Origin of the sequence: Streptomyces sp. NPDC051576 (genome assembly GCF_040681835.1) — a bacterium.
GTDB lineage: Bacteria > Actinomycetota > Actinomycetes > Streptomycetales > Streptomycetaceae > Streptomyces.
Genome location: NZ_JBFAZO010000002.1, coordinates 171,264 through 227,950, shown reverse-complemented (window position 1 = coordinate 227,950; position 56,687 = coordinate 171,264). Strand labels below are relative to the sequence as shown.

53 protein-coding genes and 2 pseudogenes (2 of these 55 cut by a window edge) are annotated in these 56,687 nt (G+C 71.5%); 35 read left to right on the top strand and 20 right to left on the bottom strand.

The genetic code is table 11. The annotated features are described in order from the left end of the window. On the top strand, positions 1 to 716 hold the 3' portion of the coding sequence (locus AB0M63_RS06955) for a nucleobase:cation symporter-2 family protein (RefSeq protein ID WP_366018670.1). The gene continues 649 nt to the left of window position 1, outside the view; the window shows 716 of its 1,365 coding nt (coding positions 650-1,365); the start codon falls outside the window, past its left edge; its stop codon occupies positions 714 to 716. Here AB0M63_RS06955 and AB0M63_RS06950 read toward each other — a convergent pair. Further along, complete coding sequence (locus AB0M63_RS06950) at positions 701 to 1,516, bottom strand: chitosanase (RefSeq protein ID WP_366018669.1); 816 nt, start codon at positions 1,514 to 1,516, stop codon at positions 701 to 703. The two genes, AB0M63_RS06955 and AB0M63_RS06950, sit on opposite strands and share 16 nt — an antisense overlap. A gap of 94 nt (positions 1,517 to 1,610) precedes the next feature. After that, positions 1,611 to 2,417 (bottom strand): helix-turn-helix domain-containing protein, encoded by an 807-nt coding sequence (locus AB0M63_RS06945; RefSeq protein WP_366018668.1) that lies wholly within the window; start codon positions 2,415 to 2,417, stop codon positions 1,611 to 1,613. A gap of 96 nt (positions 2,418 to 2,513) precedes the next feature. Between AB0M63_RS06945 and AB0M63_RS06940 the strand changes: the two genes are divergently transcribed. Next, positions 2,514 to 3,368 carry an NAD(P)H-binding protein gene (locus tag AB0M63_RS06940; protein ID WP_366018667.1) on the top strand — a complete coding sequence of 285 codons (855 nt, stop codon included), beginning with the start codon at positions 2,514 to 2,516 and terminating at the stop codon, positions 3,366 to 3,368. 8 nt (positions 3,369 to 3,376) lie between these two features. Here the strand turns inward: AB0M63_RS06940 and AB0M63_RS06935 are convergent, their stop codons facing one another. Beyond that, positions 3,377 to 4,810, bottom strand: coding sequence for an MFS transporter (locus AB0M63_RS06935; protein WP_366018666.1), 1,434 nt, complete (start codon positions 4,808 to 4,810; stop codon positions 3,377 to 3,379). 101 nt (positions 4,811 to 4,911) lie between these two features. On the opposite strand from AB0M63_RS06935, the gene AB0M63_RS06930 reads away from it, so the two are divergent. Continuing rightward, complete coding sequence (locus AB0M63_RS06930; protein WP_366018665.1) at positions 4,912 to 5,301, top strand: helix-turn-helix domain-containing protein; 390 nt, start codon at positions 4,912 to 4,914, stop codon at positions 5,299 to 5,301. 8 nt (positions 5,302 to 5,309) lie between these two features. On the opposite strand, the gene AB0M63_RS06925 is transcribed toward AB0M63_RS06930, so the two are convergent. From AB0M63_RS06925 to AB0M63_RS06905, 5 genes are all read right to left on the bottom strand, one after another. Beyond that, a complete protein-coding gene (locus AB0M63_RS06925; protein WP_355907047.1) occupies positions 5,310 to 5,732 on the bottom strand; it encodes a thioesterase family protein in 423 nt (140 codons plus the stop codon). Between the two features lie 55 nt (positions 5,733 to 5,787). Further along, entirely contained in the window at positions 5,788 to 6,414 is a 627-nt protein-coding gene (locus tag AB0M63_RS06920; protein ID WP_366018664.1) for a hypothetical protein, read from the bottom strand. 72 nt (positions 6,415 to 6,486) lie between these two features. Continuing rightward, positions 6,487 to 7,086, bottom strand: a complete 600-nt coding sequence (locus AB0M63_RS06915) for a histidine phosphatase family protein (RefSeq protein WP_355907041.1) — start codon at positions 7,084 to 7,086, stop codon at positions 6,487 to 6,489. A 3-nt stretch (positions 7,087 to 7,089) separates the two neighbouring features. Beyond that, entirely contained in the window at positions 7,090 to 7,623 is a 534-nt protein-coding gene (locus tag AB0M63_RS06910) for an HAD domain-containing protein (RefSeq protein ID WP_355907038.1), read from the bottom strand. Position 7,624: 1 nt separating this feature from the next. Continuing rightward, positions 7,625 to 8,833, bottom strand: a complete 1,209-nt coding sequence (locus AB0M63_RS06905) for a pyridoxal phosphate-dependent aminotransferase (protein ID WP_366018663.1) — start codon at positions 8,831 to 8,833, stop codon at positions 7,625 to 7,627. 88 nt (positions 8,834 to 8,921) lie between these two features. Here AB0M63_RS06905 and AB0M63_RS06900 point away from each other — a divergent pair, with 88 nt between their 5' ends. Further along, positions 8,922 to 9,551, top strand: a complete 630-nt coding sequence (locus tag AB0M63_RS06900; protein ID WP_366018662.1) for a helix-turn-helix domain-containing protein — start codon at positions 8,922 to 8,924, stop codon at positions 9,549 to 9,551. 71 nt (positions 9,552 to 9,622) lie between these two features. Here the strand turns inward: AB0M63_RS06900 and AB0M63_RS06895 are convergent, their stop codons facing one another. Genes AB0M63_RS06895 through AB0M63_RS06885 form a run of 3 tightly spaced genes read right to left on the bottom strand, consistent with a single transcriptional unit; the run spans position 9,623 to position 13,221 of the window. After that, positions 9,623 to 10,432: a hypothetical protein gene (locus tag AB0M63_RS06895; protein ID WP_366018661.1), complete on the bottom strand. Its 810-nt coding sequence runs from the start codon at positions 10,430 to 10,432 to the stop codon at positions 9,623 to 9,625. Next, positions 10,432 to 11,697: a VWA domain-containing protein gene (locus AB0M63_RS06890; RefSeq protein WP_366018660.1), complete on the bottom strand. Its 1,266-nt coding sequence runs from the start codon at positions 11,695 to 11,697 to the stop codon at positions 10,432 to 10,434. The genes AB0M63_RS06895 and AB0M63_RS06890 overlap by 1 nt, the downstream gene beginning before the upstream one ends. A gap of 9 nt (positions 11,698 to 11,706) precedes the next feature. Then, positions 11,707 to 13,221 (bottom strand): IucA/IucC family siderophore biosynthesis protein, encoded by a 1,515-nt coding sequence (locus AB0M63_RS06885; protein WP_366018659.1) that lies wholly within the window; start codon positions 13,219 to 13,221, stop codon positions 11,707 to 11,709. Between the two features lie 91 nt (positions 13,222 to 13,312). On the opposite strand from AB0M63_RS06885, the gene AB0M63_RS06880 reads away from it, so the two are divergent. The 5 genes and pseudogenes from AB0M63_RS06880 to AB0M63_RS06860 all read left to right on the top strand — a co-directional run bounded on the left by AB0M63_RS06880 (position 13,313) and on the right by AB0M63_RS06860 (position 19,347). Next, on the top strand, positions 13,313 to 14,836 hold the full coding sequence (locus AB0M63_RS06880; RefSeq protein WP_366018658.1) for an IucA/IucC family protein: 1,524 nt from the start codon (positions 13,313 to 13,315) through the stop codon (positions 14,834 to 14,836). Positions 14,837 to 14,966: 130 nt separating this feature from the next. Beyond that, a pseudogene (locus AB0M63_RS06875) lies at positions 14,967 to 15,695 on the top strand (serine/threonine-protein kinase); the annotation flags it as partial. A 1,275-nt stretch (positions 15,696 to 16,970) separates the two neighbouring features. Continuing rightward, positions 16,971 to 18,092 carry a hypothetical protein gene (locus tag AB0M63_RS06870; RefSeq protein WP_366019005.1) on the top strand — a complete coding sequence of 374 codons (1,122 nt, stop codon included), beginning with the start codon at positions 16,971 to 16,973 and terminating at the stop codon, positions 18,090 to 18,092. Between the two features lie 44 nt (positions 18,093 to 18,136). Next, positions 18,137 to 19,048: a HipA family kinase gene (locus AB0M63_RS06865; protein ID WP_366018657.1), complete on the top strand. Its 912-nt coding sequence runs from the start codon at positions 18,137 to 18,139 to the stop codon at positions 19,046 to 19,048. Further along, the gene (locus AB0M63_RS06860) at positions 19,045 to 19,347 is read left to right on the top strand and encodes a SelT/SelW/SelH family protein (protein WP_355907011.1); all 303 of its coding nucleotides are present in this window, start codon (positions 19,045 to 19,047) and stop codon (positions 19,345 to 19,347) included. Before AB0M63_RS06865 ends, AB0M63_RS06860 begins: the two co-directional genes overlap by 4 nt. 16 nt (positions 19,348 to 19,363) lie before the next feature. Here AB0M63_RS06860 and aceB read toward each other — a convergent pair whose 3' ends face one another. Both aceB and AB0M63_RS06850 read right to left on the bottom strand, forming a co-directional pair. After that, a complete protein-coding gene (aceB, locus tag AB0M63_RS06855) occupies positions 19,364 to 20,986 on the bottom strand; it encodes a malate synthase A (protein ID WP_366018656.1) in 1,623 nt (540 codons plus the stop codon). Positions 20,987 to 21,173: 187 nt separating this feature from the next. After that, complete coding sequence (locus tag AB0M63_RS06850) at positions 21,174 to 21,782, bottom strand: nucleotidyltransferase family protein (protein ID WP_355907006.1); 609 nt, start codon at positions 21,780 to 21,782, stop codon at positions 21,174 to 21,176. A 210-nt stretch (positions 21,783 to 21,992) separates the two neighbouring features. Here AB0M63_RS06850 and AB0M63_RS06845 point away from each other — a divergent pair, with 210 nt between their 5' ends. Next, complete coding sequence (locus tag AB0M63_RS06845; protein ID WP_355907003.1) at positions 21,993 to 22,313, top strand: DUF5955 family protein; 321 nt, start codon at positions 21,993 to 21,995, stop codon at positions 22,311 to 22,313. Between the two features lie 19 nt (positions 22,314 to 22,332). Here AB0M63_RS06845 and AB0M63_RS06840 read toward each other — a convergent pair whose 3' ends face one another. Further along, complete coding sequence (locus AB0M63_RS06840) at positions 22,333 to 23,127, bottom strand: IclR family transcriptional regulator (protein ID WP_355907000.1); 795 nt, start codon at positions 23,125 to 23,127, stop codon at positions 22,333 to 22,335. 230 nt (positions 23,128 to 23,357) lie between these two features. Between AB0M63_RS06840 and allB the strand changes: the two genes are divergently transcribed. Together allB and alc are read left to right on the top strand one after the other, a co-directional pair. Continuing rightward, a complete protein-coding gene (gene allB, locus AB0M63_RS06835) occupies positions 23,358 to 24,695 on the top strand; it encodes an allantoinase AllB (RefSeq protein WP_366018655.1) in 1,338 nt (445 codons plus the stop codon). A 49-nt stretch (positions 24,696 to 24,744) separates the two neighbouring features. Further along, complete coding sequence (gene alc, locus AB0M63_RS06830) at positions 24,745 to 25,875, top strand: allantoicase (RefSeq protein WP_366018654.1); 1,131 nt, start codon at positions 24,745 to 24,747, stop codon at positions 25,873 to 25,875. Positions 25,876 to 25,989: 114 nt separating this feature from the next. Here alc and AB0M63_RS06825 read toward each other — a convergent pair whose 3' ends face one another. Continuing rightward, positions 25,990 to 26,736, bottom strand: a complete 747-nt coding sequence (locus AB0M63_RS06825; protein ID WP_366018653.1) for an SDR family oxidoreductase — start codon at positions 26,734 to 26,736, stop codon at positions 25,990 to 25,992. Between the two features lie 101 nt (positions 26,737 to 26,837). On the opposite strand from AB0M63_RS06825, the gene AB0M63_RS06820 reads away from it, so the two are divergent. The 9 genes from AB0M63_RS06820 to AB0M63_RS06780 all read left to right on the top strand — a co-directional run bounded on the left by AB0M63_RS06820 (position 26,838) and on the right by AB0M63_RS06780 (position 34,267). Continuing rightward, entirely contained in the window at positions 26,838 to 27,653 is an 816-nt protein-coding gene (locus AB0M63_RS06820; protein ID WP_355906988.1) for an AIM24 family protein, read from the top strand. Positions 27,654 to 27,745: 92 nt separating this feature from the next. Next, positions 27,746 to 28,384, top strand: coding sequence for a dihydrofolate reductase family protein (locus AB0M63_RS06815; protein ID WP_366018652.1), 639 nt, complete (start codon positions 27,746 to 27,748; stop codon positions 28,382 to 28,384). A gap of 90 nt (positions 28,385 to 28,474) precedes the next feature. Continuing rightward, the gene (locus AB0M63_RS06810; protein ID WP_366018651.1) at positions 28,475 to 29,380 is read left to right on the top strand and encodes a DMT family transporter; all 906 of its coding nucleotides are present in this window, start codon (positions 28,475 to 28,477) and stop codon (positions 29,378 to 29,380) included. An 85-nt stretch (positions 29,381 to 29,465) separates the two neighbouring features. Beyond that, complete coding sequence (locus AB0M63_RS06805) at positions 29,466 to 29,852, top strand: ribonuclease domain-containing protein (protein WP_355906979.1); 387 nt, start codon at positions 29,466 to 29,468, stop codon at positions 29,850 to 29,852. Between the two features lie 160 nt (positions 29,853 to 30,012). Beyond that, on the top strand, positions 30,013 to 31,266 hold the full coding sequence (locus AB0M63_RS06800; protein ID WP_366018650.1) for a histidine kinase: 1,254 nt from the start codon (positions 30,013 to 30,015) through the stop codon (positions 31,264 to 31,266). A 65-nt stretch (positions 31,267 to 31,331) separates the two neighbouring features. Next, positions 31,332 to 32,012: a response regulator transcription factor gene (locus AB0M63_RS06795; protein ID WP_366018649.1), complete on the top strand. Its 681-nt coding sequence runs from the start codon at positions 31,332 to 31,334 to the stop codon at positions 32,010 to 32,012. A 65-nt stretch (positions 32,013 to 32,077) separates the two neighbouring features. Beyond that, positions 32,078 to 33,262 (top strand): cytochrome P450, encoded by a 1,185-nt coding sequence (locus tag AB0M63_RS06790; protein ID WP_366018648.1) that lies wholly within the window; start codon positions 32,078 to 32,080, stop codon positions 33,260 to 33,262. Positions 33,263 to 33,355: 93 nt separating this feature from the next. Beyond that, positions 33,356 to 33,754 (top strand): PaaI family thioesterase, encoded by a 399-nt coding sequence (locus AB0M63_RS06785; protein WP_355907428.1) that lies wholly within the window; start codon positions 33,356 to 33,358, stop codon positions 33,752 to 33,754. 12 nt (positions 33,755 to 33,766) lie between these two features. Continuing rightward, on the top strand, positions 33,767 to 34,267 hold the full coding sequence (locus tag AB0M63_RS06780; RefSeq protein WP_366018647.1) for a hypothetical protein: 501 nt from the start codon (positions 33,767 to 33,769) through the stop codon (positions 34,265 to 34,267). Here AB0M63_RS06780 and AB0M63_RS06775 read toward each other — a convergent pair. Beyond that, entirely contained in the window at positions 34,260 to 35,276 is a 1,017-nt protein-coding gene (locus AB0M63_RS06775; RefSeq protein WP_366018646.1) for a Gfo/Idh/MocA family oxidoreductase, read from the bottom strand. The genes AB0M63_RS06780 and AB0M63_RS06775 overlap by 8 nt on opposite strands. A gap of 129 nt (positions 35,277 to 35,405) precedes the next feature. Here AB0M63_RS06775 and AB0M63_RS06770 point away from each other — a divergent pair, with 129 nt between their 5' ends. The 11 genes and pseudogenes from AB0M63_RS06770 to AB0M63_RS06720 all read left to right on the top strand — a co-directional run. After that, positions 35,406 to 36,143: a GntR family transcriptional regulator gene (locus AB0M63_RS06770; RefSeq protein WP_355907425.1), complete on the top strand. Its 738-nt coding sequence runs from the start codon at positions 35,406 to 35,408 to the stop codon at positions 36,141 to 36,143. Positions 36,144 to 36,274: 131 nt separating this feature from the next. Next, positions 36,275 to 37,423, top strand: a complete 1,149-nt coding sequence (locus AB0M63_RS06765) for an ROK family glucokinase (protein ID WP_355906964.1) — start codon at positions 36,275 to 36,277, stop codon at positions 37,421 to 37,423. Next, positions 37,420 to 38,001, top strand: coding sequence for a sugar kinase (locus AB0M63_RS06760; RefSeq protein WP_366018645.1), 582 nt, complete (start codon positions 37,420 to 37,422; stop codon positions 37,999 to 38,001). The genes AB0M63_RS06765 and AB0M63_RS06760 overlap by 4 nt, the downstream gene beginning before the upstream one ends. A gap of 98 nt (positions 38,002 to 38,099) precedes the next feature. Beyond that, positions 38,100 to 40,934 (top strand): DEAD/DEAH box helicase, encoded by a 2,835-nt coding sequence (locus tag AB0M63_RS06755; RefSeq protein WP_366018644.1) that lies wholly within the window; start codon positions 38,100 to 38,102, stop codon positions 40,932 to 40,934. Positions 40,935 to 41,479: 545 nt separating this feature from the next. Then, the gene (locus AB0M63_RS06750; protein WP_366018987.1) at positions 41,480 to 43,402 is read left to right on the top strand and encodes an SWIM zinc finger family protein; all 1,923 of its coding nucleotides are present in this window, start codon (positions 41,480 to 41,482) and stop codon (positions 43,400 to 43,402) included. Positions 43,403 to 43,552: 150 nt separating this feature from the next. Next, positions 43,553 to 44,842, top strand: coding sequence for a 4-carboxymuconolactone decarboxylase (gene pcaC / locus AB0M63_RS06745; protein ID WP_366018986.1), 1,290 nt, complete (start codon positions 43,553 to 43,555; stop codon positions 44,840 to 44,842). Between the two features lie 102 nt (positions 44,843 to 44,944). Then, the gene (locus tag AB0M63_RS06740) at positions 44,945 to 45,580 is read left to right on the top strand and encodes an MBL fold metallo-hydrolase (protein WP_355907419.1); all 636 of its coding nucleotides are present in this window, start codon (positions 44,945 to 44,947) and stop codon (positions 45,578 to 45,580) included. Between the two features lie 30 nt (positions 45,581 to 45,610). Then, a complete protein-coding gene (locus AB0M63_RS06735; protein ID WP_366018643.1) occupies positions 45,611 to 46,390 on the top strand; it encodes an exodeoxyribonuclease III in 780 nt (259 codons plus the stop codon). 57 nt (positions 46,391 to 46,447) lie between these two features. Next, a complete protein-coding gene (locus AB0M63_RS06730) occupies positions 46,448 to 46,855 on the top strand; it encodes a DUF6278 family protein (RefSeq protein WP_355906948.1) in 408 nt (135 codons plus the stop codon). Between the two features lie 112 nt (positions 46,856 to 46,967). Next, positions 46,968 to 47,711, top strand: a complete 744-nt coding sequence (locus tag AB0M63_RS06725; protein ID WP_355906945.1) for an amino acid ABC transporter ATP-binding protein — start codon at positions 46,968 to 46,970, stop codon at positions 47,709 to 47,711. A gap of 69 nt (positions 47,712 to 47,780) precedes the next feature. Then, positions 47,781 to 47,909, top strand: a pseudogene (locus AB0M63_RS06720) (amino acid ABC transporter permease); the annotation flags it as partial. A gap of 37 nt (positions 47,910 to 47,946) precedes the next feature. Here AB0M63_RS06720 and AB0M63_RS06715 read toward each other — a convergent pair. Both AB0M63_RS06715 and AB0M63_RS06710 read right to left on the bottom strand, forming a co-directional pair. Beyond that, complete coding sequence (locus tag AB0M63_RS06715; RefSeq protein ID WP_366018642.1) at positions 47,947 to 49,515, bottom strand: CocE/NonD family hydrolase; 1,569 nt, start codon at positions 49,513 to 49,515, stop codon at positions 47,947 to 47,949. Between the two features lie 116 nt (positions 49,516 to 49,631). Then, a complete protein-coding gene (locus AB0M63_RS06710; protein ID WP_355906939.1) occupies positions 49,632 to 50,387 on the bottom strand; it encodes a hypothetical protein in 756 nt (251 codons plus the stop codon). 143 nt (positions 50,388 to 50,530) lie between these two features. Between AB0M63_RS06710 and ggt the strand changes: the two genes are divergently transcribed. After that, on the top strand, positions 50,531 to 52,330 hold the full coding sequence (gene ggt, locus AB0M63_RS06705) for a gamma-glutamyltransferase (protein ID WP_366018641.1): 1,800 nt from the start codon (positions 50,531 to 50,533) through the stop codon (positions 52,328 to 52,330). Here the strand turns inward: ggt and AB0M63_RS06700 are convergent. Next, on the bottom strand, positions 52,314 to 54,872 hold the full coding sequence (locus AB0M63_RS06700) for an ATP-dependent Clp protease ATP-binding subunit (protein WP_355906933.1): 2,559 nt from the start codon (positions 54,870 to 54,872) through the stop codon (positions 52,314 to 52,316). The two genes, ggt and AB0M63_RS06700, sit on opposite strands and share 17 nt — an antisense overlap. A gap of 124 nt (positions 54,873 to 54,996) precedes the next feature. Continuing rightward, positions 54,997 to 55,767 carry a type I methionyl aminopeptidase gene (gene map / locus AB0M63_RS06695; protein WP_355906930.1) on the bottom strand — a complete coding sequence of 257 codons (771 nt, stop codon included), beginning with the start codon at positions 55,765 to 55,767 and terminating at the stop codon, positions 54,997 to 54,999. A 32-nt stretch (positions 55,768 to 55,799) separates the two neighbouring features. On the opposite strand from map, the gene AB0M63_RS06690 reads away from it, so the two are divergent. Next, positions 55,800 to 56,051, top strand: a complete 252-nt coding sequence (locus tag AB0M63_RS06690) for a helix-turn-helix transcriptional regulator (protein WP_355906927.1) — start codon at positions 55,800 to 55,802, stop codon at positions 56,049 to 56,051. A 167-nt stretch (positions 56,052 to 56,218) separates the two neighbouring features. Further along, positions 56,219 to 56,687: the beginning of a hypothetical protein gene (locus AB0M63_RS06685; protein ID WP_366018640.1), read on the top strand. The gene runs 1,178 nt beyond the window's last position; the window shows 469 of its 1,647 coding nt (coding positions 1-469); the start codon lies at positions 56,219 to 56,221; its stop codon lies off the right edge, out of view.

Here is a 56,687-nt window from a genome sequence, read left to right as displayed (position 1 = left end):
ACTTCGGCCCGGTGACGGACGCGGACGTGATCGGCTTCCCGACCCCGTTCCACTTCGGCGCACCGCAGTTCCAGCTCGCCGCCATCATGTCGATGATCGTGGTCATGGTCGTCTCGATGACCGAATCCACCGCTGACATGCTGGCGTTGGGCGAGATCGTCGAACGCCCCGCCGACGAGGCGACCATCACCGCGGGCCTGCGCGCCGACACCCTCGGCTCGGCCCTGAGCCCCCTCTTCAACGGCTTCATGTGCAGCGCCTTCGCACAGAACATCGGCCTGGTCGCCATGACCCGCATCCGCAGCCGGTACGTCGTCGCCACCGGCGGCGGCTTCCTCGTCCTGATGGGCCTGTGCCCGATGGCCGCCTCGCTCATCGCCGTCGTACCGCGCCCGGTGCTGGGCGGAGCGGGCGTCGTCCTGTTCGGCTCGGTCGCCGCGAGCGGCATCCAGACGCTCGTCAGGGCGGGCCTGGAGAAGGGCGACAACGTCCTCATCGTGGCGGTCTCCCTGGCCGTCGGCATCATCCCGATCGCGGCGCCGGACCTCTACCACGCGTTCCCGCAGACCGCGAAGATCGTCCTCGACTCGGGGATCTCCACGGGCTGCGTCGCCGCGGTGGCGCTGAACCTGGTCTTCAACCATCTGGGCAGGGCCCGCGAACAGGTCAGGGATACGACCGAAGCCGTACCCCTCGCCGGTCAGCCGATCTCGTAACTGTCCCCGTACACCTTCCACCTGAGCGGTGTGTCCAGGTCGAGGTTGCCCTTCCGCAGAAACACCCGCTGGGCCGTCTCGACCCGGGACACGTCGCTGTGCGCCGCCTCCTGCTTCATCGCCCAGACCCGGGCGTCGAGGAAGGCGTTGAGATACGTCGTCTCGCTGCCGCCGTCGGTAGGCGTGGCCGCGTGCCGGCGGGCCCGGGCGCGGATGCCGCCGAAGGAGACCGGGTCCGTGCCGGGGCCGTGCATCACCATCGCGTCGTAGTAGATGAACTGGCCGAGCGTGCGCACCCCGTCCTTCTTGGCGCGCGCCACGGCCGGATCGAAGTAGCCGCGGTCCCGTTCGTCACGCTGCGCGGTGCGGAACGCGGACGTCTTCGCCGCCTTCCGCCAGGCGGCGGGGAATCCCGGGGCCAGCCCCTTGTGCGAGGCGGTGCCGTTCACGGCGCGCAGCGCGGGCAGATAGCGGGCGAGCGCGTTGCCCGGCGCCCGCTTCGTGTACAGCTCGACGAGCGCCAGCATGTCGCTCGTACCGGAGCAGAACCCGATGATCCCGCCGGTGTAGCCGCGGCCGTCGCCGATGTCCTCGATGTACGCGTACTGCGCCTCCCAGTCCAGCGAGGAGTTCTCCGCGCTCGACACCAGCCGCATCGCGAGATCCTTCTTCGCCGGGGCATCGAGCCCCGCCGCACCCGCCGTCGAGGCCTCGGCGGACGGCCACTGACTCGCGACCGCGGCGGTTCCCAGGGCGGCGAGCAGGGTGCGGCGGGCGGCTTTTCTTCGGAAGATCGGCACGTCGACTCCAAGGCGGGCACGGTACACGGCAACTGTGAAAGGCAGCCGAGACTCGCTCGTCAACTTGGGAAAGCCGTGGGGTGGCGTTAGGAAGTCACTGTGAGTTCCCCTGCGGGGCCCGGCAGGGCATGGCCTCCGGGAGTCGTCCCGTGAAGTACGAGCGGGGCGGGACGCCCATCAGGGCGCGGAAGTCGGACGTCATGTGCGACTGGTCGTAGTAGCCGGTGACGGCGGCGAGTTCGGCCCAGGAGAGTTCGGTGGCGTGGGCCACGACCGCACGGACCCGGTTGATGCGGGCGTAGTGCTTGGGGGAGAGGCCGACCCCCTCGGCGAACAGGTTGCGCAACTGGCGTTCACTGACGGCGAGTTCACGGGCCACGTCGGGCACCGGGCCGGGGAGGTGGCCGGTGCGGATCGACATCGCGTCGACGCCGGCCCGTACGAGTCCGGTGCGGGAGGAGTCCGCCGCGGTGGCCAGCCGCTCGGGGAGCACCTCCGCGAGCCGGGCCACCGCCGCCTCGGACTCCAAGTCCCGTATCTCGACGGCCAGTTGCCGGGCGGCCCGACCCGGCAGGTCGCCCAGGGGCACGGCCCGGCCGACGAGGTCGAGCGCCGGAACACCCAGCAACGGCCGCGTCGTGCCCGGCGCCAGCCGCAACTCCACGCAGGACACGAGGAGTTTGGCCGCGTGGTAGGTGGCCCGGACCCGCGGTCCGACGACGAGAACGCTGCGGCGGCCGTTCCCCTCGACGCGCACGACCAGCTTCGTGTCCGCGTCCGGGAGGTGGACGAACGGCTCCATCGGGAGGCTGCTCACGCTCAGTTCGGCGATGCGCGTGATCCAGGGGCGCAGTCCGTCCGGCAGGGTCAGCTCCTGTTCGGACACGTCGGCGTTGGTCACCCCTCCACGGTAAGCGCGCCGCCGGGCCGTACCCGCCCCCGGAACGTGCCGGAATTTCCTAGAGCCGAGGCCCCTTCCCCGCCCACCGTTGTGGTCATGATCCTAGTGACGGGTGCCACGGGCACCATCGGCAGTGAAGTCGTACGACAGCTCGTGGCGCGCGGTGAGAAGGTGCGCGCCCTGACCCGGGACCCCGAACAGGCCCGTGTCCCCTCGGGAGTCGAGACGGCGCGGGGCCACCACGCCGACCGGACTTCCGTGGACGCGGCGCTGACCGACGTCGAAGTCGCCTTCCTGGTGGGCGTGTTCGGGCCCGACGACGCGGAGAACGACCGGGGCCTGGTCGCGGCGGCACGGGCCGCCGGAGTGCGCCGGATCGTGAAGCTCTCCGGAATCGGCACCGGCGACCCGGCCGTGGGGCCGGTCGGCACCTGGCACATGGCCGGTGAACAGGCCGTGCGGGACAGCGGGTTGGAGTGGACGATCCTGCGTCCTTCGGCCTTCGCCTCCAACACACTGGGCTGGGCGGCATCCGTCCGGACGGGCAGCGCGATCCCGAACACGAGTGGCACCGGCGGCCAAGGAGTGGTCGACCCGCGTGACGTGTCCGAGGTGGCGGTGGCCGCCCTGCTCGACGCCGGCCACACGGGGCGGACGTACACCCTGACCGGCCCGGAGGTGCTCAGCGTGCCGGACCAGGCCGCCGTCCTTGCCGGGGTGCTTGAGCACCCGGTCGAGGTGCGGGACCTGTCCAAGGCCGAGGCGCGTGAGTATCTGCTCGGGCTCGGTTTCAGCGACACGTTCATCGACGCCTCCGAGATCAGCAGGGCGTACGTCAGGGGCGGCGGCAACGAGGTCGTCACCGATGACGTACCGGAGGTACTGGGGCGCCCGGCGCGGACCTACCGGGAGTGGGCCGAGGGCCACAAGGAGATGTTCGCGGAGGCCTGACGCGGGCGTCAGTCGCGGCTCCGCAGTGCCGTCGCCGCCAGGACCAGTGCACCCGCCGCGATCAACGCTCCGGTACGGAACGCGAGTTGGTACCCCGCCGCAGTGGACGGTATCAACTCCGCGCCCCGGTCGAGCAGCCCCTCGGTCCGCCCCGCCGCCAGTGTCGACAGCACCGCAAGACCCAGCGAACCCCCCACCACCTGCGTGGTGTTGAAGAGCCCGGAGGCCAGTCCCGCGTCCTCCTCCCGTGCCCCCGACATGGCGAGCCCGGTCAGCGCGGGCATCGCGGCGGCGAACCCGGTGGCCAGCAGGAGCAGGGGCGGCAGGACGTCGGTGACGTAGGAGCCGTCGGCCGGGGCGCGGCCCAGCAGGGCCATCCCGGCGACGATGAGGACCAGTCCGGCCAGCAGTACCCGATAGGCGCCGAAGCGGCCGATGGTCCGTGCCGACAGGCCCAGCATCAGGACGCCGATCACGACCGGCGCGGGCAGGAACGCCGTACCGGTGAGCAACTCGCTGAAGCCCAGCACGCGTTGGACGTACAGCGCGCCGATGAACTGGAAGCCGAACATCGCGCCGATCATCAGGATCTGCACGGCGTTCGCCCCGGTCAGGAGGCGGGAGCGGAACAGTCTCAGGCGCAGCAGCGGGCGGGCGGCCCGGGCCTGGCGGACGGTGAACGCCGTGAACAGGGCCAGGGCGAGTGCGGCCAGGGACAGAGTGGTGGTGAGTGGGCGGTCGCCGGTGCCGACGATGACGTAGACCGTGAGCATCAGTGCTCCGGTGATCAGCGCGGCTCCGGGATAGTCGGCACCTCCGCCGAGCCCGGCGCCCTGCTCGGGGGCGAGGACGCGGACGGCGGCGAGCCAGGCCACGATCCCGATCGGCAGGTTGATCAGGAAGATCCAGTGCCAGCCGAGGGCCTGGGTCAGCGCCCCGCCGAGAAACGTGCCGAGCGCACCGCCCCCGGCGCCGACCGCGCTGAACACCGCGATGGCGCGGGCCTGTTCACGCGGCTCGGGGAAGAGGGACACCAACATTCCCAGGACGACCGCCGAGGCCATCGCCCCGCCGACGCCCTGCACGGCCCGGGCCGCGATCAGAGTGCCCTGTCCGGTCGAGATCCCGCACAGCACGGACGCGGCGGTGAACACGGCCAGTCCCGCCGTGAACATCCGCTTGCGGCCCACCAGATCGCCCAGCCGGCCGACAAGGAGGAGCAGTCCGCCGAAGGGGATCAGATAGGCGTTGACGACCCAGGCGAGCCCCGGCCCCGAGAAGCCGAGGTCGCTCCGGATCGCCGGCATGGCGACCGTGACGATGTTGCCGTCCAGGATCGTCATCAGCGTTCCCGCGCACAGGACGGCCAGGGACGCCCAGCGGGAGTACGTTCGTCCCAGCTCTCGCGGCGGCGACTCGGAAAGGTCGCAAAGGGTGGGCATGGCCGGTGACCTCCAGGGTTCTCCGTTGGGCGCATAGGCGCACGACTTGTAACGGGGACCATCGTGGGGAACCATGGAGGCCGTCGTAAGGAGGCACTTGGATGTCCCAGGGGAACACCGGTGTTACCGCCCAGGTCGTGAACGCGCACGCCTGTCCGGTCCGTGAGGTTCTTGACAGGGTCGCCGGCAAATGGAGCGTGCAGATCCTGGTCGCCGCGGCCCACGGACCCATCCGCTTCACCGAGTTGGAGCGCGGCATCGAGGGCATCAGCCGCCGCATGCTCACCCTCACCCTGCGCAACCTGGAGCGCGACGGACTCATCACCCGCACCGTGTATCCGACGGTGCCACCGAAGGTCGAGTACGAACTCACCCCGGTGGCCGAGGAGTTGCACGAGACGTTGCTACGGCTGACGGACTGGGCCGAACGCAACCGGGTGCACATCGCCGAGTCCCGCGCGGCCTATGACATGGAGCGCGGGGTGGAGTAGGCCGCCGGTCAGAGTCCGAACAGGCCCGGGTCCGTGGTCAACTGCTCGAAGAACTCACGGGGGTTGGCGATGAGCCGGCGCTTTTCGAGGTCCAGGAGGCCGCCGACCGACGCGACCTCCGCGGAGACCGTGCCGTCCGTCTTGGTGATCGTCTGCAGGATCCGGAACGTCTTGCCCTCGCCCCACTCGAACGTACAGTTCACCTCGACCTCGTCACCCGCGCGCAGTTCGCGCAGATAGCGGATGGTCGTCTCCAGGGCGACGGGCCCGATCCGCTGGGCGAGCAACTCGGCCTGGCCCACCCCCGCCGCTTGCAACAGGGTCCAGCGGGCATGCTCCGCGTACTGCAGATACACGCTCTGATTGAGGTGCCCCTGGCTGTCGGTCTCGTATCCGCGGACGGTCACCGGGACGGAAAACGGCTCGCTCACTGCGTTCCCTTCTCGCACTGACGCACGATCTGCCCGACCGATCTTGGCATGTCCCTCAGGTCCGCCGCGGCGAGGCCAGCAGATAACTCGCCGCCGTACGCGGCTCCTTGTGCTCGCTCACCTGCCAGCCCGCCCGCTCCAGGGTCCCCGCGCAGGCACGCAACGACTCCTCGTCCGGAGTACGCACGGCGACCGCCTCCGGCTGCGGGGTCGTACGCACCCGGTAGCCCTCCGTGTCCCGTCCGGCGGGCCGGTGCCCGGCCGCCTCCAGGGCGAGCGCGGCGGCCCGCACCAGATGCGTACGCTCCCAGCCGCACGGCCGGTCCACGGAACCGTCCGGATTGGTCATCCGGCGCAGCTCCAGCAGCCCCTGCCAGGCGCTGTGCACCTCACGGGTGCGGGCCGGACCGGCGTCCGGCAGGTCCTCGCCGCCGATCCGGGCGGTGAACACCCCGGCGCTCGCGGGGGCTTCCGCGGCGGGCTCGAGAACCTCCGGCGCGGACTCCCGTATGCGATGCCCCGCCGGCGTCAGGAAGTGGTCGTGCGGTGGGCGCGGGTGCCGGAACGCGAGCCCCCGCGTCACGAGCGCGGCGAGCTGCGCATCCGTACCCCGCAGCCGCCCGGTGACCGGGTCGGCGGCGTCGATGACACGCCGCTGCGCGGCGGTCGGCGGTCGTGTCACGGCGTGCTCCTCCCGACGAGTCGATGCTGAGCCGACGGCTGGTCGACGGCTGTGGGACGGCTCATTCGAAGGCTACGACGGAGGTCTGACATTCCACGCGGCGATCACCGGCCGGCCGTGCTCCGTGCCCAGTCGGCACAGCGTCCCCGTCGCGAGCTGGAACAGCGCCCCGTCCGACGCGGGCAGCCCGAGCCGCCGGGCGGTGAGGACCCGTAGGAAATGGCCGTGCGCCACCAGGACGACCACGCCCTCGGTGTTCGCGAGCGCCGCGTCCACCTTGGCCAGCACGCGGTCCGCGCGCTCACCCACCTGCTCCGCGCTCTCCCCGGGATGCTCGGGCGGCCCGGGCGCGACCCCGTCGGTGAACAGGAACCAGCCCGGCCGGGTGCGCTGGATCTCGACGGTCGTGATCCCCTCGTAGCCGCCGTAGTCCCACTCCCGCAGATCCACGTCGATCCGTGCGTCCGACAGGCCGATCAGCTCGGCGGTCTCCCGCGCCCGCTGCAGGGGGCTGACGAAGGCGGCGCCGACCCGGTGCGAGCGGATCAGCGGCACCAGGCCGCGGGCCTCCTCGCGCCCCTTCTCGGTCAGCGGGACATCGGTCCAGCCGGTGTGCCGCCCCGACCGGGACCATTCGGTCTCTCCGTGCCGTACGAGGAAAAGATCACCCATACCTCACAGGCTATGGGCCCAGTGCTCCAGCGTCGCGAAATCGGCCGCCCGCAGACCCCGGCGCGGGTCCACCTTGAGCAGCAGCGCCGATCCGTCGTGGTGCTCCTCGACGTGCCGTACGTCCAGGTCGGTGACCAGGTCGTCGACCCAGACGAAGGGGCGCCCGGCCGCCCAGGCCACGATCTGCCGGGTCTTCCAGTAGAGGCCGTCCGGGTCCTTGGCGAACAGGTCGGTGAACTCGATCACCGGCAGGTCGCCGGGCAGCCCGATGACCGGCGCGATCATCTCGTTGGCCTGGTGCATCCAGGTGGTGGCCCAGGCGAGCTCGTACGGCAGCGCGCGTATCCGCTCCCCGTGCCCGGGGTGCAGCCGCACCCGCAGGCCGCGCCGCAGCCGCCGGGAGCCCGGCGCCTGCCGGGCCGACCAGTTCGCCGGCCACAGCCGGTGGGTGACATAGCCGCGATGGCGCAGGAACCGGGCGCCGTACGGGTTGAGGGGGCCGTCGACGTCGAGGAGCAGCAGGGGTCGGTCGGTCATGTCATTGGCGATACCCGCCGAGGAACCGTCCGATCCGCCCGATGGCCGCCTCCAGGTCGTCCGCGTACGGCAGCGTGAGGATGCGGAAGTGGTCGGGGGTGGGCCAGTTGAAGCCGGTGCCCTGGACCACCTGGATCTTCTCCCGGAGCAGCAGGTCCAGGACGAACTTCTCGTCGTCGTGGATCCTGTGCACCTTGGGGTCGAGCCGGGGGAACGCGTACAGCGCGCCCTTCGGCTTCACGCAGGACACCCCGGGGATCTCGTTGAGCTTCTCCCACACCACGTCGCGCTGTTCGTACAGCCGGCCGCCGGGCACGGTCAGGTCGCGGATGGACTGCCGGCCGCCGAGCGCGGCCTGGATGGCGTACTGCGCGGGCGCGTTGGGGCACAGCCGCATGGAGGCCAGCATCGTCAGGCCCTCCAGGTAGCTCTTCGCGTGCTGCTTGGGGCCGGTCACCACCAGCCAGCCCGAGCGGAAGCCGGCCACCCGGTACGTCTTCGACAGGCCGCAGAAGGTGAGGACGACCAGGTCGGGGGCGAGCGCGGCGGCCGAGTGGTGCACGGCGTCGTCATAGAGGATCTGGTCGTAGATCTCGTCGGCGAAGACCAACAGGCCGTGCCGGCGGGCGAGGTCGAGGATGCCCTCGACGATCTCCTTGGGGTAGACCGCGCCGGTGGGGTTGTTCGGGTTGATGATGACGACGGCCCTGGTGCGGTCGGTGATCTTCGCCGCCATGTCCTCCAAGTCCGGGTACCAGTCGGCCTGTTCGTCGCAGAGGTAGTGCACCGCCTTGCCGCCGCCGAGGGTGGTCACCGCCGTCCAGAGCGGGAAGTCCGGGGCGGGGATCAGGATTTCGTCGCCGTCCTCCAGCAGCGCCTGTACGGCCATGGAGACCAGCTCGGAGACGCCGTTCCCGAGGAACACGTCGTCGACGTCGACCTCCAGGCCCAGGGTCTGGTAGCGCTGGGCGACCGCGCGGCGGGCGGAGAGGATGCCGCGCGAGTCCGTGTAGCCGTGCGCCTGGGGGAGCATCCGGATCATGTCCTGGATGATCTCCTCGGGCGCCTCGAAGCCGAAGAGCGCGGGGTTGCCGGTGTTCAGGCGCAGGACGCTGTGGCCTGCCTCCTCCAGCGCGTTGGCGTGCTCGATCACCGGGCCGCGGATCTCGTAACAGACCTCGCTGAGCTTGCTCGACTGCCGGAACTCCATTGCGCCCTCGCCCCTTCGGGTTCGTGTGTTGCTTGGTTTTACCAAGTGTGAGCTTGGAAAGTCCAACAACATGTCTAGACTGCGTCGCATGTCACCTCGCCGAAGCTACGACCAGTACTGTTCCGCGGCCCGGGCGCTCGACCTCGTCGGCGACCGCTGGACCCTGCTGATCGTCCGCGAACTCCTCGCCGGCCCGCGCCGCTACACGGATCTGCACGCCGATCTGCCGGGTGTCAGCACGGATGTACTCGCCTCACGGCTGAAGGACATGGAGCGGGATGGGCTGACGACACGGCGGCGACTGCCTCCCCCCGGCGCCGCCTACGTCTACGAACTCACCGGCCGGGGGCGGGAGTTGCTCCCAGTCCTTCAGGCCCTCGGCACCTGGGGCGCGCCCGAGCTGGGGGAGCGGCGGCCGACCGACGCGGTGCGCGCCCACTGGTTCGCGCTGCCGCTGCTGCGCGCGCTGGAAGGCGAGGGGCTCGTCGAAGTCCGCCTGGAGGAGGGGGAGTTCCACCTCAGGGTGGGGGAGGGGGAGGAGGGTGCGGTCTACGGGGAGGGGCCCGCTCCTGTCGAGCCCGATGCCCGGCTGGTGCTCGGTGTAGAGACGTGCACGGCCGTCGCCCAGGGGGAGTTGAGCGTTGCCGAGGGGGTGCGCGCCGGACGCATCGAGGTGAGCGGTGACGGCACGCTCGCGAAGGCGCTGCGGGAGGCGTGAGACTGGGCCCCTCATGACAGAAGGCCCGCCGGGGGCGGGCCTTCTGAGGGAACGTCACATGCCGGGTGGCGTCACATGCCGGGCGGCGTCGCGCGCCGGGGCCGTCCCGACCCGCGCGTCAGCGCGTATCCGCCGATCCCCGCGAGCGCGGCCAGTACACCGCCCACGCCGGTCCACACCCAGCGGTCGGACCACCAGCCGGACGACCAGCCGCCGTCGGGCTCGATGCTCGACAGCGCGGCCGACGTGGACGACGAACTGTCCTCGTCCGAGGTCGACTTGACCGCGATCCCCGGCGTCAGCGGCTGTGCCAGCGAACCGTCCACCGCCGCCGCACCGCCGATGTCCTTGGAGTCCACCCGCACCTCGGTGCTGACCGGCTGGCCCAGGTCCGAGGACTGGAGGTCCACGACCGTCAGCCGTACGTAGTACGTGCCCGGCAGCGGGTCGTTGGCCCAGGTCTCCGACCAGGCACGGACGGTACGCAGCGTGCAGGCCAGGTCCAGGGAGGTCGCGTCCTGCGCGGCGGTGCGCGTCGCGGCCCCGTACTGGCAGGCCTGGCGGCGCCGCAGCCCGTCGTACACGTCGAGCTGCCAGGTCTCCCCGGCGTGCGTGTCCGGCAGCTTCACCGTCGCCTTGACGGTGGGGCGCTGCCCGGCGTCCGCGGCGAACGACCAGTACAGGTAGTCACCCGTGGAGCCGCTCGCGGTGGCCTGCTGACCCTGGTCCAGCTCCGTCGCCGTACGGAAGGAGGTGCCCGCCTGGGTGGGCGCCGAGCCGTCGTCGGAGGGGCTCGCGGACGGGGACGAGTCCGCCGCCGCGGGTGCCGCGGCCAGCCCGGCCATGAGCAGGGCGGTGCTCAACACACGTGTGATCCGCATCAGTTGGTCCTCCAGACCGCGACCCGCCAGCGTGACACCCAGCCCCAGAGCAGACCCGCCACGAAGCCGGTCAGCACCAGTGCGCCGAGGAGCCACCAGCCGCGGCCGAGGCCGAAGGAGGCCACGTCGCTCGCCTTGCTGGGCGCGTCCACGACGTCCACGGTCAGTTCGAGGGGAAGGCCGGGCGTGGTCTTCACCCCGGAGGCCGCCGAGAAGGAGTTGGTGACCTGGAGACACACGGTCTCGGCCGGGGCGTTGTCGTCGTCGCTCTCGGCCTTCGGGTAGCGCAGCCCGGTCGAGACGACATCGGTACGTCCGTTGCCGGTGCCCTCGCCGCGCACGATCTCACGGCCGTGCACGGTGACCGCCCGCAGCAACACCCCGTAGTCCGGGTTCACTTCGCGGTCCGCGCCCACGCTCACCGAAGTACGCAGTTCCTGACCGGGGTTGACGTCCACCTTGTACCAGCGCTGCTTGCCGAACTCCTCCCGGTCCGTGTACAGACCGGACTTGAGGGTCGGGGCGCTGGAGCACTGGCTCGCGCCCTCGGTGGCGACCGGAGTGGCCACCGGGTCGGCGGCCCGGTCCACCAACTGGCCCACCCGGTCGGAGAGTTCCTCCTTGTGCTGCACCGAGGTGTACGTCCCGCCGGTCGCGTCCGCGATGCAGCTGAGCTGGTCGCGGGTCTTGGCGTCCGGCACCAGACCCAGCGTGTCGATGGTCAGGCCGACGCCCTTGGCCGCGATCTCGCGGGCCACCTCGCACGGGTCCAGCGGCTGGCAGGTGTCCTCGCCGTCGCTGATCAGGACGATACGGCGGGTGCCGTCACCGCCGTCGAGGTCGTCGGCGGCCTTCAGCAGCGCGGGCCCGATCGGCGTCCAGCCGGTGGGCGTGAGCGTCGCGACCGCGGTCTTGGCCTCGGTGCGGTCCAGGGTGCCCACCGGGTAGAGCTGCGCGGTGTCCTTGCAGCCCGTCTTGCGGTCGTCGCCGTGGTAGTTGGCGCCCAACGTGCGGATGCCTAGCTGCACTTCCTCGGGTGTCGCGTCGAGCACCTCGTTGAACGCCTGCTTCGCCGCGGCCATCCGGGAGCCGCCGTCGATGTCCTTGGCGCTCATGGAACCGCTGACGTCCAGCACGAGTTCGACCTTGGGGGAGGCCGCGGAGTCCGTCTCGTCGGCGACCGCTCCGGCCGGGAAGGCGACCCCGGCCGTGAGGGTGGCGAGCAGGGCGCAGATCCCCGCCGCCAGCCGTTGTCTTGTGATCATCGCCGGATCCTATTGATCAGATGGACCGGGCTCCAAAACGAGCGGGTTGGGCAGCGCGGTCCACTGGTCCCCGGGCAGCTCCGGCGACAGCCGCATCAGTGTCAACGCCTTGGTCGGCAGCGGCTGTTCGAGCAGGGCGACCAGGTCCGGCGTCCGCGGCAGATCCGGTACGACGGCCGCCAGCGCCGCCCTGAGTGCCGTACCCGAACCCGCCGCGTCCGCGAGCGCGCCCGCGACCAGCGAGCCGAACAGCTTGCGGCGCAGGGTCACTTCGTCGTCCGTGACGATACGGCCGCTCAGCTCCGGCACCGGGATCCCGTGCCGGGCAAGGCGCTTCGGGCTCACCCTGATGTCGGCGAGATCGCGGTAGACCAGGCGTACCGGGGAACCCGTCCCATCGAGCACCACCAGCAGGTTCTGACCGTGGGCCTCAAGGGCCACACCGGACTCCAGCAGACGCAGACCGACGACGAGGGCCAGGCGCGTGAACTCGGCCAGCCAGGCGGGCGATCGGGGCAGGCCGGTGGCCGCGAGGGCGGCCACCGGCAGGACCCGCTCGCCCGCTTCCGTGTCCGCGTACGTCTGCGGCGACTCCCGCAGCACGGCGGCGAGATCGGGTGAGTCGGCGGTGGCGGCGCCCAGCGTGCGGGTGACGTGCAACAGGCCCTCCGAGCGCGCGGCCAGGGTCTCCCCGAACGACGACAGCACCGCCGACAGGCCGATCGAGTAGACCGAGATGTCCCGCACCGAGGACGTCAGCCGGGCGCTCAGCGCGGTCTTGACATGGGTGCCGTCTGCCAGGGCCAGCGTGCGCAGCGACATCAGCGGACGCGCGTCCACCGGACCGTCCCCCGCCCGCTTCAGCACATGGGCCGCCTGCCAGGGGTGCACCGGGATCAACAGCCGTCCCGCGTCCCGCAGTTCGTCCGGCCAGTCGCCGGTCAGCAGACACTCGTCCGCCCGCACCGGCACCGAACCGAGCGCCACCACCGGCCGGTGCTCGGGCCCGTACGCGAGCTGCTCGGCCACCGAGAACCCGGGCCGGGAACGGCAGTTTGGGTGGAAGGGATGCCCGTCGACGATCCGCTGCTCCCACTCCCAGTCATGTGTCGGCCACTCGTCCGTGGGGGCGGGCTGGTTGGCCCGCGAGAGCGCCAACGAGGCCACGCTGTGCCCGAGTTCGGCCGCGAAGGCGGTCCCGTGCGGTACGGCGAGGTCGGCCATCAGCCGCGCCGGATCGTCGTAGGCAGCGCCGTCGAGGTGGACGACGGTGACGTACGCGTGGGTCGCGTACGGATCGGCGGGCGGGCCGTGCAGGGTCCGCCCGTCGGAGAGCCGTAGCGACAGGCCCGGCGCCCGGCCGGTGATCCATGGCAGCGGCTCATGGGCGAGCGCCCGCCACAGCCGGGTGAGCACCGCTGCCCGGGCGCCGGGCAGCTCGGCCGCGTACCGTTGCAGGAGGTCGGGCCGTACGGCGGCGAGTTCCTCGGCGACCTCGGCCTCGGGGTTCGGGGGACGGTCCACGGTCGACTCCTCGGGTGCGGACGGGGCGTCAGGGTCGGTGACGACGAGAGACATACTGATCGCGATCGCAGGACACGGACTTGGGGAACGAATGGATCGCGTCGACTTCACACCCCCGGGCGACGACGGGGACGACGTGGCGGAACGCGCCGACGCGTACGCGGCCGCGCCCCTGCTCAACTGTCTGCTCCGGGAGGTGGCCCTGCCGCTCTCCGAGGCGGGGGAGCGGCGGGTGTACCGGCTGCCGGGAAGCGATCGGCTGCTACGGGTGCGCGGCGAACGGCGGCCCGCCGGTCCCGAGGTGTACGCGGGCGGCGACTGGCAGCCCGTCGACCACGCCGAACTCGTGAAACTCGTCGCCGAGGAACTGACCCGGCACACCGGCGTCTCCAACCACGAACTCCCCGCCGAGATGACGGACAGCCGCGACGCGGTCGCCGCGCTGCTCACCGCGCGCGAGCGCACACCGGCGCCCGACGACCCGTATCTCCGCTCCGAACAGTCCTTGATCACCGGCCATCCCTACCACCCCGCGCCCAAGGCACGCGGCGGCGGCCCCGTCGCGGGCTGGCTGCCCTACGCCCCGGAGGCGTACGCCCGTTTCCCGCTGGTGCTGCTGGGGCTGCGCGAGGACGCGGTCGTGGAGGAGGGCGACACCTCGGCCCTGGACGCCCTCGCCCCGGCCCCGCCCGGGTACCGGCTGCTGCCCGCCCACCCCTGGCAGCTCGACCTCGTGGGCGACGACCTCGCGGGCGCCTTCGCGGACGGGCGACTGATCCGGCTCGGCACCACCGCGACCGAGGTGTGGCCGACGGCCGCGATCCGCACGGTGTACCTTCCCGACCTCCCGTCCGGGGACGACCTGTTCGTGAAGTTCAGCCTCGACGTCCGCATCACCAACGACGTACGCCGGCTCTGGCGCCACGACCTGCTGAAACTCCGGCGCACCGACACCGCCGCCCGGGACGCCTTCGCCGCGATGGGCGGCCCGGCGGCCTGGCTCGCCGACCGCGGGTACCGCACCGCCGACTTCGCCTTCGAGGAACTCGCCGTCCTCGTCCGTGACGGCCTGCGCGACCACGTCCTGCCCGGCACGACCCCGCTGCTCGCCGCGGGCCTGGTCGAGGGCTTCGAGGGCAACCCGCTCGACGCCACGGCCGACCCGGTGGCCTGGTGGGAGGCGTATCTGCGCCAGGTCGTACCGCCCGCGCTCGCCGCCTACGCCGACCACGGCGTCGTACTCGAAGCGCATCTTCAGAACACCCTGGTCGCCGTCGACGCGGACGGGACGCCCGCGCAGGCGCTGTACCGGGACGCGGAGGGCGTGAAGCTGCTGACCGACGTGGAGCGGGCCGCCGGGTGGGAGCGGCTGGTGTACTGCCTGGTCGTCAACCACCTCGTCGAGATCGCCGGAGTCCTCGCCGAGCGCCACCTCGGCCTGGACCCGTGGCCCGCCGTCCGCGCCGAACTGGCCCGCCGGACCGACCTCCCCGAGATCGCCGCGCTCCTCGCCTCGCCCACCCTGCCCGGCAAGACCAACCTGCTGCTGCGCTGGACCGGGGCGGACGGCGCGGACGCCCGCTATCTGCCGGTGCCGAACCCGCTCGCGGGGTGAAGGGGAACCGTTCCGGACCCGGTGACGTCATGAGCGGAACATCTAGACTGGTGGCCGGAATTGGGGAGCCTCGCGGCTGATCAAGGCCGCTCGACGGCGACGGGGGCCGGAGAGGTGGGACGGGGGAGTCATGAAGCCGCTCCAAGCGGGTGATCCAGCCTCCGTCGGGGAGGGCAGATACCGGCTGGTCGGACGGCTCGGCCAAGGCGGGATGGGGGTTGTCTACTTCGGCCGGTCGCGGTCGGGGCGGGCGGTGGCCGTCAAGGTCGTACGGCCCGAACTGAGCACGGAACCGGGCTTCCGGCGCAGGTTCGCGGACGAGGTCGCCGCGGCCCGCCGCGTCGGTGGGTTCCACACCGCGCCGGTAGTGGACGCCGATCCGGAGGGCGAGCCGGCCTGGCTGGTGACGGCGTACGTACCCGGACCCACTCTTCAGGTCCTGCTCGACCAGGTGGGCCCCCTTCCGGTGGGTACCCTCACCGTCCTGGCCGCCGGTCTCGCCGAGGCGCTGGCCGCGATCCACCAGGCCGGGGTCATCCACCGCGACCTGAAGCCCGCCAACATCATCGTCGCGGAGGACGGCCCCCGGGTCATCGACTTCGGCATCGCCCGAGCCCTCGACGGAACGGCCCTCACTCAGACCGGCTTCCAGATCGGCACCCTCGGCTTCCTCTCCCCGGAACAACTCACCGGCGGCACGCTCACGCCGGCCGTCGACCTGTTCGCCCTTGGCGTGGTCCTCTGCCAGGCGGCGGGCAGCGCCCCCTTCGGCGAGGGCGGCTCGCCCGCGTGGCCCTACCGGGTTGTCCACGAACAGCCGGATCTCACGGGCGTGCCTGGGCGGTTGCGGGGGCTGGTCGCGGCTTGTCTGGCCAAGGATCCGCGTGATCGGCCTGGGCCGTTGGAACTTCTTGATCACCTTACGGTCGAGCGGCTGTCGGATGTTTGGTTGCCTGCGGAGGCTACGGCGCTGGTACGGAGCCAGGTCTCGGGGGCGTACTTCGCGGCGGGGGAACGCTCGGCGGGGGCGCCTGCTGATCCGCGTACGGGGCTTTCCGCGCCGCGGGGTGGTGGGGAGGGGGTGTTCGGGGGCGCTGATCCGGGGCGGGGGGTGTCGGGTGGGCCTGTGGTTGAGGGGTGGCCGGGTGCGGGTGTTGATCGCGGGCCGGTGTCTTCGGGTGAGCCGGTCGTTGGGGAGGGGTTGGGCGGGGCTGTTGATGCCGGCCGGGGAGCGTCGGGTGAGCCTGTGGTTGGGGGTCGGACGGGCGGGGCTGCCGATCCCGAGGCGGTGTCATCGGGTGAGCCGGCGTTCGGGGGTGCTGATCTGGGGCCGGGGGTGGCTGCTGGTCCTCTAGTCGGAGGCCGGTCGGGTGCGACTGTCGATCCGGAGGCGGTGTCCTCGGGTGAGTCGGTGGTCGGCGAGTGGTCGGGTGCTGCTGTTGATCCGGGGCGGGGGATTTCCGCTGGGCCGGAGGTTGGGGCGCGGCCGGGAGCGGGTGTTGATCGGGGGCCGGTGGCGTCGGGTGAGTCGGTGGTCGGACAGGGGCCGATCGGGGCTGTCGATCCGGGGCAGGTGTCCGCTGGGCCGGAGGTCGGGGAGTGGCCGGCCACGGCTGCCGATCGAGGGCCGGTGTCGTCGAGTGAGCCGGTGGTCGGCGAGTGGTCGGGTGCTGCTGTTGATCCGGGGCGGGGGATTTCCGCTGGGCCGGAGGTCGGGGAGTGGCCGGCCACGGCTGCCGATCGAGGGCCGGTGTCGTCGAGTGAGCCGGTGGCCGGCGAGTGGTCGGGTGCCGCTGTTGATCCGGGACGGGTGGGGTCCACTGGGCCGGTAGTCGGGGACCGGTCGGGCGAGGTTGTCGGCCCGGGGGCGGTGGTGTCGGGTGAGTCGGCGTTCGGGGACCGGCCTGCCACGGCTGTCGATCGGGAGCCGGTGGTCTCCGGTGAACCTGTGGTCGGGGAGCGGCCGGTCACCGCTGTCGATCGGGAGCCGGTGGTGTCGAGTGAGCCCGTGATCGGGGCGTGGTCGGTTTCCGCTGCCGACCAGGACCTGCGGCCCAGGGTGCCCGGCCTGCCGACCGTCGACGCGTGGCCGCCGGTGGCACCCGCCCCGCCGACGCCTGCCGATGAGCCGGCCGTGACCTCCCATCCCCGGACCGTCCGGTCGTTGCCGAACCCCGGTTTCGGGCCTGCGCCGGACTACTCTCGCGCCCCCGTCCCGCCGCACGGTGGCTCCGGGCCGGTAGGCGGTGCCGGACCTACGAACGGCGGGCCGGCCCGGCGACGGCGCCGTGGGACCGTCGCCGTAGCGGCGCTGCTGGTCGCGGCTGCCACCGCAGGGGTGCTGGTGTGGCATCCCTGGACCGGTTCCGGCGGGGACGACACCGGCGCCGGTGCTGGGGCGTCCTCGTCCTCGCCCCCGCGGTCGACGCCCGCCGCGTTTCCGAACGCCCCGCTGCTGGTGCGGATGGACACGGACCCCGGGTCGTCGACGTGTCACAGCGTGATCGGTCGGCGGGACTCCACCACGGACGACCCGAAGCAGCTCATCGACGGGACCTGTGACGCGCTGCCGCAGTGGTCTCCGGACCACAAGTCGTTCGCGTTCACCCGCAAGACCGCGCAGGGGTCGGCCGTGTGGACGGCGAACGCGGACGGCTCCGGTGTCCGGCGGATCGCCGCGATCTCGGGCGGCCGGGTCTCCTGGTCGCCGGACGGGAAGCGGCTGGCCGTGCTGCGCCGGGACGACGACGGCGTGCAGCAACTGTTCGTCGTGACCGTCTCGGACGGCTCCGCGCAGCAAGTGACCACCGGTTCCGCGAAGGTGGAGGACCCGGCGTGGTCCCCCGACGGCAAGCACATCGCCGTGTGCATCCAGAAGACGTCCGGCTGGCAGATCCACGTCGTCGATCCGTCGCGGCCGGGCGCGGAACCCCGGCAGGTGACCCACCAGTCCCGGCGGGCGCTCGACCCCGTCTGGTCCCCGGACGGCCGCTCCTTCGCCTACACGGCGGGGGCACCTGGCATCGCGACAGGCGGAGACATCCACATCGTGAAGGCGGACGGCACCGACGACAGGACTCTCGTGCAGACGGCCGCCCAGGAGATGGACCCGGTCTGGTCACCGCACGGCACGTGGGTGGCGTACGTCCGAGGGCCCTTCGACCAGCCGGCGATCTGGGCCGTCCGCGCGGACGGCACGGGCGCCCGCAGGCTCACCACCGGCAGCATCCCGGAGGGCCACCCCTCCTGGCGCTGAACCGCGCCGCCGCGCCCGGCACGCCCGATCACTATGCTCACGGCATGAGAGAGGTCACGGCCACCCGCTACGTGGAGCCCCTGAGGTCGGGCGGTTCCGTTCCCGGCGTCGTCGAGGCCGACGACCTCGGCACGTACGTGGTGAAGTTCACCGGCTCCGCGCAGGGCCGCAAGGCGCTGGTCGCCGAGGTGATCGTCGGGGAACTGGCCCGCGCCCTCGGACTGCGCTTCCCCGAGCTGGTGCTGGTGCACTTCGACCCGGAGATCGCCGACGCGGAGCCCCACCAGGAGGTAAGGGACCTGCACAGCGCGAGCGCGGGCCTGAACCTCGGCATGGACTATCTGCCGGGCGCCCGGGACTTCACCCCGGAGGTCGCCGCGCGCTGCACGGTCGACCCGCTGGAGGCCGGGAAGATCATCTGGCTCGACGCGCTGACCGTGAACGTCGACCGGACGATCCACAGCTCCAACCTGATGATCTGGCCCACCCTCGGCATCGCACCCCCGCGCCTGTGGCTCATCGACCACGGCGCCGCCCTCGTCTTCCACCACCGCTGGGACGGCTCGGACCCCGCCAAGTCCTACGACTTCCGCCATCACGCCCTCGGCCGCTACACCCCGGACACCCACGCCGCCGATGCCGAACTGGCCCCCCGGGTGACCGAGGAACTCCTGCGCGGCATCGCCGCCGAGGTGCCGGACGCCTGGCTGGTCGGCGAGCCGGGCCTCGCGACCCCCGACGCCGTCCGGGAGGCGTACGTCGCCTACCTCCACGCACGCGTGCGGGCCTCCGCGGCCTGGCTGCCCACCGACTTCCCTAGCAGGGAGGAACTCGCCGCCGAGGAGGCCCGGCGCGCGGCGAAGACACAACAGGGCCGCCCGAGTTGGCTCAAGCGGGTCCCCGACCTGCACGGCAGACCGGCGGCCGAACAGGATTGGTCGGTGCACCTCGGATGACAGAAGTCCCCGCTGTCCCCGCTATACCCACGGAGAACCGCGTACAGATCGAGTACTGCACCCAGTGCCGCTGGCTGCCGCGCGCGGCCTGGCTGGCGCAGGAACTCCTCACCACCTTCGAGACCGAGCTGACGGAACTGTCCCTGAAGCCCGGCACCGGCGGCGTCTTCGTCGTCAGCGTCAACGACGAGGTGGTCTGGGACCGCCGCGAACAGGGCTTCCCGGAGCCCACGGCCGTGAAGCAGCTCATACGCGACCGAGTGGCCCCGGACAAGTCCCTGGGCCACTCGGAGAGATGAGCCTTACCGCCGCTTCTCAGCCCCTGAGCTGCTCGTAGGCGGGCAGCGTCAGGAAGTCCGCGTAGTCGTCGTCGAGTGCGACCTCCAGGAGCAGGTCGTGGGCCTGCTGCCAGTGGCCCGTGGCGAAGGCGTCCGCACCGATCTCCGCGCGGATGTCGGCCAGTTCCTCGGCGGCGATCCTGCGCGCCAACTCAGGCGTGGCCTTCTCGCCGTTCTCGAACTCGACACCTGCGTTGATCCACTGCCAGATCTGCGACCGCGAGATCTCGGCGGTGGCCGCGTCCTCCATCAGGTTGAAGATGGCGACCGCGCCGAGTCCGCGCAGCCATGCCTCGATGTAACGGATGCCCACCTGAACGGCGTTGACGAGACCCGGGTACGTCGGCTTCGCGTGCAGCGAGTCCACGGCGATCAGATCGGCGGCCTTGACGTCGACGTCCTCGCGCAGCCGGTCCTTCTGGTTCGGCTTCTCGCCGAGCACCGCGTCGAAGGAGGCCATGGCGATCGGCACCAGGTCCGGGTGGGCCACCCACGAGCCGTCGAAACCGTCGCCCGCCTCACGGTCCTTGTCCGCCTTGACCTTCTCGAAGGCGACCTTGTTGACCTCCTCGTCACGGCGGGATGGGATGAAGGCGGCCATGCCGCCGATCGCGTGCGCCCCGCGCTTGTGGCAGGTGCGGACGAGGAGTTCGGTGTACGCCCGCATGAACGGGGCTGTCATCGTCACCGCGTTGCGGTCCGGGAGGACGAACCTGGGCCCGCCGTCACGGAAGTTCTTCACGATGGAGAACAGGTAGTCCCAGCGGCCCGCGTTCAACCCCGAGGCGTGGTCGCGGAGTTCGTAGAGGATCTCCTCCATCTCGTACGCGGCGGTGATCGTCTCGATCAGCACGGTCGCGCGGACGGTGCCCTGCGGGATGCCGACGTAGTCCTGCGCGAAGACGAACACGTCGTTCCACAGGCGGGCTTCGAGATGCGACTCGGTCTTCGGGAGGTAGAAGTACGGGCCCTTGCCGAGGTCGAGCAGCCGCCGCGCGTTGTGGAAGAAGTACAGCCCGAAGTCGACGAAGGCGCCGGGTACTTGCTCACCGTCCACCAGGAGGTGACGCTCGTTCAGATGCCAGCCGCGCGGCCGCATCACGACGGTCGCCAGCTCGTCCTCGGCCTTCAGGGCGTACGACTTGCCGGAGCCCGGGTCGGTGAAGTCGATGCGGCGGGAGTAGGCGTCGATCAGATTGAGCTGGCCCGTGACGACGTTCTCCCACGTCGGCGCCGAAGCGTCCTCGAAATCCGCGAGCCAGATCTTCGCACCCGAGTTGAGGGCGTTGATCGTCATCTTGCGGTCGGTGGGGCCGGTGATCTCGACCCGCCGGTCGTTCAGGGCGGCGGGGGAGGGGGCCACCTTCCAGGAGTCGTCCGCGCGGATCGCGGCGGTCTCCGGGAGGAAGTCGAGGGTGGAGGTACGGGCGATCTCCGCGCGGCGCTCGGCCCGGCGGGCGAGGAGTCCGGCCCGGCGGGGCGTGAACCGGCGGTGCAGTTCGGCCACGAAGGCGAGGGCCTCCTCCGTGAGGACCTCCTCCTGCCGGGACAGGGGTTCGGCGTCGACGACGACCGGCGAGGACGGCGCTGGTGCGGACATGAACTGTCACTTCCTTCAGCGAGCGTGGCACCGGGTGCCAGGTGACCCGGGTAGGGCTGGGAGCACCCGCGGGGCCGTCGGGCGCTTCTGAACAGTGGATACTAGTTTCCTCATTGTGGAAGTTCAATGGTTTGTTGACGTCGAGATTCTCCGGATCGAGCCAAAGTGGCGCGCAGTGCCACCCCGGTCACTCAAGGTGGACGAGGTCCGCCTCAGTGTCGATGTCGTACGGCTTGGCCGCATCCCCGCACTCGACGAGCGCGACCGCGTCCGCGTGCGCCTTGAGGTAGGCACGCGCCCCCCGGTCCCCGGTCGCGCTCTCGGCGATCCCGGCCCAGTGCGCGGCCCCGAAGAGCACCGGATGGCCGCGTACCCCGTCGTAGGCGGCCGAGACCAGCGACTCCGTCGACCGGTACCCGGCGAGCACCCGCGCCACCGCCTCCGCGCCGATGCCGGGCTGGTCGACGAGCGACACGAGCGCCGCCCGCGCCCCCGTGCCGGCCAGCGAGTCGAGCCCGGCCCGCAGCGAGGACCCCATGCCCTGCTCCCACTCCGGGTTTTCGACGACCACACAGCCGGTCAGCTCCGCCCGCTCCCGTACGGCGTCGGCCCGCGCTCCCAGGACCACATGGACGCGGGTGAGGCCGGCCGCGCGCAGGACCCCGACCGCGTGCTCCACGAGGGGCCGCCCCCGGTGCTCCAGCAGCGCCTTGGGCCGCCCGCCGAGCCGCCGGCCGCCCCCGGCGGCGAGCAGCAGCCCGGCGACCGTGTTTTCGACGTCCTCGTTTCGCGTCATACGTCCTGCATACCTGACCCGACCGGCCCGCATACCCGACCCGGCGGCGACCGCACCGAATCCTCAGACTTAATTTCGGTCCGTTCGGTGGCGCACCCCGCACCGGGTGGCGTTTACTGGCCCGCGTCCCTCGGTGCCCGACCAGTGTCGCGGGGTGCGCGGCGGGATCACAAAGTTCTTGCGCACGACGACGTGCGAGGGGGGAGAGCTGTGTTGCGGAGCTTGGGGCAGAGGCCGGTGACCAGCAGTGACGAGGACCCGAGGGTGGCGGAACTGCGGACCGCGGTGTCCCGCCTGCGCCGCGAACTGGCCGCGCATCCGGCCGAGTTCCCGGACCGTGTCATCGCCGAGGACGAACTCGCGGCACTGGCCGCGATGGCCCTCAGCGGCTGCCCGGAGATTCCCCGACTGCGCCGCTCCCTGCTCCTGATCGCGGGCGCGATCGGCTCGGTGAGCGCACTCTCCCGCGGGCTGACCGAGGTCCGCGCCGCAGTGGACCTGTTCGGCCAACCGCGCGGCGGGCAGGGCTAGTTCAGCAACCGCAGTGCGCTCACGCCGGGTTCTGGCTGGCCAGTGCCTCCGACAGTTCGCCGGCCACCTGCTGCAGCACCGGCACGATCTTGTCGGTCGCCGACTCGGTGACCCGGCCCGCCGGGCCCGAGATCGAGATCGCGGCGGCGGTGGGGGAGTCGGGCACGGAGACGGCGAGGCAGCGCACGCCGATCTCCTGCTCGTTGTCGTCGATCGCGTAGCCGAGGCGGCGCACGTCCTCCAGCGCCGCGAGGAAACCCTCGGGCGTGGTGATCGTCTTCTCGGTCGCGGCGGGCATGCCGGTGCGGGCGAGCAGGGCCCGCACCTCGTTGTCCGGGGTGTTGGCCAGCAGGGCCTTGCCGACACCGGTGGAGTGCGGGAGCACGCGTCGGCCGACCTCGGTGAACATGCGCATCGAGTGCTTGGACGGCACCTGTGCCACGTACACGATCTCGTCGCCGTCGAGCAGCGCCATGTTCGCGGTCTCGCCGGTCTCCTCGACCAGCCGGGCCAGATAGGGGCGGGCCCAGGTGCCGAGCAGCCGGGACGCGGACTCGCCCAGGCGGATCAGCCGCGGGCCCAGCGCGTACCGGCGGTTGGCCTGCTGGCGGACGTAACCGCAGGCCACGAGGGTGCGCATCAGACGGTGGATGGTGGGCAGCGGCAGGCCGCTGCTCGCGGACAGCTCGCTCAGGCCGACCTCGCCACCCGCGTCGGCCATCCGCTCCAGCAGGTCGAAGGCGCGCTCAAGTGACTGCACGCCACCCGTGGCGGACTTGGTGGAGTCGGTGGTGCTGACGCTGGACGGCGGCACGGCGCGTTCCTTTCGGCACGGGCGGGAAGGGCTGAAGCCTACCCGGGGACCGGTTGACTCCCTGCCTGTGCGTAGCTACGTTCTGCTTGCCGGAATTCTAATTCCGCTTTGTGGAAACGTCCAGAGTGTGTGCGTCGGGTGCATCGTGGAGAAGTGTGCCCTTGACGGTGCGGGGGCGGGAGTGAAGACTCCTTCAACAGAACGTTGAATTCCGTAGAGAAGGGGTTCGGGTGTCCGACGCTGAACTGGTGGTGCGTTCCACGCGTGTCATCACCCCCGAGGGGACCCGCGCCGCGACGGTCGCGGTCGCCGGCGGGAAGATCACGGCCGTCCTCCCGTACGACGCCCAAGTGCCGCCCGGAGCACGGTTCGAGGACTTCGGCGACGACGTCCTGCTGCCCGGCCTGGTCGACACCCATGTGCATGTGAACGACCCCGGCCGCACGCACTGGGAGGGCTTCTGGACCGCCACCCGCGCGGCTGCGGCCGGCGGCATCACCACCCTGATCGACATGCCGCTCAACTCCCTCCCGCCGACCACCACGGTCGACAACCTCCGTACGAAGCAGGAGGTCGCCGCGGCGAAGGCCCACATCGACGTCGGCTTCTGGGGCGGCGCCCTGCCCGACAACGTCAAGGACCTGCGCCCGCTGCACGACGCCGGGGTCTTCGGCTTCAAGGCGTTCCTGTCCCCGTCCGGTGTGGACGAGTTCCCGCACCTCGACCAGGACCAACTCGCCCGTTCCCTGGCCGAGATCGCCGGGTTCGGCGGCCTGCTCATCGTGCACGCCGAGGACCCGCACCACCTCGAAGCGGCCCCGCAGCAGGGCGGCCCCAAGTACGCCGACTTCCTCGCCAGCCGGCCGCGCGACGCCGAGGACACCGCCATCGCGGGGCTCATCGCACAGGCCAAGCGGCTCGACGCGCGCGTGCACGTCCTGCACCTGTCCTCCTCCGACGCGCTGCCGCTGATCGCCGCCGCCAAGGCCGAGGGCGTCCGCATCACCGTCGAGACCTGCCCTCACTACCTCACCCTCACGGCCGAGGAAGTCCCGGACGGCGCAAGCGAGTTCAAGTGCTGCCCGCCCATCCGTGAGTCCGCCAACCAGGACCTCCTGTGGCAGGCCCTGGCCGACGGCACCATCGACTGCGTCGTCACCGACCACTCGCCGTCCACGGCCGACCTCAAGACCGCCGACTTCGCCACCGCGTGGGGCGGCATCTCCGGCCTCCAGCTGAGCCTCGCGGCGGTGTGGACACAGGCCCGCGAGCGGGGCCACGGCCTTGAGGACGTCGTCCGCTGGATGTCGTCAAGAACCGCCGCGCTGGCGGGACTTGACCACAAGGGCGCCATCGAGGCGGGCCGCGACGCCGACTTCGCCGTCCTCGCGCCCGACGAGACGTTCACCGTGGACCCGGCCGCCCTCCAGCACCGCAACCGCGTCACGGCGTACGCCGGAAAGACCCTCAGCGGTGTCGTGAAGTCGACCTGGCTGCGCGGCGAACGCATCGTGCTGGACGGCGAGTTCACCGACCCGAAGGGACAACTCCTGGTCCGTACCGCCTGATCCGCCCCCTCCGTACCCGCAGCGGCCCACTCCCGAAAGGCAGAACGTAGTGACGGCGCAGGATCGATTTCCTTTGGCTCGTTTCACCGGCGACGCGAACCCCTATGGAGGCGGTGACCCGTACGCGGACTACCGCACGGCCGACTTCCCCTTCACCCAGTACGCCAATCTCGCCGACCGGCAGCTCGGCGCCGGTGTCATCGCCGCCAACGACGAGTTCTTCGCCCAGCGCGAGAACCTCCTGGTGCCCGGGCCCGCCGAGTTCGACCCCGAGCACTTCGGCCACAAGGGCAAGATCATGGACGGCTGGGAGACCTGTCGCCGCCGCGGTGCCTCGGCCGAGCACCCCTGGCCGACGGCCGAGGACCACGACTGGGCACTGGTCCGGCTCGGCGCCCCCGGCGTCATCCGGGGCATCGTCGTCGACACGGCCCACTTCCGCGGCAACTACCCGCAGGCGGTGTCGGTCGAGGCCGTCGCGGTGCCCGGCTCCCCGTCCCCCGAGGACCTGCTGTCCGACGACGTCAAGTGGACGACCCTGGTCCCGCGCACGCCGGTCGGCGGCCACGCGGCGAACGGTTTCCCCATCGCCGTCGAACAGCGCTTCACCCACCTCCGCGTCAACCAGCACCCCGACGGCGGCATCGCGCGCCTGCGCGTGTACGGCGAGGTCGTCCCCGACCCCCACTGGCTGGCGGCCCTGGGCACCTTCGACGTCGTCGCCCTGGAGAACGGCGGCCGGGCCGAGGACGCCTCCAACCTCTTCTACTCGCCCGCCACCAACACCATCCAGCCCGGCCGGTCCCGCAAGATGGACGACGGCTGGGAGACCCGCCGCCGCCGCGACCAGGGCAACGACTGGATCAGCTACCGCCTGGCCGCGCAGGCCGAGATCCGCGCCGTGGAGATCGACACGGCATACCTGAAGGGCAACAGCGCGGGCTGGGCATCGGTGTCCGTACGGGACGGCGAGACCGGCGACTGGACCGAACTCCTCCCACGCACCCGTCTCCAGCCCGACACGAACCACCGCTTCGTCCTCCCGGCCCCCGCGATCGGCACGCACGCACGCGTGGACATCTATCCCGACGGCGGCATCTCCCGGCTGCGACTGTTCGGCTCCCTGACGGAACAGGGGGCCTCGGCACTCGCGGCCCGGCACCAGGAACTGGGCGGCTGAAACCGATGCCCCTCTGGGCATTGGCCTCTCCCACGCCTCTGGATCGCCGGACGGGCATCATCCAGCCCGTCCGGCGTTTGAGGACAAGGCCCCTGCAGAGCCGAAGCCGGAGGCCTACGCCGCGTGTCCGCCGTCCACCGCGAACTCCGCCCCAGTGACGTACTCCGCCCCCGCCAGATACGCGACCATCGACGCCACTTCGTCCGCCGTCCCGAACCGCCCCAGTGCCGTCATCGCCGCCTGACCGGCCGCGAATGGCCCGTCCGCAGGGTTCATGTCGGTGTCCGTCGGCCCGGGATGCACGATGTTGGCCGTGATGCCGCGCCCGCCCAGCTCGCGGGCGAGCGCCTTGGTCAAGCCGATCAGCGCCGCCTTGCTCGTCGCGTACAACGTCCCGCCGGGCCCGGGCACCCGCTGGGTCATGCAGGTGCCGATCGTGATGATGCGGCCCCCGGACGTCATCCGCGCGGCAGCCGCCTGCGAGGTCAGGAACACTCCACGGACGTTGACGTCCAGGACCCGTTCCACGTCGGTGAGGGACAGCCCGTCCAGCGGACCGAGGACACCCACTCCCACGTTGTTCACGAGTACGTCGAACCCGCCCAGCGCCTCCGCCGCGCGGTCCACCGCCCCCGCCGCCTCGGCCACGTCTGCGGAGTCCGCGCGCAGGGCGACCGCCCGCCGCCCCAATGCCTCCATCTGTCCTACGACGTCCACCGCCGCCTCCTTGCCGTCCAGGTAGGTGACGGCCACGTCCGCACCGTCCCGTGCCAGCCTTAGCGCCGTGGCCGCACCGATGCCGCGACTGCCGCCGGTGACCAGGGCGACCTTGCCGTTCAGAGTTCCGTAGGTCGTTGTCATGGGCCCATCTCAGCGGTCGGCGCCCCCGGGTGCTGGCGGTGAACGGACACCGACGTCCCGCGGTCGGAACTGATTCCGCGTCCTCCGGCGTTCTCACTGTCGTGACTCTTCAGCAAGAAATCGTCGGCAACGCCATGCAGATGGCGGTCGTCAACCTGAACCCCGGCCAGACCGTGTACTGCGAAGCCGGAAAGTTCCTGTTCAAGACGACGAACGTGACCATGGAAACCCGCCTGAGCGGGCCGTCGAGCGGCGGCCAGCAGCAGGGCGGCTCAGGCGCCGGAGGCATGGGTGGCATGCTCCGTCAGGCCATGGGCACGGCCATGCAGGCCGGTCAGCGCATGCTCGCCGGCGAGTCGCTGGCCTTCCAGTACTTCACCTCCCAGGGCGGCGAGGGCACTGTCGGCTTCGCGGGCGTGCTCCCCGGTGAGATGCGCGCCCTGGAGCTGGACGGCACGCGCGCGTGGTTCGCGGAGAAGGACGCCTTCGTCGCCGCCGAGTCCAGCGTCCAGTTCGGCATCGCCTTCCAGGGCGGCCGCACCGGCATGAGCGGCGGCGAGGGCTTCGTCCTGGAGAAGTTCACCGGGCACGGCACGGTGATCATCGCCGGCGCGGGCAACTTCATCGATCTGAACCCGGCCGACTTCGGCGGCCGCATCGAGGTCGACACCGGCTGCGTCGTCGCCTTCGAGGAGGGCATCCAGTACGGCGTCCAGCGCATCGGCGGCCTCAACCGCCAGGGCCTGATGAACGCCGTGTTCGGCGGCGAGGGCCTCTCCCTGGCCACCCTGGAGGGCAACGGCAGGGTCATCCTCCAGTCCCTCACCATCGAGAGCCTGGCCAATGCCCTGAAGAAGGCCCAGGGAGGCGACAAACAGGGCCCGACCGGCGGCCTGTTCTCGACCCACGCGGGATGAGCCGCCGTAGCGCCGACCGATGAGTTGCGGGGGCCCGAGGGGTCTGAGCTGATGACATCATCGGCCCCCGCACCAGGAAGCAGGCACCCGACATGGGCAAGCTCGTCTCCACCATCTTCGTCACCCTCGACGGCGTCTACCAGGCCCCCGGCGGGCCGGAAGAGGACCGGCGCGGCGGCTTCCAGCACGGCGGCTGGAGCTTCGTGTACGGCGACGAGGACTTCGGCCGGTTCGTGGTCGAGGTCTTCGACCGCTCCGGCGCCTATCTGCTCGGCCGCCGTACGTACGACATCTTCGCCTCGTACTGGCCGCTCAAGACCGACCCCGCCGACCCGATCGCGTCCAAGCTCAACGCCCTGCCGAAGTACGTCCCCTCGGCCACCCTCACCGACCCCTCCTGGGCCGGCACCACCGTCCTCCGCGGCGACCTCGCCAAGGAGGTCACCCACCTCAAGGAGCGCACCGAGGGCGAACTCCAGGTGCACGGCAGCGGCGCCCTGGTGCGGTCCCTCCTCACGCTCGGCCTCCTCGACACGATCCACCTGGTGACCTTCCCGGTCGTGCTCGGCAGCGGCCTGCGCCTGTTCCCCGAGGGCACCGCCCCCATGGCCTTCCGCCGCACGGACGGGCGCATCACCAGCACCGGCGTCTCCATCCAGTCGTACGACCTGGCGGGCAGCCCGCAGTACGGCTCGTACGCGGACGAGGACGCGGGCGCCGAAAACGCCTAGTCGGCGCGGGGCCGCGCCGGTACGGTGATCGTCCGCGTGGGAGCCGCCGCTGTCTCCACCCCTTTGTTGGAGACCGGGAGAGCCGCCCGCATGTCCTCGATCGCCGTACCGCGCGCCGTCGCGCCCCGCCGCACCTGGCAGACCGACCTGCCCGTCCTGCTGGTCGCAGTGGTCTGGGGGGCCAGCTATCTCGCCGCCAAGGACATCACCACCACCCGCACGGTCCTCGCCGTCCTCGTGCTGCGCTTCGCCCTCGTGCTGCCCGTCCTCGCGGTCGTGGGCCACCGCTCGCTGCGCGCCCTGACCGGAGCCCAGTGGCGCGGTGCGGGCCTGCTCGGGCTGATCCTCGCCGGGATCTTCCTCCTGGAGACGTACGGCGTCGTCCACACCTCGGCGACCAACGCGGGCCTCATCATCAGCCTCACCATGATCCTCACCCCGCTCGCCGAGGCCGCCGTGACCCGCACCCGGCCCTCCCGCGCCTTCCTCGGAGCCGCCGCGCTCTCCGTGGTCGGCGTGCTGCTCCTGACCCAGGGCGCCGGCTTCACCCGCCCATCCCTCGGCGACCTGCTGATGCTGCTCGCGGCCCTCGCCCGGACCCTGCACGTCCTGACCATGTCCCGGGTGAAGTCCGTCCGGGGCGCCGACGCGCTGTCCCTGACCACCGTCCAACTCGGCGCCGCCGTAGCGGTGTTCGCGCTGCTGTCGGCCGGCGCCGACACCACGCCGTGGGCGACGGCCGCGAACTTCGGGGTGCGCGAGTGGGCCGGGCTGCTGTTCCTGTCGGTGTTCTGCACCCTGTTCGCGTTCTTCGTCCAGATGTGGGCCGTACGCCGGACCTCTCCCTCCCGGGTCAGCCTGCTGCTCGGCACCGAGCCTCTGTGGGCCGCCGCGGCCGGTATCGCGCTCGGCGGCGAGCGGCTCGGCGCGTTCGGGCTGGCGGGCGGCGTACTCGTCCTTGTGGGGACGGCGTGGGGACGCGGGGCCGCACGTTAACTCCCGGAAAACTCATCGGACTTGACGGGAAAATCTCCGCGGTTGTCATTGACATGCCACTATCTACGCGCGTCATCATGGGGCCATGAGATTCCCCCCACGCGCCACTCGAATCGGCACCGCAGCCGCTCTCCTGTCCGCCCTGCTCGTGGGCGGCACCGTCTCCGCCACCACGGCGGACGCCGCTGTCGGCAGCATCTGCTACACCAAGCTGCCGTCCCAGGCCTACGACACGCTCGACCTGATCGCGTCGGACGGCCCCTTCCCGTACTCGCAGGACGGCGTCGTCTTCCGGAACCAGGAAGGCGTCCTGCCCAGCCAGGCGTCCGGCTACTACCACGAGTACACGGTCATCACCCCCGGTGCGTCCACGCGCGGAGCGCGTCGCATCGTCACCGGTGAGAAGACCCAGGAGGACTACTACACCTCCGACCACTACGTCACCTTCAACCTGATCAACTTCGGCTGCTGAGCCGACCGACCGGCTGCACCACCGCTCGCCCCTCGCCCCGCGGCTCCCCCCACGTTCCCTGGCCGCGGGGCGAGGCATGTCCGCCGAAAGTCTGCGACCGCGCGACTTTGGTCGCCGATCCCCGTCGCGATGCGGTGCCTGGGCCCGGCGCCGCATAGATTTGTCGACCGTGACCGATGACAGGACCGCGCAGGTACCGCCGGCGTTCGCGGGGCGCCGCTGGCTGCTGCCGTCCGCCGTGGCCGACCAACTGGATCCCGACGTCGAACGCCGCGGACGGCCCCGTCGTACCGCACGCGACTGGGTCGTCGACGTCTGCTGCTTCCTGCTGGCCGTGCTCATCGGGCTGGCGGCCGCGCAGACCCTCAGGAACGACACCGGGACCTCGCACTCCCTCGCCGTCATTGACCAGTTGTTCGGGGTCCTCGCCTGCGGCGCGGTGTGGGTGCGCCGGCGCTGGCCGGTCGGACTGGCCGTCGCGATGATCCCCGTCGGCCTCGTGTCGAACACGGCCGGTGGCGCCGCCATGGTCGCCGTCTTCACCCTCGCGGTGCACCGACCCTTCCGCTACGTCGCCTGGATCGGCGGCATCCAGCTCGTACTGGCCCCGTTCGTCTTCTGGCTGCGCCCGGACCCCGATCTGCCGTACGCCGGCGCGGTCGTCTTCACCGAGCTGCTCACCCTCACCGTCATCGGCTGGGGCATGTTCGTCCGGTCCAAGCGGCAGCTCATGCTGAGCCTGCGCGACCGCGCCCGGCGCGCCGAGACGGAGGCCGAGCTGCGCGCCGAACAGGCCCAGCGGCTGGCCCGCGAGGCCATCGCCCGCGAGATGCACGACGTACTGGCGCATCGGCTGACCCTGCTGAGCGTGCACGCGGGCGCGCTGGAGTTCCGCCCGGACGCGCCCCAGGAGGAGGTCGCGCGGGCCGCCGGCGTCATCCGGGAGAGCGCCCACGAGGCGCTCCAGGACCTGCGGGAGATCATCGGCGTGCTGCGCGCGGGCGAGCCCGACGACACTGGCCGCCCGCAGCCCACCCTCGGCGCCCTGGACGCGCTGGTCACCGAGTCCCGCGAGGCCGGCATGAAGGTCACCCTCGACAACCGGGTCACCGACCGGGCCGCGGTCCCCGCCTCGATCGGCCGCACCGCCTACCGCATCGCCCAGGAGGCCCTCACCAACGCCCGCAAACACGCCCCCGGCACGGAGGTCACGGTGACGGTCACCGGCACCCCGGGCGACGGCCTCGTCATCGCCGTGCACAACCCGCCCCCGGAGGGCGAGGTCCCCCATGTCCCCGGCTCCGGCCAGGGATTGATCGGCCTGACCGAGCGGGCGACACTGGCGGGCGGCCGCCTGGAGCACGGCCCGCAGGGCGGGGGGTTCCGGGTGCGGGCGTGGCTGCCGTGGGGGTGAGGGCCGCGCGGCTTCAACGGTAACTCCCTTTCCGGACAAGGGGGCGACCGTGGTTACGTAACCCCATGACTGCGATCAGACTGCTCCTCGTCGACGACGACCCGCTGGTGCGGGCCGGGCTGTCCTTCATGATGGGTGGCGCCGCCGACATCGAGATCGTCGGTGAGGCCGCCGACGGCGGTGAGGTCGAGGAACTCGTCGACCGGGTCCACCCGGACGTCGTCCTCATGGACATCCGGATGCCGTCGGTGGACGGACTGACCGCGACCGAACGGCTCCGCACGCGCGGCGACGCGCCGCAGATCATCGTCCTCACCACCTTCCACGCCGACGAACAGGTGCTGCGGGCCCTGCGCGCGGGCGCCGCCGGTTTCGTCCTCAAGGACACCCCGCCCGCCGAGATCCTCGACGCGGTACGCCGGGTCGCGGCCGGCGATCCCGTCCTGTCACCCGCGGTCACCCGCCAGTTGATGGAGCACGCCGCCGGCACCGCCACCGACACCCGTCGGGCACGCGCGCGTGAGCGCATCGCCGCCCTGGGCGACCGCGAACGCGAGGTCGCCGTCGCCGTGGGACAGGGCCTCGCCAACGCCGAGATCGCCGCCGGCCTCTTCATGAGCGTCGCCACCGTCAAGACCCACGTCTCGCGCATCCTGGCCAAGCTCGGCCTCAACAACCGCGTGCAGATCGCCCTGTTGGCGTACGACGCGGGCCTGCTCGAAGAGGACGGGGGAAGCGGGCACTAGCGGTCGGTGCCGGGCGTTCTCACTGCACTGGGAGATCTCGGGGGATCGTCCGGGAGGGGGCAGGCATGACCGACGTGATCGATCTGGGGGAGTACGGCGAGGAGTTCAGGCGGGACCCGCATCAGGTGTACGCCATGCTGCGGAAGTCGGGCCCGGTGCACCGAGTGCGGCTGCCGGAGCCGGACGAGCACCACGTGACCTGGCTGATCGTCGGGTACGAGGAGGCCCGCGCGGCGCTGACCGACCCGCGACTGGCCAAGGACGGCAGCAGGATCGGGATGACGTTCCTCGACGAGGAGCTGATCGGCAGGCACCTGCTGACCGTCGACCCACCGCACCACACCCGCCTGCGCGGGCTCGTCACCCGTGCGTTCACCATGCGCCGGGTCGAGGAACTGCGCCCGCGCGTCCAGCAGATCACCGACGAACTGCTCGACGCGATGCTGCCGCTCGGCCGCGCGGACCTCGTCGACTCGCTCTCCTACCCGCTGCCCATCACCGTGATCTGCGAGCTGCTCGGCGTCCCCGAGATCGACCGCGCGGAGTTCCGGAAGCTGTCCACGGAGGCGGTCGCGCCCACCAGTTCGGGCAGCGAGCACGACGCGTTCGTACGGCTCGCCGAGTATCTCGGCGACCTGATCGAGGACAAGCGCCGCGCCGGCCCGAGCGGGGACCTCCTCAGCGACCTGATCCGCACCACCGCCGAGGACGGCGACCGGCTCTCCCCGCAGGAACTGCGGGGCATGGCCTTCATCCTGCTCATCGCCGGCCACGAGACGACCGTCAACCTCCTCACCAGCGGCATCCACGCCCTGCTCACCCACCCCGGTCAACTCGCCGCCCTGCGCGCCGACATGACCCTCCTGGACGGCGCGATCGAGGAGATGCTGCGCTACGAGGGCCCGGTGGAGAACGGCACGTTCCGTTTCGCCGCCGAACCCCTGGACATCGCCGGCACCTCCATCGGGAAGGGCGACCCGGTCATGGTCGGCCTGACCGCCGCCGACCGCGACGGGGACCGCTTCCCCGCCCCGGACCGCTTCGACATCCGCCGCGACGCACGCGGCCACCTCGCCTTCGGCCACGGCATCCACTACTGCCTCGGCGCCCCCTTGGCCCGCCTCGAAGCACGCACGGCGATCCGCACCCTGCTGGAGCGCGCCCCCGGCCTCGCCCTGGACGGCCCGCCCGGTGACTGGCTCCCGGGCATGCTGATGCGCGGGATGCGCGCACTGCCGGTGCGCTGGTAGAACGGCCGCACCGCACGGCCGTAGCGCCGTGAAAGCCGTAGCAGCCGCTGGAGGCGCGCCGTCGTGACCGCACCCGTCGAGTTCGACCTGGACATGGCCCGCAAGGCCCTGGAGAGCCAGCCCTTCAGCAGGCTGCTCGGCGCGCGGCTGAGTGCCTTCGGGGACGGTGCCGCCACGCTGGAGATCGACATCAGGGAGGACCTCCACCAGCAGAACGGCTTCGTGCACGGCGGAGTCCTCGCCTACGCCGCCGACAACGCGCTCACCTTCGCCGGCGGCGCGGTCCTCGGTCCGGCGGTCCTCACCGGGGGCCTCACCGTCCAGTACGTCCGTCCGGCCACCGGCCGCACCCTGCGCGCCCGCGCCGAGGTCGTCCACGCGGGCCGCCGCCAGGCCGTGGTCCGCTGCGACGTCCTCGCGGTCGCCGACGACGGCACGGAGACGCTGTGCGCGGTCGCCCAGGGCACGGTGCTGCCGGTCCGAACCCCCTGAGGAGAGCCGTAGATGCTGCGCACCGCCGAGATCACCGCGGAGCTGACCGGACGGACGACCGGCGACAACTCGCACAAGCTGCACTGGAGTCCACGACTGGAGTTCAGCGTCGACTGCTTCGTCTGCGAGCGGACCGGCCGCACCCAGATCTACGAGTGCGGGGCCGAACGGGCCCGGTGCTCCGGCAGCCGCAGCGGTTTCCCGAGCCACTTCACGGCCGGCCGGATCACCGCGTACGACACGACCGAGGGCGCGGAGCGGCTGGCCCTGCGTGCCCTGGTCGACTTCTGGTGGGCGCCCTTCCAGGATGTCCGCCACGACCGTCCCGCCATGGCCCCGACCAGCCACCCCTGGGTGCGACTGCACCTCGGCTCCTACTGCCCCGAGGGGACGGAGGCGGGCAAGCACAGTGTGCAGACCAACCTCCTGCGGCCCGGCGAACTCCGGTGCGCGCACTGCGAGTCGGTGATCGCCAGGGACGTGACCACCCCGGCGGTACGGCTGCTCAACTGAGGGCGTACCCGCCCGCGATCTCGCCGAGCCGGACCGGTCTTCGCTCGCGCCGGGACACGTCGCACGCCTCGGCGATCCGCAGTGCCTGGACGGCCTCGCGGCCGTCGCACGGGTTGGTGCGCTGGCCGACCACGACCTCGACGAAGGCGATCAGCTCGGCCTCGTAGGCGGGCGCGAAGCGCTCCAGGAAGCCGGTCCACGGCTTGGTCGCGGCCGGCGGCCCGGTGGGCTCGGTGGACGCGATCGGGGTGCGGTCGTCCAGGCCGACCACGACCTGGTCGAGTTCTCCGGCCAGCTCCATGCGGACGTCGTAGCCCGCCCCGTTCAAGCGTGTCGCCGTCGCCGTGGCGAGTGTGCCGTCGTCCAGTGTGAGGACGGCCGCGGCGGTGTCGACGTCACCGGCCTCGCGGAACATCGCGGGCCCGGCGTCCGACCCGGCCGCGTACACGTCGACGACCTCGCGGCCGGTCACCCAGCGCAGCATGTCGAAGTCGTGGATCAGGGTGTCCCGGTACAGGCCGCCGGAGATCGGCAGATAGGCGGCCGGGGGCGGCGACTGGTCGGAGGTCATCGCCCGCACGGTGTGCAGCCGTCCCAGCCGGCCCGAGCGCACCGCCTCCCGGGCGCCGGTGTAGCCCTTGTCGAACCGGCGCTGGAACCCCATCTGAAGGATCGTTCCCGCCGTCTCGACCTCGGCGATCGCCTGCAGGGAACCCGGCAGATCAAGCGCGATGGGCTTCTCGCAGAACACCGGGAGGCCGGATCGCGCCGCCCTGCCGATTAATTCGGCGTGCGCCGAGGTCGCCGTAGTGATCACCACGGCGTCCACGCCCCACTTGAAGATCTCCTCCGTGCTCGGTGCCGCCGTTTCGCCCAGCCGGTTGGCCAGCTCCTGGGCCCGTGCCGGGTCCACGTCCGTGAGGATCAGCGAACCGACCTCGCGATGACGGCTGAGGGTCCTGGCATGGATGGTCCCGATGCGGCCCGTACCGATGACTCCGATGCGCATGGGAACAAACTGAGGGCCGACCAGGCACGCTGTCAATGCGTATGTCCGGACAATCGAACTACATCACTTCCCGTCAACCATTCACAGAGCTACGCTCGGCCCGTGCCGAAACCAGATGTGGACCCGAGAGTGCCGCTCGAACTCAGCGTGGACCGGAGCAGCCCGGTGCCGTTGTACTTCCAACTGTCCCAGCAGTTGGAGGCCGCGATCGAGCACGGCTCGCTCACCCCGGGCAGCCTGCTGGGCAACGAGATCGAGCTGGCCGCGCGGCTCGGCCTGTCCCGGCCCACGGTCCGCCAGGCCATCCAATCCCTGGTCGACAAGGGCCTCCTGGTGCGCCGCCGGGGCGTCGGCACCCAGGTCGTGCACAGCCAGGTCAAACGCCCGCTGGAACTCAGCAGCCTCTTCGACGACCTGGAGGCGGCCGGTCAGCGCCCCGCCACGAAGGTCCTCGTCAATACCGTCGTCCCGGCGTCCGCCGAGGTGGCGGCGGCACTCGGCGTGGCCGAGGGCAGCGACGTGCACCGGGTCGACCGACTCCGTCTCGCGCACGGCGAGCCGATGGCGTACCTGAGCAACCACCTGCCGCTCGGACTGCTCGACCTGGACACCGCGCAACTGGAGGCCACCGGTCTGTACCGGATGATGCGCACCGCCGGGATCACCCTGCACAGCGCCCGCCAGTCCATCGGCGCCCGCGGCGCCACCGCGGAGGAGGCGGAGCGGCTCGCCGAGTCCGAGGGGGCCCCGCTGCTCACGATGCAGCGCACCACGTTCGACGACACGGGCCGCGCGGTCGAGTTCGGCAGCCACACCTACCGGCCGACCCGCTACTCGTTCGAGTTCCAGCTACTGGTACGTCCCTGAGTGCGGGGGTTTGACAGGCCGCATCAGTCGTAATGTCAGGACAATAGGACCGCGCGGTGCCGCAACGAAGTGCGGGGCCCTGTCCTCCCCCGTACGGCACCCGTCCCGACGGTGAGGCAGAATCGGGGCTGATGAGCACCTACGGCAATTTCAGCGCCCCCATAGGCTCCCGCCGCGCTCCCGCGCTCCGCACCGTCGGCACCCGGGAGCGCCGCTCGCACCTGACGGCACCCCGTGTGCCCACGGTCGGCATCGACATCGGCGGGACCAAGGTCATGGCGGGCGTCGTGGACGCCGACGGCAACATCCTGGAGAAGCTCCGCACGGAGACCCCGGACAAGTCCAAGAGCCCCAAGGTCGTCGAGGACACCATCGTCGAACTGGTCCTGGACCTGTCCGACCGGCACGACGTGCACGCGGTCGGCATCGGCGCGGCCGGCTGGGTCGACGCCGAGCGCAACCGCGTCCTGTTCGCGCCCCACCTGTCCTGGCGGAACGAGCCCCTGCGCGACCGCCTCGCCGGCCGCCTCGCCGTGCCCGTCCTGGTCGACAACGACGCCAATTCCGCCGCCTGGGCCGAGTGGCGCTTCGGCGCCGGCCGCGGCGAGGACCACCTCGTCATGATCACGCTCGGCACCGGCATCGGCGGCGCGATCCTGGAGGACGGCCAGGTCAAGCGCGGCAAGTACGGCGTCGCCGGCGAGTTCGGTCATATGCAGGTCGTGCCCGGCGGTCACCGCTGCCCGTGCGGCAACCGCGGCTGCTGGGAGCAGTACAGCTCCGGCAACGCGCTGGTCAGGGAGGCTCGCGAGCTGGCCGCCGCCGACTCCCCGGTGGCGTACGGGATCATCGAGCACGTCAAGGGCAACATCGCCGACATCACAGGCCCGATGATCACCGAGCTGGCCCGCGACGGCGACGCCATGTGCATCGAGCTGCTCCAGGACATCGGCCAGTGGCTCGGCGTCGGCATCGCCAACCTCGCCGCCGCCCTCGACCCGTCCTGCTTCGTGATCGGCGGCGGTGTCTCGGCCGCCGACGATCTGCTGATCGGCCCCGCGCGGGACGCCTTCAAGCGCCAGCTCACGGGCCGCGGCTACCGCCCCGAGGCCCGCATAGTGCGCGCCCAGCTCGGCCCCGAGGCCGGCATGGTCGGCGCCGCCGACCTCGCCCGCCTGGTCGCCCGCCGCTTCCGCCGCGCCAAGCGCCGCCGGGTCGAGCGGTACGAGCGCTACGAGCGGTTCGCGGAATTCCGGCGCGGCAGCCAGGACACCGCATGACCGCATCGCTGCCCCGCCAGGCCGCCCCCCGCGACGAGCCGCCCCGACCACCCGAGGACCCCCGCCACAAGGCCCGCCGCCGGGCGCTCACCCTGCTCATCATCGTGCTGCTCATCGGCGTACCGGCCGGCTACTTGGTGATCTCCGCCAACCAGAGCCGCAACAGCGGCAAGGACAAGGAGGACAAGTACTCGGCGACCGGCCTCACCGAGGGCTGGCCCTCCAAGGTGCAACGGCGCCTCTACCAGGTACCGGTTCCGCACCCCGCGGAGAAGGTCGCCTTCTACGAGACCAACAACTGGAAGACCAGCCGCCTCTACGTCCAGTTCGAGACCACCGACGCCGGCCTCGACACCTTCCTCGCCGGGATAAACGTCGACCGGGACACGCTGAAGAAGAACGACATCACCATCAGCGACCGCGACCAGAAGATCACCGGCTGGAAGTTCACCGGCCCCGGCCCCTGGTGGGGCGTCGTCAACAAGCAGAAGGACCCGGCCCCCACCCAGGACATCGTGGTGAACCTGTCCGACCCGAAGCTCCCCATGGTCTACGTCGTCTCCCGCACGGTTCCCTAGCAGGGCGGCCCCGGCCGGTCGCCGGGGCCGATTGTCAGACCCCGCCCGTAGAGTCGAAGACAGCTGACACGACTGACGGGCGGGAGGTGACAGGACGTATGACCGACACGGCATTGACGGAGCAGATCTCCGTCCGACTGGCCGCGGTCTTCCTGCCGTCCCCCGTTGTCCCCCGCGAGGGTCGCGTGGCCTTCTGGGACCCCGACGGCGAGCGCGCACTCCCCGAAGCCGAAGAGGGCGTGGAACAGGCCGAGTTGACCGTCGTACGACGACAGGGCGCAGGAGTCCGCCGTAGGGCCACCCCCGCGCTGACCATGCCGATCGAAGCGGCGCTGCCCCTGCTCGTGCGCGCCCGCCGTGACCCCGCCGCCCACCCCGCCACGGCCTGCTGGGGCGCCGCCGCCCTGCACGCGCTGCGGCTCGCCGCCCGCGGGCGACTGCTCCCCGGCCTCACCGCGACGGGCCACGACGCCTGGCGCGCCGGCCCCCTGGAGCCGGAGGACATCGCCCACGTACGCGCGGTCGCAGCGGCCCTTCCGTACGAGGGCCACGCCGTCCCGCTGCCCGGCCCCGGCCCGCTCCGGCTGCCCGAGCCCGAGGCGCTCATGCGGTCCTTCCTGGACGCGGTCGCGGACACCCTGCCCCGCACCCCGGCCGCGCCCTACACCTCCGGGATGCCCTTCGCGGCCCGCCCGCCGCAGCGTTTGCGTGACGCCCAGGACTGGGCCGCGGAGGTCGCCGCCGGTATGGACGCGGGCGTGCGGATCTCGCTCCGCCTGGACCTGTCGGCCTACGACCTGTTCGACGACGGCGGAGCGGTGCGCAGCGCGGGCGCGGCGATCGTCCAGGTGCACAGCCTCGCCGACCCGACCCTCGTGGTCGACGCGGCGGCCCTGTGGGCGGGCACGGCGGACACCGCCTTCGGCCCGCGCGCCCGCGTGGACGCCGCGCTGGCCGTACGCCGGGCCGCCCGCGTCTGGCCCCCGCTGGACCGCCTCACCGGACAGGACGTGCCCGACGTACTCGCCCTGTCCGAGGAGGAGTTGGGCGATCTGCTCGGGATGGCGGCCACCCGGCTCGCGGCGGCCGGGGTCGCCGTCCACTGGCCCCGGGACCTGGCACAGGACCTGACGGCGTCCGCCGTGGTCCGCTCGGCGCCGGGCTCGGCCACCGACGGCACGGGCTTCTTCGAGAGCGAGGAACTCCTCCAGTTCCGCTGGCAGTTGGCACTCGGCGGCGACCCGCTCACCGAGGCCGAGATGGACACCCTGGCCGAGGCCCACCGCCCGGTCGTACGACTGCGGGACCAGTGGGTCCTGGTCGACCCGGCCCTCGTCCGCAAGGCCCGCAAACGCGAACTGGGCCTGCTCGACCCGGTCGACGCGCTGTCCGTCGCGCTCACAGGCACGGCGGAGGTCGACGGCGAGCGGGTGGAAGCGGTCCCGGTCGGCGCGCTGGCCACCCTGCGCGACCGCTTGACGGCCGGCATCCACCCCGCCGAACCACCACCCGGCCTGGACGCCACCCTCCGGGACTACCAACTCCGGGGCCTGGCCTGGCTCGACCTGATGACCTCCCTCGGCCTGGGCGGCTGCCTCGCCGACGACATGGGCCTCGGCAAGACGATCACCCTCATCGCCCTCCATCTGCGCCGGGCACACCGCGACCCCACCCTGGTGATCTGCCCCGCCTCGCTCCTCGGCAACTGGCAGCGGGAGATCACCCGTTTCGCCCCCGGAGTCCCCGTCCGCCGCTTCCACGGCCCGGACCGCACGTTGCAGGACCTGAGTGGCGGCTTCGTCCTGACGACATACGGCACGATGCGCTCGGCGGCGGCGACCCTCGCGCAGCAACCATGGGGCATGGTTGTCGCGGACGAGGCCCAGCACGTCAAGAACCCGTACTCGGCGACGGCGAAGGCACTGCGCACCATCCCGTCCCCCGCGCGTGTGGCCCTCACCGGCACCCCGGTCGAGAACAACCTCTCCGAACTCTGGGCCCTGTTGGACTGGACGACCCCCGGACTCCTCGGCCCCCTGAAGTCCTTCCGCGCCCGGCACGCGCGCGCGGTGGAGAACGGCGAGGACGAGGAGGCGGTGACCCGACTCGCCCGCCTGGTCCGCCCGTTCCTCCTGCGCCGCAAGAAGTCCGACCCGGGCATCGTCCCCGAGTTGCCACCGAAGACAGAGACCGACCACCCGGTCCCGCTCACCCGCGAACAGGCCTCGCTCTACGAGGCGGTCGTCCGGGAGTCGATGCTCGCCATCGAGACCACGGAGGGCATCGCCCGTCGAGGCCTGGTCCTCAAGCTCCTCACCTCCCTCAAACAGATCTGCGACCACCCCGCGCTGTACCTCAAGGAGGAGCACACGGCGGCACAGGCCGTCGGAGACCGCCTCGCCGCCCGCTCCGGCAAACTCGCCCTGCTGGACGAGCTGTTGGACACGCTGCTGTCCGAGGACGGCTCCGCGATCGTCTTCACCCAGTACGTCGGCATGGCCCGCCTCATCACCGCCCACCTCTCGGCGCGCGCGGTCCCGGTCGACCTGCTCCACGGCGGCACACCGGTACCGGAGCGGGAGCGCATGGTCGACCGCTTCCAGAGCGGCGCGACCCCGGTCCTGGTCCTGTCCCTGAAGGCGGCGGGCACCGGCCTGAACCTCACCCGCGCGGGCCACGTCGTCCACTTCGACCGCTGGTGGAACCCGGCAGTCGAGGAACAGGCCACCGACCGCGCCTACCGCATCGGCCAGACCCAGCCGGTACAGGTCCACCGCCTCATCACCGAGGGCACGGTCGAGGACCGCATCGCGGACATGCTGGAATCCAAGCGGGCGTTGGCCGACGCGATCCTCGGCTCCGGCGAGTCGTCCCTGACGGAACTGACGGACCGGGAGCTGGCGGACCTGGTGTCGTTGCGGAGGACGTCGTGATGGGGGTGGAGCGGGGCGGGGTGGATGGGATTGGGGTCGGCGGGGGGCGGGTTGCGCGATTCGGTGAGGTTGCTGGGGTGGGCGGGTCTGGAGCGGGGCGGGGCGAGGGCTTCGAGGCTGGTGAGGTCGAGCCAGAGCGAGGGTCGGTTGCGCGACTTGGGACGGGTGAAGACGGGCCGGAGTCGGTTGCGGGTGTAGAGGTGGGGGCAGCACGGCCCGAGCTTGACGCGGGATTCGGGCCCAGTGAAGGCGAGACAGACGCCGCTGCAGGAGCTGTGATGAGCGAAGCAGACTCCGAGCAGGACTCGGGGTCTGAAACAGGCGAAGCCGAACCGCAGCGGGTTGCCGGGGCTGAGGTAGACGAAAAGGAGCCGCAGCGGACGCAGGCGGCAGGGGAGGGGAGCGGATCGGCCGAGGAACGGCCCGCTCGCCCCGCCGACTTGGCGCGCCAAGCCCTGCGGGCCGCGCGTGAGCGTCGGGAGCGGGTGCCGGAGAAGCACGCGGGCGGCTCGGCGGGTACCGAGAAGTCGAAGGTTCGGGCGGCGATGCCGACCGAACCTGACCAAGCGGCGGCAGAAGTGCCCCCGCGGAACGGTCCTGAGGCCAGCCCCGTCACATCACTCCCGCCGGCCGCCCCCTCTCCATCCGTACCCCGACCCGGTGATGCGGCCCGTGCCGCGTTGCGGGGCGCGCTGCCTGTTCGGCGTGGGGCCGGGCCGTCGGAATCGGATGCGGTGCCTGAGGGCTCCGCCAGGGGCGCGCCCCCAACCGCCTCCCAGGACACTGCGGCCGACGCCGAGGGCACCCACACCGCCCCCTCGGAACAGAGCGATCCCGCTCCCTCCGCCGGCGACCGGCCGGCCACCCGCCCCGCCGATGTCGCGCGCGAGGCACTGCGGGCGGCTCGGCGTGAGAGTCGGCAGGCCCCGACAGACGCGGGGCACCGGGGAGTTGGGCGCAAGGGCCGGCCACCCCGCCGTAACCCTGATCAGGAGCCCGGCAGTGTAGAAGCCGTCCGGGCGCGCGCCGTGCGGGATGTGCTCGCCGGTGCCTTCCGGATGCCCGAGGAGGAAGACGCCGACGCGGTGCTGACCGGTGACAACGACCAGGCGGGGCAGGGGAGTCGGGACGTAGGGACACCGGACCGCAACGAGCCGCCAGAGCCCGACTCGCCCGCCGCCCCCACGACCCCCACCCTCACCTCCATGGCCTCCCCGTCCCGTGACAGCGACCTCCGCCGCACCTTCCCCGCGTTCCCGCCCAGGCCTGCGGAGAGCGCCCGCTTCGCCGAGACCTGGTGGGGCAACGCCTGGGTGACCGCGCTGGAGGAAGGCGCGCTCGACGCCAAGCGGCTTGCGCGCGGGCGGGGTTACGCGGAGAAGGGGCATGTCGACGCGATCACCGTGACGCCGGGGCTCGTGCTCGCGTATGTGCAGGGCAGCCGCGCTCGGCCGTACCGCGTGCAGGTGCGGCTGCGGACGCTCGACGACGCCGACTGGGAGCGGTTCCTGGACACCGCCGCCGACCGGCCCGGTCACATCGCCGCGCTGCTCGACAAGGAGATGCCCAAGTCCCTTGCCGAGAGCGGGGTTCCGCTGCTGCCGGGGCCCGGCGACCTCGCCCCCCATTGCAGTTGCCCCGACTCCGGTCACCCCTGCAAGCACGCCGCCGCCCTCTGCTACCAGACCGCGCGCCTCCTCGACGCCGACCCCTTCGTCCTGCTCCTGCTGCGCGGCCGGGGCGAACGCCCGCTGCTCGACGCCCTGTCCCGGCGCAACGCGGCCCGGGCGGCCCGCGCCGCCCAGGAGCAGGAACCGGCGCCCCTCCCCGGAGTGCGGGCCACGGAAGCCCTCGCCCCGCGCCGACTCCCGCCGCTGCCACACCCCTTGTCCACGCCCCCGCACCCCGAGCAGCCTCCCGTGTACCCGGCGGCACCGGGCGGCCCGGACCCCTTCGCGCTCGACCAGTTGGCCACCGACGCCGCCGCCCGCGCGCACGCGCTGCTCAGCACCGGCCGGGACCCGGTCGCGGACCTCACGCTGTGGCAGGACGCGGTACGGCTCGCCGCGGCCCGCCCCGGCTCCGGACTGACCGCCACCACCCGCTCCCTCTACGCATCCCTGGCCAAGGCAACCGGCCGCGCCCCGGCCGACCTGGCCCGCGCGGTCGCCGCCTGGCGCCAGGGCGGCATCGAGGGGCTCGCGGTGCTCGAAGAGCCCTGGGACCCGCCGGCCGGCCGCTTCGACCGGGCCCGCCCCCTGCTGCTCGCCGCCGACCTCCCGGCCTTCCGCCCCTGGCACAACCACCTCACCCACCCCCACGGCCACGTCCAACTCCGCCTGGGCCGCGACGGGTTGTGGTACGCCTACGAATCGGAACCGGGCCACGACGACTGGTGGCCCAGAGGCACCCCCGACCTGGACCCGGTCGGAGCGCTGACGGGCCTGGGCGCCCCCGGCGACTTTTGAGCCGCCCGGCACCCACCCAGGTCTCCGGTGAAGGTCTCCGGTGAAGGCGATGTGAGGGTTCCCCACTGATGTGTGGGAGCCAGGTGGGGAGACCGGGGGCCCCACAGCCGCGTCGTAAGAAACGGCGGTTACGTTGGAGCGGTGAGCGACATGAACACCCCCGCCCTCCAGTACCGCTTCGACGGCCCCGAAGACGCCCCGGTTCTCATCCTGGGCCCGTCGCTCGGGACGACGTGGCACATGTTCGACAGACAGGTGCCCGAGCTGGCGAAGCAGTGGCGGGTCTTCCGCTTCGACCTGCCGGGCCACGGCGGCTCGCCCGCGCATCCGACCGGCTCGGTCTCCGACCTGGCCGACCGGCTGCTGGCCACGCTCGACGCCCTCGGCGTACAGCGCTTCGGGTACGCGGGCTGCGCGCTCGGCGGCGCGGTCGGTCTCGAACTGGCGCTGCGCCACCCGGAGCGGGTGGCCTCGCTGGGCCTGATCGCCACCTCACCCAGGTTCGGCACGGCGGACGAGTTCCGCCAGCGCGGGGTGATCGTGCGCACCAACGGCCTCGACCCCATCGCCCGGATGTCGCCCGACCGCTGGTTCACCAGCGGTTTCGCCGCCGCGCAGCCCGCGATCACCGAGTGGGCCGTGCAGATGGTGCGCACCACCGACCCCGGCTGCTACATCGCCGCGTGCGAGGCGCTGGCCGCGTTCGACGTGCGGTCCGAACTCGCCCGGATCGGCGTGCCGACCCTCGTCCTGGTCGGCTCGGACGACCAGGTCACCGGCCCCGCCGAGGCCCGCACCCTGGTCGCCGGCATCCCGGACGCCCGGCTCGCGGTCGTACCCGGCGCCTCGCACCTGGTCCCGGTCGAGCAGCCCGCCGCCGTCACCGACCTCCTGGTCCGGCACTTCTCCACCGCCTGGCAGCCGGCCTACGACCACTCCACCGGGCAGATCGCCATCGCGGCGGTCCCGGTCAAGCCGGTCCTCGCCGCGCCGCAGCAGGCCGCGCCCATCGCCGAGATCGCGCCGCCGCCCGCCGTACCGCCGCAGGGCCTGGGCCGTCCGGACCCCTACGACGCCGGGATCAAGGTCCGCCGTGAGGTGCTCGGCGACGCGCATGTCGACCGGGCGCTGGCGCAGGCCGACGAGTTCTCCGGGGACTTCCAGGACTTCATCACCCGCTACGCGTGGGGCGAGATCTGGGACCGGCCCGGTCTCGACCGGCGCTCGCGGAGCTGTGTCACCCTCACCGCGCTGGTCGCGGGCGGCCACCTGGACGAGCTGGCCTTCCACACCCGGGCGGCGCTGCGCAACGGCCTCACCCCGTCCGAGATCAAGGAGGTGCTGATGCAGGCGGCCGTGTACTGCGGGGTGCCGGCGGCGAACAGCGCGTTCAAGGTCGCCCAGCAGGTCATCCGCGAGGAGACCACCCCCACCGAGTGACCTCACCGAGTGACCCCGTCGAGTGATCGTCGGCCTGGTACCGAAAGCACCAGCCTCACCCGCCCCTCCGCGGGTCCCGCGCGGCAGGATGGACCCATGACGCTGAAGCTCACCAAGAAGTCGCACGCCTGCATCCGTCTGGAGAAGGACGGCCGGACGCTCGTCATCGACCCGGGCACCTTCACCGAGGAGGACGCCACGATCGGCGCGGACGCGATCCTCGTCACGCACGAGCACCTCGACCACTTCAACGAGGACCGGCTGCGCGTCGGCCTGGAGGCCAACCCGGCCGCCGAGATCTGGACGCTGAAGTCGGTCGCGGACCAGCTCTCCGCCGCCTTCCCCGGCCGTGTGCACACCGTCGGCCACGGCGACACCTTCACGGCGGCGGGCTTCGACGTCCAGGTGCACGGCGAACTGCACGCCGTGATCCACCCGGACATCCCGCGCATCACCAACGTCGGCTACCTCGTCGACGGCGGCCGCGTCTTCCACCCCGGCGACGCCCTCACCGTCCCCGACCAGGCCGTGGAGACGCTGATGCTCCCGGTCATGGCCCCCTGGAGCAAGATCTCCGAGGTCATCGACTACGTCCGCGAGGTCAAGCCGCAGCGCGCCTACGACATCCACGACGCCCTGCTCACCGACCTCGCCCGGCCGATCTACGACAACCAGATCGGCGCGCTCGGCGGCGCGGAGCACCTGCGGCTGGCACCGGGCGAGGCCACGGTCCTGTGAGTGTCAGAGCCGCCCGGTAGGTTGTGAGGCATGCGCATCGCGACCTGGAACGTGAACTCGATCACCGCCCGACTGCCGAGGCTCCTGGCCTGGCTGGAGAGCAGCGGTACCGACGTGCTGTGCCTCCAGGAGGCCAAGCTGGCCGAGGCGCAGTTCCCGTTCGACGAGCTGCGCGCGGCGGGCTACGAGGCGGCGGTCAACGCGACCGGCCGGTGGAACGGCGTGGCGGTGATCTCCCGCGCAGGACTCGACGAGGTGGTCAAGGGCCTCCCGGGCGACCCCGGTTACGACGGCGTCCAGGAGCCCCGCGCCATCTCGGCGACCTGCGGCCCGGTCCGCGTCTGGTCGGTGTACGTGCCCAACGGTCGCGAGGTGGAGCACCCGCACTACGCGTACAAGCTCCAGTGGTTCGAGGCCCTCAAGGCAGCCGTCGCGGACGACGCCCACGGCAGCCGCCCCTTCGCGGTGCTGGGCGACTACAACGTGGCGCCGACCGACGACGACGTCTTCGACGTGGCCGCCTTCGAGGGCCTCACCCATGTCACCCCCGCCGAGCGCGCCGCCCTGACCGCCCTGCGCGAAGCGGGCCTGACGGACGTGGTCCCGCGCCCCCTCAAGTACGAGCACCCGTACACGTACTGGGACTACCGCCAGCTCGCCTTCCCGAAGAACCGAGGCATGCGCATCGACCTCGTCTACGGCAACGAGCCGTTCGCGAAGGCCGTCACCGACTCCTACGTCGACCGCGAGGAGCGCAAGGGCAAGGGCGCCTCGGACCACGCACCGGTGGTCGTGGACCTCGACGTCTGACCCGCCACCGGCGACGCCCTGTGGTGTGCGGGGCGGTGTGAATGACACCCTGGAGCGATGAATATCCCTTTCCTGGGCGACCGGGGCGAGAAGCACCGTACGCACGACCCCGAAGGCATCGCCGAGTTGCTGTCGGAGTGCCAACTGCTCCGTGACCTCGCGGCCCGGGAGGGCATCCAACTCGACGACACCGCCGACTCGTTGGCGGCGCTCGACCAGTTGGTGCCGCGCTGGCGGGACGACGAGGAGACCCTGTCCTGGCTCGGCAACGACGCCGGGCTGTATCTGGGGACCGTGATCGTGCAGACCGTGCCGGGCGCGGCCTGGGAGATCCGGTCGGACGGGCAGCCCGTCGTACGGCTCGTCTCCGGGCGCGAGTTCGACGTCGTGGCCTCCGGCCATGAGTGGGCCGCGAGCGGGGTGCCCGAGCTTTCGCAGCTCTACGCGGAGGTCGCAGAGGAGTAACTGGAGGTTAAATACGGCTAATGCCCGAAAAGTGCGTGTCGTGCCTTAACTCCGCTCTTGTGTGGATAGTTTGCGGCAACCACGACACAGCTGAGAGTGAGTAGGGCTGGGTATGGCCGTCGATCCGTTGATCGAACTGCGTGACGTCAACAAGTACTACGGGGAGCTGCATGTCCTCCAGGACATCAACCTCACCGTCGGCAAGGGGGAGGTGGTCGTGGTCATCGGCCCTTCGGGGTCGGGGAAATCGACGCTGTGCCGGGCGATCAACCGGCTGGAGACCATCGCGTCAGGGACGATCCAGCTCGACGGCCGGCCGCTGCCCGAGGAGGGCAAGGCCCTCGCGAAGCTCCGCGCCGAGGTCGGCATGGTCTTCCAGTCCTTCAACCTGTTCGCCCACAAGACGGTCCTGCAGAACGTCTCGCTGGCCCAGATCAAGGTTCGTAAGCGCAAGCGCGAGGAAGCCGACCGGCGCTCCCTCGAACTCCTCGACCGCGTGGGCCTCGCCGACCAGGCGCCCAAGTTCCCCGCGCAGCTCTCCGGCGGCCAGCAGCAGCGCGTGGCCATCGCCCGCGCCCTCGCCATGGAACCCAAGGCACTGCTCTTCGACGAGCCGACCTCGGCCCTCGACCCGGAGATGATCAACGAGGTCCTTGAGGTCATGCGCCAACTCGCCCACGACGGCATGACCATGGTCGTCGTCACCCACGAGATGGGCTTCGCCCGCTCCGCCGCCAACCGCGTCGTGTTCATGGCCGACGGCCGCGTCATCGAGGACCGCACCCCCGAGGAGTTCTTCACCGACCCGCGCACCGACCGGGCCAAGGACTTCCTGTCCAAGATCCTCAAGCACTGAACGGGGGAGTGCGATCCATTGACCACCGCCAACGCCCTTTACGACGTTTCAGGCCCTGCGGCCGTACGGGAGTTTCTCCACACCGGGAAGCTGATCGCGTCGAACCTCGACTACGATTTGCCGTTCATCCCCGTGGGGACCGAGGCCGTGGACGTGGTCCCGGCCGAACCAGGGACGCTGCTGCCGCGGGTGCAGTAGTAGAGAGGGCACGTGCCCGCCCGGCAGCAGCCGGAGATCACTGCTCGCGCAGCGGGATCGACACGTACGACGGGTCGTTCGCCGGCGAGGAGAAGGTCAGCTGCGCGCCGGTCGGGTTGTGCTCGATGTAGAGCGGGTCGACCGTGTCGACGACCAGGGCGAGGTGATGCCCTGCCGGGACGTCGTAGGCCGTGGAGAACAACTCCAGGTCCACACCGAACGGCCGGCCGGGCGTCTGCCCGTGCCAGGTGTACGGCGCGTTGCTGACCAGCTTGCCGAGGCCGAGCGGGCCCACGTCGTAGAGGTAGGCGACGAGGGTGCCGCTCTCCTTGGTGTCGGTGACCGTGGTGTGCAACTTCACGGTGCCGCGCACCTGTTGGGCACTCGCGTACGTCCCCGACCGCCAGACGGCGGCCCAGCGCCGCGGCAGCAGCGGGATCGACGCGACCGGCGGCACCTGGGCGACCTGGTCGAGGATGCTGGACAGGAAGACGATCCCGCCGTCGGCTCCGGAGTCGACGTTTGTGTGGATGGTGGTCGTGCCCGCGAGGTCGATCTTCTTCCGCGTCGCGCCGACCGACTTCCAGTCCGGGTAGCCCTCGTAGCCGCCCGTGGAACGGGACTTGAGCTCCACCGGCTGCTCCCGGTCGATGCCGTTGTCGTCACCCTTGAGGTAGTGGTCGAACCAGCGCTCGGTGTCCGTCCACACGTCGTTGGGCAGCCCGAACATACCGGTCAGCTCGGGGGTGGCATGGTCGCCGGGGCGGAGTTCGAGCCGCTTGGGGCCGGTCAGCTCGCCGTAGAAGTCGGCGATCTGGTTGGGCGGGAAGATCGTGTCGCCCCAGGCGTTGGCGAGCATGATCGCCGCGCCGTTCTTGTTGATCTGGTCGACGTAGGTCTCGGGGGAGCGCTTCTTTCCCCAGTCGATCAGTTCCTGTTCCTTGGACAGGTCGGAGGCGAAGAAGTCCTTGAAGACCTGGCTGGTCTCCGCGCTCGGACGCCCGGTGACGAGGCCGACGCCGTTCAGCAGGGCGGTCGCCTGGGAGTGTTCGGTACGGCCCGAGTAGATGGAGTCGATCAGGTCGGCCCAGCCGCTGAGCGAGGCAACCGCCTTGATCCGCTTGTCGTGTGCGGCGGCGAGGAGACTGATGCCCGCGCCGTACGACACCCCCGCCATGCCGATGTGCCCAGCGTCGGAGGGGGTGTTGGCGAGCGCCCAGTCGATCACCTTGGAGGCGTCGGCCACGTCGGGCGGGCCCGCCACCTCGATCGAGCCGCCGGACTGCCAGAAGCCGCGGACGTTGTAGGCCACCACGACATAGCCCGAGTCGGCCAACTTCTGTGCCTGGGCGAGGTATTGGACCTGGGGGAAGCCCCAGGCCGTGGGCATGACCAGCAGCGGGTAGCGATGCGAGCCGTCGGCCTCCGCGGGCGTGACGACGTTGGCCGCGAGCTTCGTACCGCCGTCGCCGGCGATGTCGACGAAGCGCACGCCGTTCGTGGCGGCCTGGGCGGCGGGGGCGAGCCCGAAGACGCCTCCGGCGACCAGGGTCGCGGAGACGGCGCCCACGGCGGTCGTACGCAGGGCCTTGCGACTGTTTCCCACGGGTCACTCCCCACACGTGTCAATGCAAAGTGACCTGACGGTAACCGCAGTCGCTTACTCCAGGTAACCCGTCGGTAAGTTACGTGCCAGTAACGATCTTTGACGCGTGCGCGAACTCAGGAGGCCCGGTGCGAACTGCGCGGAGCCGGTGCAGGCAGGGGCGTTTCCGCCGCCCGGGTCACGTCGGCCACCAGCTCCACCACATCGGGGCCGTACGCCTGCGAGTTGACCACCTTCAGCAGCAGGACGAAGGTGTTGCCGCCGTGTTTGCGCGCCAGCTTCTCGTGGTTGCGGGCGAGATAGCGGGTCGCCGCCTGGTTGGTGATCGCGCGCTGGCCGCAGAAGAGGAACACCGGCCGTGCGCCGCCCAGTTGACCGGCGGTGAGCCGGGCGAGGAGCACGTACTCGCCCCTGCCCGGCTCAAGTCGGTAGCGCTCACTGCCTATTTGGAAGGCGCCCCGGTCGGGTCCCGGTTCGGGGTCGACGTTGACGCGGATGCCGGGGAGCAGGGACGCCAGGTGCGCGGTCATCCGCCGGTTGGAGGCCGGGCCGCCCACGCAGAACTCGGTGCGCTCGCCAAAGCCCTGCTGGGCCGCGTCGTGCGCGACCACCTGGGCGTGCGCGTTGCAGTCCTTGATCAGGGCGGCGAGTTCGAGCAGCGCGAACACGTCGTGCCGCATCACCGTGAGTTCGGGGCCGCCCGCCTCACGGTTCACCACGAGCAGCGACTCGGAGTTGTCGGGCAGACCGAAGAACGCCTGCTTGCGCCGGAGTTTGCGCTTCCACAGATAGGTGCGGGCCAGCCAGCCGAGCGCGGCGCTGATGCCGGCGGCGGCCACGCCCAGAACGATGTTGCGCACGTCGTCATTCATGGGCGCGCATGTTAGCGGCCCCGCACGGCTGGTACGTACCGGTGTTCGACGTGTGGCGTTCGTGTGGCGGCGACCGGAAGCGGTCTGTCGGGGTCCGTGCCAGGTGGGTACGCTGCGCGGACGGTTCTGGACTGGAGGTACGGATGCGTCGCCCTGTGGCACGGAAACTGTCGGTCCTGGCGGTCTCGGCGGCCGTGGTGTCGGTCGGGGCCGCGGCCCCACCGGCCGCCACGAGCAACACCCCGACGAAGGTTCCGGTCGCCGTCGGCTACGGCGGCGCGGTCGCGAGCGTCGACGCGGACGCCACCGCGGCCGGCATCGAGGTCCTGAAGAAGGGCGGCAACGCGGTCGACGCGGCCGTCGCCACCGCCGCCGCGCTCGGCGTCACCGAGCCCTACTCCTCCGGCGTCGGCGGAGGCGGCTACTTCGTCTACTACGACGCCAAGTCCCGTACGGTGCACACCATCGACGGCCGCGAGAGAGCCCCGCTGACCGCAGACTCCAACCTCTTCGTGGAGAACGGCAAGGCGCTCGCCTTCGCCGACGCCGTCAGCAGCGGCCTCAGCGTCGGCACCCCGGGCACGCCCGCCACCTGGCAGACCGCCCTCGACCAGTGGGGGAGCGAGAAGCTCGGCACGGTGCTCAAGCCCGCCGAGCGGATCGCGAGCGACGGCTTCACCGTCGACGACACCTTCCGCAGCCAGACGGCGGCCAACGAGACCCGCTTCCGCTACTTCCCCGACACCGCCAAGCTGTTCCTGCCCGGCGGCGCGCTCCCGGTCGTCGGCTCCACCTTCAAGAACCCCGAACTCGCCGCCACCTACAAGGAGCTGGGCAGGAAGGGGACCGGCGCGATCTACCACGGAGACCTCGGCAAGGACATCCTCGCCACGGTCAACACCCCCAAGGTGGACGCAAGTTCGGGCTGGAACGCCCGCCCCGGCCAACTGTCCGCCAAGGACCTCGCGTCCTACCGCGCCAAACTCCAGGCGCCCACGAAGACCTCGTACCGCGGACTCGGCGTCTACTCCATCGCGCCCTCCTCCTCCGGCGGCACGACGGTCGGCGAGGCACTCAACATCCTGGAGAAGACGGACCTTTCGAAGGCAAGCGAGGTCCAGTACCTGCACCACTACATCGAGGCCAGCCGGATCGCGTTCGCGGACCGGGGGCGCTGGGTCGGAGACCCCGCCTTCGAGGACGTCCCGACCAAGGAACTCCTCTCGCAGAAGTTCGCCGACTCGCGCGCCTGCCTCATCAAGGACGACGCGGTGCTCACCAGCCCGCTGGCGCCCGCCGACCCGCGGAACCCGACGGCCTGCACCGCCACCGGTACGGCCGCCCCGACCACCTACGAGGGCGAGAACACCACCCACCTCACGGTCGCCGACAAGTGGGGCAACGTCGTCTCCTACACGCTCACCATCGAGCAGACCGGCGGCAGCGCGATGACCGTGCCCGGCCGCGGTTTCCTGCTCAACAACGAGCTGACCGACTTCTCCTTCACCCCGGCCAACCCGGCCATCCACGACCCGAACCTGCCCGGCCCGGGCAAGCGCCCGCGCTCCTCGATCTCCCCGACGATCGTCCTCGACCAGCACAACAAGCCGGTCGTGGCGCTCGGTTCACCCGGTGGCGCGACCATCATCACGACCGTGCTGCAGACCCTCACCGAGTTCCTCGACCGAGGTCTCCCGCTGGTCGACGCGATCGCGGCGCCGCGCGCCAGCCAGCGCAACGCGGCCACCACGGAACTCGAACCTGCGCTCTATGACAGCGACTTGAAGACCCAGCTCCAAGCCATCGGGCACTCCTTCACCCTGAACCCGGAGATCGGCGCGGCGACGGGTGTGCAACGGCTGCCGAACGGCGAGTGGTTGGCCGCCGCCGAAAAGGTGCGGCGCGGCGGCGGCTCGGCGGCGGTCGTCAATCCTGCCCCGTAGACGGTGGGTCGGAGGCGGGCGGCCGCGGATCGGTCCTGAACGCGAGCCGCCCGTCCGCCACGTCCACCGTCACCCGGCCACCCTCGGCGATCCGGCCGTCCAGGAGCAGCCGGGAGAGCTGGTTGTCGACCTCGCGCTGGATGGTGCGGCGCAGCGGACGGGCGCCGTACTCCGGCTGGAAGCCCTGCCGGGACAGCCAGTCGACGGCCGGGTCGGTGAACTCGACCGTGATGCCCTGCGCGTGCAGGAGACGGCGGGTGCGTTCCAGCAACAGGTCCGTGATCTGCCGGAGTTGCCCGGCGGTGAGCTGACGGAAGACGACGATCTCGTCGATCCGGTTGAGGAACTCGGGGCGGAAGTGCTCGCGCAGCGGGCGCAGGATCTGCTCGCGCCGCGCCTCCTCGTCCGCGTCGGCGCCGCCCGGACCGAAGCCGATACCGGCACCGCGCCGGGTGATCGCCTCGGAGCCGAGGTTGCTGGTCATCACGATCACCGTGTTGGTGAAGTCGACCGTGCGGCCCTGGGAGTCGGTCAACCGGCCGTCGTCCAGGACCTGGAGCAGGATGTTGAACACGTCCGGGTGCGCCTTCTCGACCTCGTCGAGCAGCAGCAGCGAGTAGGGGTGGCGGCGCACGACCTCGGTCAGTTGACCGGCTTCCTCGTGGCCGACATAGCCGGGCGGGGCGCCGACGAGCCGGCTGACCGTGTGCCGTTCCTGGTACTCGCTCATGTCGAGGCGGACCATCCGGTCCTCGCTGCCGAACAGCGCCTCGGCGAGCGCCCGGGCCAGCTCCGTCTTGCCGACGCCGGTCGGGCCGAGGAAGAGGAAGCTGCCGATCGGCCGGTCCGGACTCGCCAGCCCGGCGCGGGAGCGCAGCACCGCGTCCGACACGACCCGGACCGCCTCGTCCTGCCCGACGACCCGCCGGTGCAGATGCTCCTCAAGACCGAGCAGCCGGTCCTTCTCCTCCGCGGTGAGGCTGCTCACGGGGATACCGGTCTGCCGCGACACGACCTCCGCGATCGCCTCACCGGTGACCTCCAGGTGCTGACCCTCGTCGCCCGTGTCCTCGCCCCCGGCCTCGCCCAGCCGCACCTTCAACTCGGCGATCCGGTCCCGGAGTTGCGTGGCCTTCTCGTAGTCCTCGTCGGCCGCCGCCTGATCCTTGTCCCGGGCGAGCTGCTCCACCTCGCGCTCCAGGGCCCGTACATCCGTGCCCTTCGTGCGCGCCCGCAGCCGTACGCGCGCACCCGCCTGGTCGATCAGGTCGATCGCCTTGTCCGGCAGCCTGCGGTCGGTGAGATAGCGGTCCGAAAGCTCCACCGCGGCCACCAACGCCTCATCGGTGTACCGGACCTGGTGGTGGGCCTCGTAGCGGTCGCGCAGTCCGCGCAGGATCTCGATCGTGTCCGCGACGGACGGTTCCGGCACCAGGATCGGCTGGAAGCGGCGGGCCAGCGCCGCGTCCTTCTCGATCCGGCGGAACTCCTCCAGGGTCGTGGCGCCCACGATGTGCAACTCACCGCGTGCCAGCGCCGGTTTGAGGATGTTGCCGGCGTCCATCGAACCGCCCTCGCCGCCACCGCCCGCGCCGACCACGGTGTGCAACTCGTCGATGAACACGATCAGTTGGTCCGAGTGCGCGCGGATCTCGCCGACGATGTTCGTCAGCCGCTCCTCGAAGTCGCCCCGGAACCGGGTGCCGGCGACCACGCCCGTCAGATCCAGCGCGACCACCCGCCGGCCGGTCAGCACGTCCGGTACATCGCCGTCGGTGATGCGCTGCGCGAGCCCCTCCACGATCGCGGTCTTGCCCACACCCGCGTCGCCGATCAGCACCGGGTTGTTCTTGCCGCGCCGCGACAGCACCTCGATGGTCTGCTCGATCTCCTCGTCGCGCCCGATCACCGGGTCGATCCGGCCGAGCCGGGCCAGGTCCGTCAGATCACGGCTGTACTTGTCGAGGGTCGGGGTGCCGGTGGGGCGGGGCTGGTCGGTACGGGGCTGGACGCCGTCCGGCGCCTCCGGCGGCAGGCCCGTCGGGGCGAACCGGGCTGCGTTCAGGATGTGACCCGCGGCGGAGTCCGGGTTCGCGGCGAGCGCGCCGAGGACGTGCTCCGGGCCGATGTAGCCGGTGCCACCGGCCCGGGCCAGGTCGTGCGCGTCCAGGAGGGCGCGTTTGACGGCGGGGGTGAGATTGAGCGCCGTGGGCGGCGGCAGCTCGCCCTCCGGGGTGTGGGCCGGGCCCGCGCGCTGGTCGATCTCCGCCGCCAGCGAATCGGGATCCGCGCCCGCGCGGCTGAGGAGGCCCCGGGTCGGTTCGGCGGACAGGGCGGCGCGCAGCAGGTGCTGGGTGTCCAGGTCGTGGCTGCCGTGCTCGGCGGCGTACTGGGCGGCGCCCCGCACGAGGTCCCTGGCCGGTTGGCTGAGCAGGCGGGCGATGTCCACATGACGCGGGCGAGCGCCTGTGCCTCCAGCGAGGAAGCGGGCCAGGAAGTCTCCGAGGGGGTCGTTTTCCGGGTCTGGATAGCCGGTGGTCATCACTCCACCATGGCACGGACCCTTGCAGGGGGCATGTGCGGGTTGGGGAGGTTGCCCTGTGTTTGTCAGCGCGGGCTGGTTGTGGCTGGTCGCGCCGTTCCCCGAGCCCCTTGAGTGGGACTGCTTACCGTCGCTCGGTAAGGACCCGGGGTCCTGCCTCCGTAATCGCCACCGTGTGTTCCACGTGGGCCGCCCTGGAGCCGTCGTTGGTGCGGAGGGTCCAGCCGTCCGGGGCCTCGTGGTAGCCGTCCTTTCCGCCGGCGATCAGCATCGGCTCGATGGCGAGGGCCATGCCGTGGCGGAGGGGGAAGCCCCGGCCCGGGCGGCCCTCGTTCGGGACCGCGGGGTCCTCGTGCATCTGGCGGCCGATGCCGTGGCCCCCGAAGCCCTGGGGGATGCCATAGCCGGCCGTACGGCACACCGTGCCGATCGCGTGGGCGATGTCGCCGATGCGGTTGCCCACGACGGCCGCCGCGATGCCCGCTTCCAGGGCGCGCTCGGCGGTCTCGATCAGGCGTACGTCGGCGGGGCGCGGCCTGCCGACGATGAAGCTGATGGCCGAGTCACCGGCCCAGCCGCCCAGTTGCGCGCCGAAGTCGATCGAGACCAGGTCGCCGTCGCGCAGGCGGTAGCCGTCCGGGATGCCGTGCACGATCGCGTCGTTCACCGAGGCGCAGACGACCGCCGGGAACGGGGTGGGCGCGAAGGAGGGGCGATAGCCGAGGAAGGGCGAGCCCGCGCCCGCCGCGCGCAGCACGTCGTGCGCCAACTCGTCCAGTTCCAGCAGGGATACGCCCACGTCGGCGGCCTCCCGCACGGCCGTGAGGGCGCGGGCCACGACCTGACCCGCCTCGTACATCGCATCGAGAGACGTGTTCGTCTTGAGTTCCACCATGCCAATTACTATACCGGTATTAGAATGACGGCATGGTGCGCACCCCTCTCACTCCCGAAGAACGTGAACGCGGCGAACGGCTCGGCCGGCTGCTCCGCGAGGCCCGTGGTGGCCGCAGCATGACGGAGGTGGCGGCGAACGCGGGCATCTCCGCGGAAACCCTCCGCAAGATTGAGACGGGCCGGGCACCGACGCCCGCCTTCTTCACCGTCGCCGCCCTCGCGGAGGCACTCGGCCTGTCCATGGACCAACTCGTGATCAGGTGCGCGCCGTTGGCGGCGTGAACCCGCCGGGGTGGGCGCCGGATCCGCCGCGAACCCGGCGGGCGCACAGTCGGGGGGCGTAGGCTCCGAGATCTCTGCGCCCGGCTCGAAAAGCTTCCGTAGCCGCGTCGTAACACAAATGGTGTTTTCTACGGACCGGAGTATTCCGGTCTGGCGGGAGTTGGAGCATGGCTGTGGATCAACTCCCCGGACAGGTGCGGGAGTTCGCGAACTACCTCGACGGACTCCTGGCGCGCCTGGACCAGGGCGGCGGCTGGTGCGGCGTGTTCTGGCAGCGTGATCCCGACGGCATGCAGGCCTGCCTCGGCGGGCGGGAGATACCGCCCTGGGACGTGGTGGAGGCCCTCCTCCAGGACCTCGCGGCGGAGTACGGCCCCGGCGTCGCGGCCCAGGAGAAGCACCGGGCGCGCACCCTGCACGCGGCGGCGCTCACCGCGTTCGACGCCCGGCCCGGCAGCAGGGACGCCCTCGGCGACCGGCTCGACGTGATGCTCCGCGAGCAGAGGTACGCGGCCGAACGGCAGTCGGAGCTGGGGCGGTCGCTCAACGCGGCCACCACCCAGGAGGAGGCCGACGCCCTCCGCCTCGACCTCGCCTGGGCCCACGACGACCACGAACGCGCCACCGCCCGCTGTG

Coding starts and splice junctions, on each gene's coding strand:
- AB0M63_RS06940 (WP_366018667.1), top strand. CDS start 2,514: ATGATCCTAGTGACGGGTGCCACGGGCACCATCGGCAGTGAAGTCGTA.
- AB0M63_RS06935 (WP_366018666.1), bottom strand. CDS start 4,810: ATGCCCACCCTTTGCGACCTTTCCGAGTCGCCGCCGCGAGAGCTGGGA.
- AB0M63_RS06930 (WP_366018665.1), top strand. CDS start 4,912: ATGTCCCAGGGGAACACCGGTGTTACCGCCCAGGTCGTGAACGCGCAC.
- AB0M63_RS06915 (WP_355907041.1), bottom strand. CDS start 7,086: ATGGGTGATCTTTTCCTCGTACGGCACGGAGAGACCGAATGGTCCCGG.
- AB0M63_RS06910 (WP_355907038.1), bottom strand. CDS start 7,623: ATGACCGACCGACCCCTGCTGCTCCTCGACGTCGACGGCCCCCTCAAC.
- AB0M63_RS06905 (WP_366018663.1), bottom strand. CDS start 8,833: ATGGAGTTCCGGCAGTCGAGCAAGCTCAGCGAGGTCTGTTACGAGATC.
- AB0M63_RS06900 (WP_366018662.1), top strand. CDS start 8,922: ATGTCACCTCGCCGAAGCTACGACCAGTACTGTTCCGCGGCCCGGGCG.
- AB0M63_RS06895 (WP_366018661.1), bottom strand. CDS start 10,432: ATGCGGATCACACGTGTGTTGAGCACCGCCCTGCTCATGGCCGGGCTG.
- AB0M63_RS06890 (WP_366018660.1), bottom strand. CDS start 11,697: ATGATCACAAGACAACGGCTGGCGGCGGGGATCTGCGCCCTGCTCGCC.
- AB0M63_RS06880 (WP_366018658.1), top strand. CDS start 13,313: ATGGATCGCGTCGACTTCACACCCCCGGGCGACGACGGGGACGACGTG.
- AB0M63_RS06865 (WP_366018657.1), top strand. CDS start 18,137: ATGAGAGAGGTCACGGCCACCCGCTACGTGGAGCCCCTGAGGTCGGGC.
- AB0M63_RS06860 (WP_355907011.1), top strand. CDS start 19,045: ATGACAGAAGTCCCCGCTGTCCCCGCTATACCCACGGAGAACCGCGTA.
- aceB (WP_366018656.1), bottom strand. CDS start 20,986: ATGTCCGCACCAGCGCCGTCCTCGCCGGTCGTCGTCGACGCCGAACCC.
- AB0M63_RS06850 (WP_355907006.1), bottom strand. CDS start 21,782: ATGACGCGAAACGAGGACGTCGAAAACACGGTCGCCGGGCTGCTGCTC.
- AB0M63_RS06825 (WP_366018653.1), bottom strand. CDS start 26,736: ATGACAACGACCTACGGAACTCTGAACGGCAAGGTCGCCCTGGTCACC.
- AB0M63_RS06815 (WP_366018652.1), top strand. CDS start 27,746: ATGGGCAAGCTCGTCTCCACCATCTTCGTCACCCTCGACGGCGTCTAC.
- AB0M63_RS06810 (WP_366018651.1), top strand. CDS start 28,475: ATGTCCTCGATCGCCGTACCGCGCGCCGTCGCGCCCCGCCGCACCTGG.
- AB0M63_RS06805 (WP_355906979.1), top strand. CDS start 29,466: ATGAGATTCCCCCCACGCGCCACTCGAATCGGCACCGCAGCCGCTCTC.
- AB0M63_RS06795 (WP_366018649.1), top strand. CDS start 31,332: ATGACTGCGATCAGACTGCTCCTCGTCGACGACGACCCGCTGGTGCGG.
- AB0M63_RS06790 (WP_366018648.1), top strand. CDS start 32,078: ATGACCGACGTGATCGATCTGGGGGAGTACGGCGAGGAGTTCAGGCGG.
- AB0M63_RS06785 (WP_355907428.1), top strand. CDS start 33,356: ATGGCCCGCAAGGCCCTGGAGAGCCAGCCCTTCAGCAGGCTGCTCGGC.
- AB0M63_RS06780 (WP_366018647.1), top strand. CDS start 33,767: ATGCTGCGCACCGCCGAGATCACCGCGGAGCTGACCGGACGGACGACC.
- AB0M63_RS06775 (WP_366018646.1), bottom strand. CDS start 35,276: ATGCGCATCGGAGTCATCGGTACGGGCCGCATCGGGACCATCCATGCC.
- AB0M63_RS06765 (WP_355906964.1), top strand. CDS start 36,275: ATGAGCACCTACGGCAATTTCAGCGCCCCCATAGGCTCCCGCCGCGCT.
- AB0M63_RS06760 (WP_366018645.1), top strand. CDS start 37,420: ATGACCGCATCGCTGCCCCGCCAGGCCGCCCCCCGCGACGAGCCGCCC.
- AB0M63_RS06755 (WP_366018644.1), top strand. CDS start 38,100: ATGACCGACACGGCATTGACGGAGCAGATCTCCGTCCGACTGGCCGCG.
- AB0M63_RS06750 (WP_366018987.1), top strand. CDS start 41,480: ATGCCGACCGAACCTGACCAAGCGGCGGCAGAAGTGCCCCCGCGGAAC.
- pcaC (WP_366018986.1), top strand. CDS start 43,553: ATGAACACCCCCGCCCTCCAGTACCGCTTCGACGGCCCCGAAGACGCC.
- AB0M63_RS06735 (WP_366018643.1), top strand. CDS start 45,611: ATGCGCATCGCGACCTGGAACGTGAACTCGATCACCGCCCGACTGCCG.
- AB0M63_RS06730 (WP_355906948.1), top strand. CDS start 46,448: ATGAATATCCCTTTCCTGGGCGACCGGGGCGAGAAGCACCGTACGCAC.
- AB0M63_RS06725 (WP_355906945.1), top strand. CDS start 46,968: ATGGCCGTCGATCCGTTGATCGAACTGCGTGACGTCAACAAGTACTAC.
- AB0M63_RS06710 (WP_355906939.1), bottom strand. CDS start 50,387: ATGAATGACGACGTGCGCAACATCGTTCTGGGCGTGGCCGCCGCCGGC.
- ggt (WP_366018641.1), top strand. CDS start 50,531: ATGCGTCGCCCTGTGGCACGGAAACTGTCGGTCCTGGCGGTCTCGGCG.
- AB0M63_RS06700 (WP_355906933.1), bottom strand. CDS start 54,872: ATGACCACCGGCTATCCAGACCCGGAAAACGACCCCCTCGGAGACTTC.
- map (WP_355906930.1), bottom strand. CDS start 55,767: ATGGTGGAACTCAAGACGAACACGTCTCTCGATGCGATGTACGAGGCG.
- AB0M63_RS06690 (WP_355906927.1), top strand. CDS start 55,800: ATGGTGCGCACCCCTCTCACTCCCGAAGAACGTGAACGCGGCGAACGG.